The 55,692-nt window shown below is 63.5% G+C and carries 57 protein-coding genes (2 of these 57 running past the window's edge); 12 read left to right on the top strand and 45 right to left on the bottom strand.

What is annotated here, in order from left to right:
- From secD to BSG08_RS15935, 4 genes are all read right to left on the bottom strand, one after another.
- Positions 1–270 carry the 5' portion of a protein translocase subunit SecD gene (gene secD, locus BSG08_RS15950; protein ID WP_093038838.1) on the bottom strand. It extends 2,238 nt beyond the left edge of the window, so only the first 270 of its 2,508 coding nucleotides appear in the window; its start codon is at positions 268–270; the stop codon falls past the left edge of the window.
- 48 nt (positions 271–318) lie between these two features.
- Complete coding sequence (locus tag BSG08_RS15945; protein ID WP_093038837.1) at positions 319–678, bottom strand: hypothetical protein; 360 nt, start codon at positions 676–678, stop codon at positions 319–321.
- Positions 675–1,595, bottom strand: a complete 921-nt coding sequence (locus tag BSG08_RS15940) for a calcium/sodium antiporter (RefSeq protein ID WP_093038836.1) — start codon at positions 1,593–1,595, stop codon at positions 675–677. Before BSG08_RS15940 ends, BSG08_RS15945 begins: the two co-directional genes overlap by 4 nt.
- A gap of 213 nt (positions 1,596–1,808) precedes the next feature.
- A complete protein-coding gene (locus BSG08_RS15935; protein ID WP_093038835.1) occupies positions 1,809–3,419 on the bottom strand; it encodes a GMC family oxidoreductase in 1,611 nt (536 codons plus the stop codon).
- 359 nt (positions 3,420–3,778) lie between these two features.
- Between BSG08_RS15935 and BSG08_RS15930 the strand changes: the two genes are divergently transcribed.
- From BSG08_RS15930 to BSG08_RS19520, 3 genes are read left to right on the top strand one after another with little or no spacing between them, the layout of a single operon-like run.
- Positions 3,779–4,720 (top strand): sulfurtransferase, encoded by a 942-nt coding sequence (locus BSG08_RS15930; RefSeq protein WP_093038834.1) that lies wholly within the window; start codon positions 3,779–3,781, stop codon positions 4,718–4,720.
- 10 nt (positions 4,721–4,730) lie between these two features.
- On the top strand, positions 4,731–5,858 hold the full coding sequence (locus BSG08_RS15925) for a YeeE/YedE family protein (RefSeq protein ID WP_093038833.1): 1,128 nt from the start codon (positions 4,731–4,733) through the stop codon (positions 5,856–5,858).
- The gene (locus tag BSG08_RS19520) at positions 5,855–6,025 is read left to right on the top strand and encodes a hypothetical protein (protein ID WP_093038832.1); all 171 of its coding nucleotides are present in this window, start codon (positions 5,855–5,857) and stop codon (positions 6,023–6,025) included. Before BSG08_RS15925 ends, BSG08_RS19520 begins: the two co-directional genes overlap by 4 nt.
- Positions 6,026–6,028: 3 nt before the next feature.
- On the opposite strand, the gene BSG08_RS15915 is transcribed toward BSG08_RS19520, so the two are convergent.
- The 4 genes from BSG08_RS15915 to BSG08_RS15900 all read right to left on the bottom strand — a co-directional run bounded on the left by BSG08_RS15915 (position 6,029) and on the right by BSG08_RS15900 (position 9,429).
- Entirely contained in the window at positions 6,029–7,210 is a 1,182-nt protein-coding gene (locus BSG08_RS15915; RefSeq protein WP_093038831.1) for a LysM peptidoglycan-binding domain-containing M23 family metallopeptidase, read from the bottom strand.
- A 57-nt stretch (positions 7,211–7,267) separates the two neighbouring features.
- Positions 7,268–7,924: a protein-L-isoaspartate(D-aspartate) O-methyltransferase gene (locus tag BSG08_RS15910; protein ID WP_093038830.1), complete on the bottom strand. Its 657-nt coding sequence runs from the start codon at positions 7,922–7,924 to the stop codon at positions 7,268–7,270.
- Complete coding sequence (gene surE, locus BSG08_RS15905) at positions 7,921–8,703, bottom strand: 5'/3'-nucleotidase SurE (protein ID WP_093038829.1); 783 nt, start codon at positions 8,701–8,703, stop codon at positions 7,921–7,923. The genes BSG08_RS15910 and surE overlap by 4 nt, the downstream gene beginning before the upstream one ends.
- A 72-nt stretch (positions 8,704–8,775) precedes the next feature.
- The gene (locus tag BSG08_RS15900) at positions 8,776–9,429 is read right to left on the bottom strand and encodes an SDR family NAD(P)-dependent oxidoreductase (RefSeq protein WP_245770727.1); all 654 of its coding nucleotides are present in this window, start codon (positions 9,427–9,429) and stop codon (positions 8,776–8,778) included.
- Between the two features lie 110 nt (positions 9,430–9,539).
- Between BSG08_RS15900 and BSG08_RS15895 the strand changes: the two genes are divergently transcribed.
- Positions 9,540–10,109, top strand: coding sequence for a biotin transporter BioY (locus BSG08_RS15895; RefSeq protein WP_093038849.1), 570 nt, complete (start codon positions 9,540–9,542; stop codon positions 10,107–10,109).
- 53 nt (positions 10,110–10,162) lie between these two features.
- On the opposite strand, the gene BSG08_RS15890 is transcribed toward BSG08_RS15895, so the two are convergent.
- From BSG08_RS15890 to BSG08_RS15840, 11 genes are all read right to left on the bottom strand, one after another.
- Positions 10,163–10,603, bottom strand: a complete 441-nt coding sequence (locus BSG08_RS15890) for a DUF1284 domain-containing protein (RefSeq protein WP_093038828.1) — start codon at positions 10,601–10,603, stop codon at positions 10,163–10,165.
- Between the two features lie 38 nt (positions 10,604–10,641).
- On the bottom strand, positions 10,642–10,905 hold the full coding sequence (locus BSG08_RS15885; protein ID WP_093038827.1) for a type II secretion system protein N: 264 nt from the start codon (positions 10,903–10,905) through the stop codon (positions 10,642–10,644).
- 139 nt (positions 10,906–11,044) lie between these two features.
- Positions 11,045–12,499 carry an amidophosphoribosyltransferase gene (purF, locus tag BSG08_RS15880; protein WP_175544808.1) on the bottom strand — a complete coding sequence of 485 codons (1,455 nt, stop codon included), beginning with the start codon at positions 12,497–12,499 and terminating at the stop codon, positions 11,045–11,047.
- A gap of 133 nt (positions 12,500–12,632) precedes the next feature.
- Positions 12,633–13,196, bottom strand: coding sequence for a CvpA family protein (locus tag BSG08_RS15875; RefSeq protein ID WP_093038826.1), 564 nt, complete (start codon positions 13,194–13,196; stop codon positions 12,633–12,635).
- 23 nt (positions 13,197–13,219) lie between these two features.
- Positions 13,220–14,584, bottom strand: a complete 1,365-nt coding sequence (gene radA, locus BSG08_RS15870; RefSeq protein WP_093038825.1) for a DNA repair protein RadA — start codon at positions 14,582–14,584, stop codon at positions 13,220–13,222.
- A gap of 66 nt (positions 14,585–14,650) precedes the next feature.
- Positions 14,651–15,094 carry a paraquat-inducible protein A gene (locus BSG08_RS15865; RefSeq protein ID WP_093038824.1) on the bottom strand — a complete coding sequence of 148 codons (444 nt, stop codon included), beginning with the start codon at positions 15,092–15,094 and terminating at the stop codon, positions 14,651–14,653.
- Positions 15,091–15,837 carry an ABC transporter ATP-binding protein gene (locus tag BSG08_RS15860; protein WP_093038823.1) on the bottom strand — a complete coding sequence of 249 codons (747 nt, stop codon included), beginning with the start codon at positions 15,835–15,837 and terminating at the stop codon, positions 15,091–15,093. Before BSG08_RS15860 ends, BSG08_RS15865 begins: the two co-directional genes overlap by 4 nt.
- Positions 15,834–16,619 carry an MlaE family ABC transporter permease gene (locus BSG08_RS15855; RefSeq protein WP_093038822.1) on the bottom strand — a complete coding sequence of 262 codons (786 nt, stop codon included), beginning with the start codon at positions 16,617–16,619 and terminating at the stop codon, positions 15,834–15,836. The genes BSG08_RS15860 and BSG08_RS15855 overlap by 4 nt, the downstream gene beginning before the upstream one ends.
- Positions 16,616–17,653 carry an alanine racemase gene (gene alr / locus BSG08_RS15850; RefSeq protein ID WP_093038821.1) on the bottom strand — a complete coding sequence of 346 codons (1,038 nt, stop codon included), beginning with the start codon at positions 17,651–17,653 and terminating at the stop codon, positions 16,616–16,618. The genes BSG08_RS15855 and alr overlap by 4 nt, the downstream gene beginning before the upstream one ends.
- Before the next feature lie 130 nt (positions 17,654–17,783).
- The gene (locus BSG08_RS15845) at positions 17,784–17,897 is read right to left on the bottom strand and encodes an entericidin EcnA/B family protein (protein WP_139274584.1); all 114 of its coding nucleotides are present in this window, start codon (positions 17,895–17,897) and stop codon (positions 17,784–17,786) included.
- Positions 17,898–17,925: 28 nt separating this feature from the next.
- The gene (locus BSG08_RS15840) at positions 17,926–19,755 is read right to left on the bottom strand and encodes an extracellular solute-binding protein (protein WP_093038820.1); all 1,830 of its coding nucleotides are present in this window, start codon (positions 19,753–19,755) and stop codon (positions 17,926–17,928) included.
- Positions 19,756–20,034: 279 nt separating this feature from the next.
- Here BSG08_RS15840 and BSG08_RS15835 point away from each other — a divergent pair, with 279 nt between their 5' ends.
- Entirely contained in the window at positions 20,035–20,808 is a 774-nt protein-coding gene (locus BSG08_RS15835) for a 3-hydroxybutyrate dehydrogenase (RefSeq protein ID WP_093038819.1), read from the top strand.
- 38 nt (positions 20,809–20,846) lie between these two features.
- Here BSG08_RS15835 and BSG08_RS15830 read toward each other — a convergent pair whose 3' ends face one another.
- Entirely contained in the window at positions 20,847–21,539 is a 693-nt protein-coding gene (locus BSG08_RS15830; RefSeq protein WP_093038818.1) for a DUF502 domain-containing protein, read from the bottom strand.
- A gap of 258 nt (positions 21,540–21,797) precedes the next feature.
- Between BSG08_RS15830 and rpsB the strand changes: the two genes are divergently transcribed.
- Both rpsB and tsf read left to right on the top strand, forming a co-directional pair.
- Positions 21,798–22,589, top strand: coding sequence for a 30S ribosomal protein S2 (gene rpsB, locus BSG08_RS15820; RefSeq protein ID WP_093038816.1), 792 nt, complete (start codon positions 21,798–21,800; stop codon positions 22,587–22,589).
- A 74-nt stretch (positions 22,590–22,663) separates the two neighbouring features.
- The gene (gene tsf, locus BSG08_RS15815; RefSeq protein WP_093038815.1) at positions 22,664–23,560 is read left to right on the top strand and encodes a translation elongation factor Ts; all 897 of its coding nucleotides are present in this window, start codon (positions 22,664–22,666) and stop codon (positions 23,558–23,560) included.
- A gap of 362 nt (positions 23,561–23,922) precedes the next feature.
- Here tsf and BSG08_RS15810 read toward each other — a convergent pair whose 3' ends face one another.
- The 5 genes from BSG08_RS15810 to BSG08_RS15790 form a co-directional block, all read right to left on the bottom strand.
- A complete protein-coding gene (locus BSG08_RS15810; protein ID WP_093038814.1) occupies positions 23,923–24,678 on the bottom strand; it encodes a LuxR family transcriptional regulator in 756 nt (251 codons plus the stop codon).
- A complete protein-coding gene (gene aroQ / locus BSG08_RS15805) occupies positions 24,675–25,118 on the bottom strand; it encodes a type II 3-dehydroquinate dehydratase (RefSeq protein WP_093038813.1) in 444 nt (147 codons plus the stop codon). The genes BSG08_RS15810 and aroQ overlap by 4 nt, the downstream gene beginning before the upstream one ends.
- Positions 25,119–25,373: 255 nt before the next feature.
- Complete coding sequence (locus BSG08_RS15800; RefSeq protein WP_093038812.1) at positions 25,374–26,777, bottom strand: MATE family efflux transporter; 1,404 nt, start codon at positions 26,775–26,777, stop codon at positions 25,374–25,376.
- Positions 26,778–26,866: 89 nt separating this feature from the next.
- Positions 26,867–28,129, bottom strand: a complete 1,263-nt coding sequence (locus BSG08_RS15795; RefSeq protein WP_093038811.1) for an NAD(P)/FAD-dependent oxidoreductase — start codon at positions 28,127–28,129, stop codon at positions 26,867–26,869.
- Between the two features lie 38 nt (positions 28,130–28,167).
- Complete coding sequence (locus BSG08_RS15790) at positions 28,168–29,391, bottom strand: acyl-CoA dehydrogenase (RefSeq protein ID WP_093038810.1); 1,224 nt, start codon at positions 29,389–29,391, stop codon at positions 28,168–28,170.
- A 104-nt stretch (positions 29,392–29,495) separates the two neighbouring features.
- On the opposite strand from BSG08_RS15790, the gene BSG08_RS15785 reads away from it, so the two are divergent.
- A complete protein-coding gene (locus tag BSG08_RS15785) occupies positions 29,496–30,407 on the top strand; it encodes a LysR substrate-binding domain-containing protein (RefSeq protein WP_093038809.1) in 912 nt (303 codons plus the stop codon).
- Between the two features lie 279 nt (positions 30,408–30,686).
- Here the strand turns inward: BSG08_RS15785 and phoB are convergent, their stop codons facing one another.
- From phoB to BSG08_RS15735, 10 genes are all read right to left on the bottom strand, one after another.
- Positions 30,687–31,376 (bottom strand): phosphate regulon transcriptional regulator PhoB, encoded by a 690-nt coding sequence (gene phoB / locus BSG08_RS15780; RefSeq protein ID WP_093038808.1) that lies wholly within the window; start codon positions 31,374–31,376, stop codon positions 30,687–30,689.
- 17 nt (positions 31,377–31,393) lie between these two features.
- On the bottom strand, positions 31,394–32,122 hold the full coding sequence (gene phoU / locus BSG08_RS15775) for a phosphate signaling complex protein PhoU (protein WP_093038807.1): 729 nt from the start codon (positions 32,120–32,122) through the stop codon (positions 31,394–31,396).
- An 11-nt stretch (positions 32,123–32,133) separates the two neighbouring features.
- A complete protein-coding gene (gene pstB / locus BSG08_RS15770; RefSeq protein WP_093038806.1) occupies positions 32,134–32,931 on the bottom strand; it encodes a phosphate ABC transporter ATP-binding protein PstB in 798 nt (265 codons plus the stop codon).
- 14 nt (positions 32,932–32,945) lie between these two features.
- Positions 32,946–34,226, bottom strand: a complete 1,281-nt coding sequence (gene pstA, locus BSG08_RS15765; RefSeq protein WP_093038805.1) for a phosphate ABC transporter permease PstA — start codon at positions 34,224–34,226, stop codon at positions 32,946–32,948.
- A gap of 12 nt (positions 34,227–34,238) precedes the next feature.
- Positions 34,239–35,612: a phosphate ABC transporter permease subunit PstC gene (gene pstC / locus BSG08_RS15760; RefSeq protein ID WP_093038804.1), complete on the bottom strand. Its 1,374-nt coding sequence runs from the start codon at positions 35,610–35,612 to the stop codon at positions 34,239–34,241.
- 70 nt (positions 35,613–35,682) lie between these two features.
- A complete protein-coding gene (locus tag BSG08_RS15755) occupies positions 35,683–36,735 on the bottom strand; it encodes a substrate-binding domain-containing protein (protein WP_093038803.1) in 1,053 nt (350 codons plus the stop codon).
- 153 nt (positions 36,736–36,888) lie between these two features.
- Positions 36,889–37,935, bottom strand: a complete 1,047-nt coding sequence (locus BSG08_RS15750) for a sensor histidine kinase (protein ID WP_093038802.1) — start codon at positions 37,933–37,935, stop codon at positions 36,889–36,891.
- A gap of 6 nt (positions 37,936–37,941) precedes the next feature.
- A complete protein-coding gene (locus BSG08_RS15745; RefSeq protein ID WP_093038801.1) occupies positions 37,942–38,463 on the bottom strand; it encodes a gamma carbonic anhydrase family protein in 522 nt (173 codons plus the stop codon).
- On the bottom strand, positions 38,460–39,104 hold the full coding sequence (gene gmk, locus BSG08_RS15740; protein ID WP_093038800.1) for a guanylate kinase: 645 nt from the start codon (positions 39,102–39,104) through the stop codon (positions 38,460–38,462). Before gmk ends, BSG08_RS15745 begins: the two co-directional genes overlap by 4 nt.
- Before the next feature lie 95 nt (positions 39,105–39,199).
- Positions 39,200–40,090, bottom strand: a complete 891-nt coding sequence (locus BSG08_RS15735) for a YicC/YloC family endoribonuclease (RefSeq protein ID WP_093038799.1) — start codon at positions 40,088–40,090, stop codon at positions 39,200–39,202.
- A gap of 246 nt (positions 40,091–40,336) precedes the next feature.
- Here BSG08_RS15735 and BSG08_RS15730 point away from each other — a divergent pair, with 246 nt between their 5' ends.
- Positions 40,337–40,978 (top strand): PAS domain-containing protein, encoded by a 642-nt coding sequence (locus tag BSG08_RS15730; RefSeq protein ID WP_093038798.1) that lies wholly within the window; start codon positions 40,337–40,339, stop codon positions 40,976–40,978.
- A 12-nt stretch (positions 40,979–40,990) separates the two neighbouring features.
- Here the strand turns inward: BSG08_RS15730 and BSG08_RS15725 are convergent, their stop codons facing one another.
- Positions 40,991–42,361: a class II 3-deoxy-7-phosphoheptulonate synthase gene (locus tag BSG08_RS15725; RefSeq protein WP_093038797.1), complete on the bottom strand. Its 1,371-nt coding sequence runs from the start codon at positions 42,359–42,361 to the stop codon at positions 40,991–40,993.
- Between the two features lie 172 nt (positions 42,362–42,533).
- Here BSG08_RS15725 and BSG08_RS15720 point away from each other — a divergent pair, with 172 nt between their 5' ends.
- Positions 42,534–43,535: a GlxA family transcriptional regulator gene (locus BSG08_RS15720; protein ID WP_093038796.1), complete on the top strand. Its 1,002-nt coding sequence runs from the start codon at positions 42,534–42,536 to the stop codon at positions 43,533–43,535.
- Positions 43,536–43,576: 41 nt separating this feature from the next.
- Here the strand turns inward: BSG08_RS15720 and BSG08_RS15715 are convergent, their stop codons facing one another.
- From BSG08_RS15715 to BSG08_RS15700, 4 genes are read right to left on the bottom strand one after another with little or no spacing between them, the layout of a single operon-like run.
- A complete protein-coding gene (locus BSG08_RS15715) occupies positions 43,577–44,692 on the bottom strand; it encodes a PQQ-dependent sugar dehydrogenase (protein ID WP_093038795.1) in 1,116 nt (371 codons plus the stop codon).
- A 41-nt stretch (positions 44,693–44,733) separates the two neighbouring features.
- Positions 44,734–46,662: a 1-deoxy-D-xylulose-5-phosphate synthase gene (gene dxs, locus BSG08_RS15710; RefSeq protein ID WP_093038794.1), complete on the bottom strand. Its 1,929-nt coding sequence runs from the start codon at positions 46,660–46,662 to the stop codon at positions 44,734–44,736.
- A gap of 25 nt (positions 46,663–46,687) precedes the next feature.
- A complete protein-coding gene (locus BSG08_RS15705; protein ID WP_093038793.1) occupies positions 46,688–47,551 on the bottom strand; it encodes a polyprenyl synthetase family protein in 864 nt (287 codons plus the stop codon).
- A 5-nt stretch (positions 47,552–47,556) separates the two neighbouring features.
- Positions 47,557–47,799, bottom strand: coding sequence for an exodeoxyribonuclease VII small subunit (locus tag BSG08_RS15700; RefSeq protein WP_093038792.1), 243 nt, complete (start codon positions 47,797–47,799; stop codon positions 47,557–47,559).
- Between the two features lie 112 nt (positions 47,800–47,911).
- Here BSG08_RS15700 and BSG08_RS15695 point away from each other — a divergent pair, with 112 nt between their 5' ends.
- A complete protein-coding gene (locus BSG08_RS15695; RefSeq protein ID WP_093038846.1) occupies positions 47,912–48,880 on the top strand; it encodes a phosphotransferase in 969 nt (322 codons plus the stop codon).
- Between the two features lie 25 nt (positions 48,881–48,905).
- Here BSG08_RS15695 and BSG08_RS15690 read toward each other — a convergent pair whose 3' ends face one another.
- Positions 48,906–50,453 carry a helicase HerA-like domain-containing protein gene (locus BSG08_RS15690; RefSeq protein WP_093038791.1) on the bottom strand — a complete coding sequence of 516 codons (1,548 nt, stop codon included), beginning with the start codon at positions 50,451–50,453 and terminating at the stop codon, positions 48,906–48,908.
- Between the two features lie 414 nt (positions 50,454–50,867).
- Between BSG08_RS15690 and BSG08_RS15685 the strand changes: the two genes are divergently transcribed.
- The gene (locus BSG08_RS15685) at positions 50,868–51,500 is read left to right on the top strand and encodes an invasion associated locus B family protein (protein WP_245770726.1); all 633 of its coding nucleotides are present in this window, start codon (positions 50,868–50,870) and stop codon (positions 51,498–51,500) included.
- A 66-nt stretch (positions 51,501–51,566) separates the two neighbouring features.
- Here BSG08_RS15685 and BSG08_RS15680 read toward each other — a convergent pair whose 3' ends face one another.
- The 4 genes in view from BSG08_RS15680 to BSG08_RS15665 are tightly spaced (at most 38 nt apart) and all read right to left on the bottom strand, a layout consistent with a single transcriptional unit that may run on beyond the window.
- The gene (locus BSG08_RS15680; protein WP_093038790.1) at positions 51,567–52,778 is read right to left on the bottom strand and encodes a beta-ketoacyl-[acyl-carrier-protein] synthase family protein; all 1,212 of its coding nucleotides are present in this window, start codon (positions 52,776–52,778) and stop codon (positions 51,567–51,569) included.
- Positions 52,775–53,035 carry an acyl carrier protein gene (locus BSG08_RS15675; protein WP_093038789.1) on the bottom strand — a complete coding sequence of 87 codons (261 nt, stop codon included), beginning with the start codon at positions 53,033–53,035 and terminating at the stop codon, positions 52,775–52,777. The genes BSG08_RS15680 and BSG08_RS15675 overlap by 4 nt, the downstream gene beginning before the upstream one ends.
- A gap of 38 nt (positions 53,036–53,073) precedes the next feature.
- Entirely contained in the window at positions 53,074–54,165 is a 1,092-nt protein-coding gene (lpxD, locus tag BSG08_RS15670) for a UDP-3-O-(3-hydroxymyristoyl)glucosamine N-acyltransferase (protein WP_093038788.1), read from the bottom strand.
- 28 nt (positions 54,166–54,193) lie between these two features.
- Positions 54,194–55,692: the 3' portion of a L,D-transpeptidase family protein gene (locus BSG08_RS15665; RefSeq protein ID WP_093038844.1), read on the bottom strand. It continues 115 nt past the right edge of the window; 1,499 of the gene's 1,614 nt are visible here — the last part of the coding sequence; its start codon lies beyond the right edge, outside the window — the gene reads right to left on this strand; its stop codon occupies positions 54,194–54,196.

Here is a 55,692-nt window from a genome sequence, read left to right as displayed (position 1 = left end):
GGCCGCCGGATTGATGTTCTGAGCACGCATTTCGGCAACGAGGGTTTCGTGCAAGGCCTGCAACCGCGCCTGTGCAAGGTCATCGCGATTGACCGCCAGCAGCAGATGCGCGCCCCCCTGAAGGTCGAGGCCAAGAGAGACAGTCTGGCGCGTCGTCCAGTCGGGCAGTGCGTTGCGGATGGTAGGGGGAAGAAAGTTCGGGAGGGCCATCGCCACTGCCAGAAGCAGGAGGAGGGTATAGGTCATCACGACCCATGCTGGGCGGCGCATCTTGAGGATCCTTTGTGCCTGAGATTTCAGTCTGACGGACGGCGCGCGTCAGGCTGCAGGCGGACCCCGGACCGAAGGCAGGATATGGAGGCTAACGGGATGGAGACCCCGCTGTGGCAGAGACGAGATTCGTGTCGCACGTGGCATACGCTGCGCGAGGGGTGTGGTGGCCGGTTCTGCCAGATCGGGTCTGTCGTCGCCGGGCAGGGGTGCAGCCACCCAATCCCGCTGCGCCGACAGGATGCCATGGGGATGGTCGATCTGGTTCGCGGCAACAGGACCGACCTGTGCCGCCCTTGTGTCCGTACCACCCTGCGACACGCCGAAAAGCGCCAGCACCAGCACGACGACAAGGCGCGACAGGATCGCGCCCAGTTTCCCGCCACCCTGTCGCAGCGTTTGTGTCATCCTTGTGCCGCCCAGACATAGACGGCATAGCCCGCCAGCATGCCAGCGCCTGTTCCGCGCCCGATCACCGGACGGGCGAGCAAGAGGCCGGTCAGCACCAGCGAGACGGCGATCATGACCGGCAGGTCGAAGGTCAGGAACCGCGAGGCCACCGGGATCGGAGCAATCAGTGCCGTCACGCCCAGAATGCACAGAACATTGAAGATGTTGGAGCCCACGATATTGCCGATAGCGATCTCCGACTGCCGCCGAAAGGCTGCGATCACCGAAGTGGCAAGTTCGGGCAGCGAGGTGCCGACCGCGACAATGGTAAGGCCGATGAAGGCTTCGGATATGCCGTAACTGCGGGCAATCGAGACCGCGCCATCCACCAGCAGCCGCGCGCCGACCATCAGCGCAATCAGACCACCGATCACCCAGAGACCCGAGACGAGCACAGAGGCCGGTGCAGGCAGGCCCGCATCGTCCGGTATCGCATCGCCCGACTGGCGATAGGCCCAGATCAGATAGGTCATCAGACCGGCAAGCAGAATGACCCCCGACAGCCGGTTCATCTGCCCCATGGCAAAGATCGGCACCAGCGCCAGCGCCGCCGCCATCATCACGGTTGTGTCGCGGCGCAGCGTTGCACCCATCACCCTGATCGGCCAGACCAGCGCCGACAGGCCGATGATCAGCAGGATATTGGCGATGTTCGAGCCCACGATATTGCCGAGCGCGATATCGGGCACACCGCGCCACGCGGCGTCGACCGAGACCAGAAGTTCGGGCGTCGAGGTGCCAAAACCCACGACGGTTAGTCCGATTAGCAGCGGCGAAATCGCCATGCGACGGGCGATGCCTACGCTGCCGCGCACGAGCGCCTCACCACCGAAAAACAGACCGAACAAACCAGCCAGAAGAAAGAGATAATCCAAATCAAGTACCCTCACGGGCAGTTTATCCACCCCGGCTGCAATTGTGCATTCCACAGTGGGCCTGCAAGGTGTTGATCAAACTATATTCATGCACCGAAAATCTGCAAAAGCCGCGTCGTGCCCCTTGAAATATCCTGGCTTTGCGCACTCACCTCAGGGCTGTGCGTCTTGAATTCCATTGCTTGCAACGGCCTATGCTGCCACAGAGATATCTCACGCGTCCTCGAGCATGAGATCAGCGGCGCGCCATGCCAGCATCATTGTCGGCGCATTGGTATTGCCCGACGTGACATTGGGAAAGACCGAGGCATCCACCACCCGCAACCCCGCCATCCCATGCACCCGCAGGCGGGGGTCGACCACCGACTGATCCGCCTCCACCCCCATCCGGCAGGTGCCCACCGGATGAAATACCGTGCCGCAGCGCTGCCGGAAATCCTCGAGAATGGCCGCGTCATCCATCTGGCGCAGGTCGTCCCCCATGGCGCTCTCGATCAGCCGGTTTAGCGCAGCTGTGGTGATCAGCCTCTGGCAGAGTCGCCCGCCCGCGATCACCTGCGCGCGATCCTCTTCTGTGGCAAGCGAATTGGGCCGGATGAGGGGCGGCGCACCGGAATCGGCACCGCTTATGTCGACCCGCCCGCGGCTGGTCGGGCGCGAGGGCTGAAAGCCCAGGATGAAACCCGCAAACGGGTCAGGCCGGATGACCGAACGCTTGCCGGCTGGCGTGGTCGTATAGGTGACCGGGTTGAAATAGATCTGCTGGTCCGGGTGGTTCTGGCCGGGCCGCGAGCGAAAATAGCCGCCGCACTGATTGACCGACAGCGCCAGCGGCCCCCGCCGCGTCAGCGCATAGCGCAGCGCCGCGCGCATCTTGCCCCAAAGGGGCGCCAGTTCGTTGTTGAGCGTGCGTTCCGTGGCGCGGAAATAATAGTTGACCCCCAGATGATCCTGTAGATTGCCGCCCACATGCGGCGCATCCATAAGCGGTACGATTCCGTGGCTGCGCAGCAGGTCTGCCGGTCCGATGCCCGACAGTTGCAGGAGACGCGGCGAGGTCACGCTCCCCGCGCTCAGCACGATCTCGCGACCCGCTCGGACGGTATGCTGTCTGTCGCCCCGCCGGAATTGCACCGCCACCGCGCGGCTACCCTCGAATACCACCCGTTCGACCAGCGCGCCGGTGATCAGCCTGACATTGGCGCGTCTCAGCGCCGGGTTCAGACAGGCCCGCGCCGAGGAATTGCGCATGCCCCCCGCCGTGTTGATTCTGTAGACCGTGCCGCCCTCGCCGGAGGGATCATTGATATCCTCGGTACGGGGCAGGCCCATTTCGTCAACCGCAGCAAAGAAATACCGGTTGACCGGGTGTATCTGGTCCGAGACATCCTGCACCGTGATCGGCCCCGCGCCGCGTCGCGCGCCATCGGATGCAACTTGCGTCTCCAGCGCCTCGTAGGCGCGGCGAACGTTTTGCCAGCCCCAGCCGGTGGCACCCGCCGCCTCCCAGTCGTCGAAATCATGCGGCAGACCGCGCGCATAGACCAGGGCGTTGATCGCCCCCGATCCGCCCACCCCCTTGCCGCGCGGCCAGTAGCCACGCCGCCCGGCAAGGGTCTCTTCGGTGTCGCTTTCGTATTTCCAGTTCACCCGAGCGTCAAAGAAGGTCTTGCCATAGCCAAGGGGCAGGGCGATCCATGGGCTGCGTCCGCGTCCGCCCGCCTCGAGGATCAGCACCTGGTGCCGCCCGCTGGCGCTCAGACGCTCGGCCAGCACACAGCCTGCCGAACCGGCACCGACGATGATGTAGTCATATTCTGTCACAGCGGTTCAGCGCCTCTTGCCCGGATTGCCTGCGCAAGCGATACAAAGAGATTTTTGCGCCGGAAAGCGGAATCGCCGGACGGAGGGCCGAAATTCGCAAGTCGGGTTTGCGGGTCTGAAACGAAAAGTTGTTGCGCCGGAGAGCAAACTGACAGAACGCCGCCCCTGGTATTGCCAGAATAGGTCGACCAGTGTTTCGCGATCCTGTATTCAGACGGACGGCATTCCTTTCTTTGTCTCAACTGAATGTGATGCGCAGGGTGCAACCTTGCTGACCGACCCGGATCGGAATAGATTTCAACGTGAAATGAAGTGAGGTGCGCCCCTGCGGAGCGTGCCGGATTTGAAAGGGGGCTGAAATGTTCCAAGGATTTCGAAAAACCTGCTTTGCCGTCGCCTTGACGCTCGTTCCACTGACAGCTCATGCCGGATTGGGCCCGCTGATCGACGCCGAGGATCTGAAGACCGCGCTGGAGAACGAACAACCCATCGTGCTCGATATACGCACCGGGGCTGCTTATGAGGCCGGGCATATTCCCGGATCGCGGCCCGCGCCCTATGGGCTGTTCCGGGGAGGGCCGGACAATCCCGGAGAGCTGGTGCCCGAAGACCAGTTGACCGAGGTGCTGCGCGAGTTGGGCATTACCACCGACCAGCCTGTCGTCATTGTCCATCAGGGCAGCGACCAGACAGATTTTGGTGCGGCAGCCCGGGTATACTGGACGCTGAAATCCAGCGGAGTCAGCGATCTGGCGATCCTGAACGGCGGTATGAACGGCTGGCAACAGGCGGGGCAGAGCGTCGACACGGGCAGTGGCCCCACGGTTGCGCCAAGCACGATCACGGCGCGCTATGACCCGACATGGCTGGCCACGCGCGAGGATGTCAAGGCGATCATCGACGGTGAGGATAGTGCCGAGTTGATCGACGCGCGCCCCGAGGCATTCTGGAAGGGCGAGACAAAACATGGCGCGGCGGAGCGTCCGGGCACCCTGCCGCAATCGCGTTATTTCACCCACGACCGCTGGTTTGGCGGTGATGAGCCGGCGTTGATCAAGCCTGACCTGGTTCGTCAGCTGGCGGCGGAAAACGGGTTCGAGCAGGGCGACCGGCTGGTGTCCTTCTGCAACACCGGACACTGGGCTGCGACAAACTGGTTCGCGCTCAGCGAGATTGCGGGGATAGAGGGCGTTCGCCTCTACCCGGAATCGATGGTCGGCTGGTCGCAGTCCGGCTATGAGATGGCCAATGTGCCAGGGCTGTTCCGGAACATGCTGAACAAGATCACCGGCAAATACTGAGCAGGGCAGCATGACCACATCCACAGCCGCGCCGCTGTCCTCCGGCCCCAGCGCGGTCTCGCGCGGGGGCGTTATCCTTTGCGTGGCGCTGATCGTGCTCGTCGTGGCGCTGCTGGCCGGTCCGCGTTATGGCGCGATCCTGCTGATCGGGCTTGGTTTTGGCCTGACGCTGGAAGGGTTCCGTTTCGGCTTTACCGGGCCGTGGCGGCGGATGATTCTGGAGCGAGACGCCTCTGGCCTCATCGCGCAGTTCATCTGTATCGCCATCGTCGCCGTCGCGGCGTTTCCGCTGCTGGCGGCGAATGGCGCGGAACTCAAGGGCGCGCATGCCCCGATCGGGATAGCGATGATCGGCGGCGCGTTCCTCTTTGGGGCGGCAATGCAGATCGTGCTGGGCTGTGGCTCGGGCACATTGGTGAACGCCGGCAGCGGCAATGTCATCGGGGCGGTGGCGCTGCCGTTCTTCGCCATCGGCAGTTTCGCCGGGGCCTATCACCTGACGTGGTGGACCGATCTGGGCAGCCTGCCTGTGCTGGCGATGAGCGGCACGCGCGGATTGCTGATCACGCTGGCGGGGCTTGCGGCATTGGCAGTTCTGGCACTGATGTTCGGGACAAAGGGCAGCCACCGCCTGCCTGCGCGCATCTGGGGCGCGGTGCTGGTGCTGGCGGTGCTGGCAATCCTGCATCTGGTCGTGGCGGGCCAGCCCTGGGGCGTGGTCTATGGTCTCGGTCTCTGGGTGGCCAAGGGGGTCGTGGCGGCGGGGGGAGACCTCTCTGGCTCGACCTTCTGGGCGGCGCCCGCGAATGCAGCGCAGGTCGAGGCAAGCCTGCTGACCGATGTGACCTCGCTCACCAATCTGGGCCTGATCGGGGGAGCGGCGCTGATGACATGGTGGCGGGCGGGATTTTTCTCAGCCCTGCCAAGGTTGCCGGTGCGGGCATGGGTGGCGGTCGTGATTGCCGGGCTAATGCTGGGGTATACCTCGCGGCTGGCGTTTGGCTGCAATATCGGGGCATTTTTCAGTGGAATCGGCACCGGATCGCTGCATGGCTGGGTCTGGTTTGTCGCCGCCTTTGCCGGATCGTGGCTGGGTATTCGCCTGCGCCCGATGCTGGGGCTGGAGGCACGGCGATGACGCGCGGGCATGTAGGACTTCTGCTGGCGCTCGGGATGCTGGGCCTGATGGCTCTGGATTTCACTCAATCACGATCGCTAAATCCCTATACCGCACCGCCGATGCTGGCGCTTGGCTCAGGGCTGGCGGCGACGGGCGGGCATTGTGCCGCGCCACCGCCAAAATAGCCCTCAGGACGGGTTGAGATAAGTCATCGGATCGACGCTGTCGAAACCGTCACGCACCTCGAAGTGTAGCGCTGCCGTGCCCTCGCGCCGGATTTCCGCCAGTTTCTGACCGCGCCTGACGTTGTCACCCTTGGCCACCGCGAGCCCGCCGACATTCGAATAGACCGTCAGAATATTGCCGGAATGCTTGACCACGATGATCGGGATGCCGTTCGTATCCTCGGTGATTGCGGCGACAACGCCGTCGTCAGCCGCATTCACCGCCGTCCCCGGTGCGGCGGCAATGTCGATCCCGTCATTGCGACCCTTGGCATAATCACGGATGATGTCGCCCGTGACCGGAAAAGCCATGCGTGCACCTGTGCGGGTGGTTTCGCTTGCGCTCAGGTCGGGCGCCGCCGTGGTCTCGACCGGGGCTGCCGCAGGCGTGGTATCCTCGGGCGGCAGCGGTTTGGAGGCGCTCGGCGGTGTCGGCGTGGGCGATCCGGCGCCGGGGGCTGTCACTGCGGCGATCTCGGTTGCGTCGAAAGGATCTGTATTCTCGCCCGGCATGGCGACGGGGATCAGAAGATACTGGCCTTCGCGCACGGCAAAATCCGCCCCCAGACCGTTCCAGTCGGCAAGACTGCGGATCGAAACATCATAGAGCCGCGCGATGCTGAAGGCCGTCTCGCCGCGTTCGACCTTGTGACGCACCGGCTCGACCCCGACCTGCGCGGCGGGTGCAAGCGTCGTAGTCTGCACCTGTTGTTCATCAGCCCGGCGGATCGCGCCATCGGCAAGCGTGGTGATATCGACTCCGCCCGGAGGCTGAATCGGCCCGCCGGTTGGTTCGGCCACGCGACCGGGCAGGGCGATCACCTCCCCCTGACGCAGTGGGTCGCCGGTCTGAATGCCGTTGAACCGCGCCAGTTCCTGCGGATCGGCGCCGATCCGGCGGGCCAGCGTCGCCAGTGTGTCGCCGCGCTCGGCAACGGCGACCTGATAGCCAGGATAGGAAATTATCCCGCGCGCGTCGGGCGCAGGCCGGTTGGTCGTGGCGTTGCGGGCGGCATCGGCGGTGCTGGGCGCATTGCCGAACAGGCCGCGCATATCCATGTCGAGCGGCTGCTCGCAGGCTGCGAGGGTCAGCATCAGGGTGGTCAGTATCGGCATGGAACGCGGAAAACTGGGCATCTCGATCATCCTCATATCCTGCCCCTTGTTGGCCGGGGTCTTGGTTCACCTGCACCGCCGGCGGTGTCAGACATCGCGCCCCAGCCCTTCGACCAGCGGCACAAAGCGCACCGGGCGCAACTCGTCATAATCGAACCCGGACTCGTTCCGGGTCACACGGATCAATCGCTGCACCGCATCGGACTGACCCACGGGCAACACCATGATACCCCCGATTTTCAATTGGGCCAATAGGGGGCCAGGCGGATCCTCTGCCGCCGCTGTCACGATGATCCGGTCAAAGGGAGCCTGATCGGGCAAGCCAAAGCTTCCATCGGCCGTCAGCGTGGTGACATTCGTTAGGTTCAGGCTGCGAAAAACCTCATGAGCCTCTCGCACCAGTCGCTTGTGACGGTCCACCGTATAGACGCGGCGCGCCAGTTGGCTGAGGATCGCCGCCTGATAGCCCGAGCCGGTGCCGACCTCGAGCACCGTGTCGCGGTTTGTCACCTTGAGCGCCTGTGTCATCAACCCGACCACCGAAGGCTGGCTGATCGTCTGGCCACAGGCAATCGGCAGCGGCATGTCCTCGTAGGCGCGTTCCGCAAAATAGCCCCGGATGAACGGGCCACGGTCGATCCGCTCCATCGCGGTCAGCACGCGCGCATCCGTCACCCCCTTGGAGCGAAGCGCAAAGAGGAACTGCATCTTGCGTTCGGCGATCTTGTCAGCCTCGTCACTCATTCGATGGCTTTCAGCGCCTCCAGGGCGTCATGCGCGGTCAGGTCGGCACGCATCGGCGTGACCGAGATATAGCCTTGCAGGTTCACGTCCGCGTCCGAACCGGGGCTGGTCGGCTGCTGCTGTGGCGCGCCGGTGACCCAGAGAAAACGCCGTCCCGAGGGTGAGACATGCGGCTGAACACCATAGCCCATGTCGCGGCGAAACCCCTGCCGCGCGGCGCGCAGGCCCCTGACCTCCGCCGCGGACACGGGAGGGAAGTTGATGTTGTAGAAGATGCCGTAATCGTCTCTGGTCCAGACACCCTTGTCGAGCAGACGTCGCAAGGTGGGCAATCCATGGACGCGCGCCGCCTCGAACGTATCCGCGAGGTCGCGGTTGCCAGGTCCGTAATACTGGCTGAGCGCCACGGCGGGCACGCCCTGCAATGCGGCCTCCATCGCCGCACCCACGGTGCCGGAATAGACGGCGTTTTCGGCAGCGTTGTTGCCCCGGTTGACCCCCGACAGAACCAGATCGGGGCGGCAATCCTTCATCACGTCGTGCAGGCCGGCCAGCACGCAGTCTGCGGGGCTACCCTCGGCGGCATAGCGCCGTTCTGCCATTTTTGAGACCATCATCGGCCGGGTGTAGGAAATGCAATGCCCCACGCCCGACTGCTCGAACGCAGGGGCGACGCTCCAGACCTCGCCCGCATTCCCGGCGAGGGCAGTGGCGATCTCGTGCAGAACTTCCAGCCCCGGTGCGTTGATGCCGTCGTCATTGGTTATGAGGATGCGCAAAGCCTTGCTCCCGTGTTGGTTCCGGTCCTGTCTAGCGCCCCCCGGCGCAGGCAACAAGCCGCGCAGTCGCGGCTAATGCAAAAGAGCCAGCAGGCGCTGCGCCTCGTCGCGCGGATGGGCGAGGGGGGTCTTGTTCTCGCCCGGGAAAAAGCGGGCGCGGGTGGCGGTCGGCATCGGGGCAGGGGTCAGGATATGCACCGTTGGCCCGGTGCGAACGCTCTCGGCCTGCCAACTGCGGGCCAGGGCGATCTGCGCCGCCTTGGTCGCGCCGTAGATGCCAAAGAATTTCTCGCCCGCGCGCGGATCTTCAAGGAACACCGCCTGACCCTCTTCGCCCAGCAGCGGCGCGATGAAGGGAATGAGAATACCGGTGGCCGTCACGTTACAGGCCACGGATTTGATCCAGTCACCCTCGGCCAGATGCGCCGCAGGCATGAGGGGCGCGGCATGCACCGCCGCGTGAACCCAGATCGCCACGCTGCCCCAGCGGTCATGGATCGAGCGGCAAAGCTGCGCCATCGCCTCAGTCTTTGTGATGTCCATGGGCGCGAGCGTCGCGCTGCCGCCCGCCGCCTGAATGCGGTCGTCCAGCTCTTCGAGCGCGCCGGTGGTGCGGGCAACGGCAACGACATGATGAGTTCGGGCCAACGACTCGGCCATGGCGGCCCCAAGACCGCGCGACGCGCCGGTCACAAGGGCAATGCGGGGAGGAATATCGGTGTTCATATGCGGCAAATCCCACCAGACGGCGCGCAAATCAAGGGCTATCGCTTGACTTTCTCGCGCATGCAGCGAAAAAGTCGATGAACGCACGCATAACAGAGGGACGCGAAAACATGCGCGATACAGTTTTCACCAAGGCCGTGATCGGCCAGCATACCCTGCTCCGCAAGGCGGGCCTTGTTCTGGGCGGCTCGCTTTTCATTGCTCTGGCCGCTCAGGTCAGCGTCCCGTTCTATCCGGTGCCGCTGACCCTGCAGACGCTGGCCATTCTGATCGTCGGGCTGACCTTCGGCTCGCGCCTCGGGGCTGTGACGCTGCTGGCCTATCTCGCCGAGGGGGCGTTGGGGCTGCCGGTCTTTGCAAACGGCATGAACGGCGCGGCGCTTATGGGGCCGACGGCGGGTTTCCTTTTTGGCTTTGTCGGCATGGCCTGGCTCGCCGGTCTGGCGGTGGAAAAGGGGCTTGCGCGCGGCGTGGTTTCGACAGCTCTTAGCGGCATTGGCATCTCGGCTCTGCTCTATCTGCCTGGCCTGGCCTGGCCGGCAGCGATGATGGGCAAGAGTTGGGATGCTCTCTGGAGCGGCTGGATGGCCCCCTTCCTGCTGGGCGATACCGTCAAGGCCGTTCTGGCCGCGATGATCGTGGCCGGAGCTTGGGCGATTGTGAAATCGCGCAAGGCCTGATTGCCGCGTTATCGACTGCAAGGCGCCGCCTGTTTCTGGCGGCGCTTTTTAATTCAAAAGCTTGCGTCGCGTTCTTCATCTGAGTGCAATCGCAGCAGAGCAGCCTCACACAGCCCCAGGTCAAGCCATTGGCAGCCTGCGCAGAGCGTGGCCAGCGATCCGGGCGGCACAGAGGATTTCATGCGGACCTGCGCCGCCCCCCATGTCAGCCTATCCCCGGCGCACAGCCCGAGCGCCAACGCATGGCGGGCGTCAAGCGTGACAATCCTGTCTTGGGTTTCACAGAGCAGGCCGCGCCGCTTGGGGCAGGGCGCGCAGATGTCATCCGCGGCATCCACCACCTCTACAAGCGTCTGATCGCCACCTTCTGCCCGTAACCTGTCCACAACAATATGCACCAGATTAGCGGTGAAGACGTCGGAATACCCCTTGCCCGCGAATCCGAGGGCGCAAAGAAAATGGTGCGGGCGAAATCGGAGCGGTGCGTCGGGCATGTCCCGATCCAAGCGCAAAGCCGCGCGGCGATCAAGCGTTATGCCGCTGGCAGGCTCAACCGTTCCGTCCGGCCGCCACGCGACAGCACGATCACGCCTTCGCCGATCGCGGCCACCGTTGCACCGCTGATCGGATCGCCAACCGAAACCGTTGTGTACCTGTCGTGTCCCCGCCGCACCAGAGCGCGCGCGCGTTCCGGTCCGTGCATCGTACCCACCAAGGTCAGGCGGGCATCGGGCAAAGCATTGCGCGTGGTGGCGGCGTCGAGCGTGGCATCCGGGGTCTTGGTCGTATCTGTCATGTCATCCTCGACAGTTGGGATCGAAGCCTGCTCCTATCTGCTCTGCACATGCTGGAACAGGCCTCGTGCCACTGTCGGCGGAATTTCGCTGCAACGCGGCATGAGGATGCCGGTTTCCGACCGGGATCGACGGATGCGCCTATTCAGCGGCTTTCAGCTCGAATCCCTTTTCGATCATGTCGGAAGGGGCGACGGGATATTCGCCGGAAAAACAGGCGTCGCAATATTGCGGGCATTTGGCGTTACGACCACCGGCCTCGCCGACAGCCCGGTAGAGGCCGTCCAGCGAAATGAATCGCAGGCTGTCCACGGCCAGATGTTCCCGCATCTCATCCTCGGACATGGTCGCCGCCAGCAGTTTTTCGCGTTGCGGCGTGTCCACGCCGTAAAAGCAGGGCCAGGCCGTCGGCGGGCTGGCAATGCGGAAATGCACCTCGCGCGCCCCCGCGTCGAGGATCATTTCCTTGATCTTGCGGCTGGTCGTGCCGCGCACCACGCTGTCATCCACCAGAATGACGCGCTTGCCTTTGATCAGAGCGCGGTTGACGTTCAGCTTGAGCCGCACGCCCATATTGCGAATCTGTTCGGTCGGCTCGATGAAGGTGCGGCCCATATATTGATTGCGGATGATGCCCATTGCGTATGGAATGCCGGATTCGTGGCTGTAGCCGATGGCGGCGGGGGTGCCGCTGTCGGGAACGGGGCAGACGAGATCGGCCTCGACAGGGGCCTCGCGCGCCAGTTCCACGCCGATTTGATGGCGGGTTTCATAAACGCTGCGCCCGCCGATGATGCTGTCGGGGCGCGAAAAATAGACATGCTCGAAGATGCAGAAACGCGGCTGCTGACGGCGGAATGGAAAATGGCTCTCGACGCCATGTCTGGCGGAGATCACCACCATCTCGCCCGGTTCGATCTCTCGCACGAAGGTCGCCCCGATGATGTCGAGTGCGCAGGTCTCGGACGACAGGACCCAACCTTCGCCCAACTGCCCCAGTACCAGGGGACGCACGCCCAGAGGATCACGCACGCCGATCAGCTCGCTCCGGGTCATGGCGACCACTGAAAAGGCACCCTCGACCCGGCGCAGGGCATCCTCCATCCGTTCGGGGATGTTGCGTTGCAGCGACCGCGCCATGAGGTGAATGATGCATTCGCTGTCCGACCCCGACTGAAAGATCGATCCGCGCTCGATCAGTTCCCGGCGCAGGGCATTGGCGTTGGTGATATTGCCGTTATGGGCAATCGCGGCGCCGCCCATGGAGAACTCACCGAAAAAGGGCTGGACGTCGCGGATCGCGGCCCCCTTGGCCCCGGCGGTGGAATAGCGCACATGGCCGATGGCCAGCGGGCCGGGCAGCGTTTCCATCAGGGACTGACGGGTGAAGTTGTCACGCACATAGCCAAACCGACGCACGGAGTTGAAGCCGAGTTCGGGGTCGTGGCTGACGATACCGCCAGCCTCTTGCCCGCGATGTTGCAGGGCGTGCAGGCCGAGGGCCACGAAGTTCGCGGCATCGGTCAGCCCGATCACGCCGAAAATTCCGCATTCCTCCTTGAGCTTGTCATCATCGAACGGGTGAGCGGGGGGCATTTCTCTGGACAATGCGGGCAACTCCGAATCCGGTTATCGCACTTGCGCCTCTCATACGCGCTCAGCCTCTCGATGTCACGAAACTATCACAGTGCAGGGCAAAACGAGGCGTTTGCGCGATTATGCCCGAGGTTTACTGCTGTGGCGCGTCGCAGCTGCCGATAAGTTCCTCGTATTTCCGGGTGACCCAACCGAGCACCTGCTCGGGATTGCCGTCCTGAACCTTGTCAGTGAGTTGCGAGAAAATCCGTGCCGAGCGGCTATCGTCGATGATCTGGATGGATTGGGAGGTCACAACCGTCTGATAGACGAAATAGGCGATCGCCACCAGAAGCACGCCGCGTGCCACGCCAAAGACAAATCCCAGCCCCTGGTCCAGCCCGCCCAGCACCGAGCGCTGCGCCAGCGAGGAAAACAGCGGTGTGATCAGTGAGGCGACGATCAGCCCCACGGCAAACACCGCCGCGAAGGCCCCGATCATGCTGAGTTCGCAACTGTCGGCGATGAATTCACCCACCACCGGAATTTCCTTGACGAGCGGCTCGACCTGCGGGGCGAAAATGAAGGCGAGTATCCCCGCCACAACCCAGCCTGCAATTGCCAGCGCCTCGCGGACGAAGCCGCGTGAATAGGCCAGTAGTGCCGACAAGACGATGAACAGCGCCACAACGCCGTCAATGATGGTGAAACCTTCCATGCTCTCTTCCTGTCCCTCAGGCCCTAACCTGCGCCAAATATATCGCCTACAAATGCGGTCAGATCGCCCATTCGGGTCAGTTTGAGCCCGCTGTCGCCCCCCGTCTTGCCACCTGACGGGGTTATCGCCGCTGTGAAACCAAGTTTTTGCGCCTCTTTCAACCTGTTTTCTGTCTGACCCACCGGGCGCAGCGCCCCCGACAGGCTGATTTCGCCGAAAACCACCGTGTTGGCGGGCAGTGCGGTATCCTCGCGCGCGCTCAGCAGCGCCGCCGCCACTGCAAGATCTGCTGCCGGTTCGCTGATCTTGAGGCCACCCGCGACATTGAGATAGACATCAAGTCCGGCAAAGGGGATGCCGCAGCGCGCCTCGAGCACGGCAAGTATCATCGCAAGGCGCGCGCCGTCCCAGCCGACCACGGCGCGGCGGGGCTGGGCATGGGGCGTGGGGGCTACCAGCGCCTGCAATTCCACCAGCAGCGGTCGTGTTCCCTCGATTCCGGAGAACACCACCGAGCCGGGCGCGGGTGTACCGCGCCCCGAGAGAAAGAGCGCCGAGGGGTTGGCCACCTCGGCCAGACCGCCGCCAGTCATTTCGAACACGCCGATTTCGTCGGCGGGGCCAAAGCGGTTCTTGACGCTGCGCAGGATGCGGAACTGATGGCCGCGCTCGCCCTCGAAATAGAGCACGCAATCGACCATGTGTTCGACCACGCGGGGGCCGGCGATCTGACCGTCCTTGGTAACATGGCCGACAAGGATCACGCTGGTGCCTGTACGCTTGGCGAAACTTGTCAGTTCATGCGCAGCTGCCCGCACCTGGCTCACGCTGCCGGGGGCTGCCTCGACGATATCGGACCACATGGTCTGGATCGAATCTATGATGACGAGATCGGGCCGTTCGGCCTCCAGCGTGGTCAGGATGTCGCGCAGCGCCGTGGCGGTGGCCAGTTTGACCGGAGCCTTTGCCAGCCCCAAACGCTGTGCACGCATCCGCACCTGCGCGCTTGCCTCTTCTCCCGAGACGTAGAATGTCTTCAGCCCGGCACGGGCGAACTGCGCCGCCGCCTGCAACAGGAGGGTGGATTTACCGATACCCGGATCCCCCCCCACCAGAACGGCACTGGCGGGCACGAGACCGCCGCCCAGAACACGGTCAAGCTCGCCGATGCCCGAGAGGGTGCGTGGCGGCGGAACCTCTTCGGTGACCAGATCCGTCAGGGCCAGATGTGCGCCGCGCCTGCCGCCGAGGCTCTTGCCCTTTGGACCGGCGGACAATGGTGCCTCCTCCACTATGGAATTCCACTCACCGCATGCCTCGCAGCGGCCCGACCAGCGCGTATGCACCGCGCCACAGGCTGTGCAGGAGAATGAGGTGAGCTTTGCCATAGCTGCGTGATGCCCCAACCAGTACCCGTGGTCAAACCAGAAAGCGCAGGTAGCGCAAATCCGCAATCACGGCGGCCTTCTTTCGGACAGCCGGCCAATGACCATCGACGCAAGGATGCAGGCGGTGAACAGGTAAAGCCCCCAGGCCACCTCGATCCGCGTGAGGGCGATGCCCTTGGCCACCACGATATAGAGCGCGATCAGAAAGATGTCGGCCATCGCCAGCTTGCCCAGCACCTGCACGATGGGCAGCACCCGGCGTCGCATCAGGCCGAAATGGATGAGCGCAAGGGCGATGGTTTTCAGATAGGGCGCGAAGAGGGCGAAGAAGGTGACAAGGAGGGCCAGGAACACATCGGTGCGCCAGAGTTCCTGCAGGCCAGAGATGACGCTGATTTCCGAGAGGCCAAAGAGCGGCAGCGCGATCCCGGCGCGCAGCAGCGGTGCGAACCAGGCAAGCGGAAACAGGATGAGCAAGGCAAGGTTGGCGTATCGGAGCGCCGCGCTCACCGCACCGCCTCGATCGGCCCATCAGCCCTGCCGTGAATGAACTGATCGAGATAAGGATCGCCCGATGCGTCCATCTCGTCCACCGGACCGGTCCATTTGATCACCCCGTCATGCAACATGGCGACGTTGTCGGCGATGGCGCGTACGCTGGTCATGTCATGGGTGATGGTCATGGCCGTCGCCCCCATCTCGACCACGATCTCGCGGATCAGATCGTTGATGACACCCGCCATGATCGGATCGAGGCCAGTAGTCGGCTCGTCGAAAAAGATGATCTCGGGTTCGGCGGCGATGGCGCGGGCAAGGCCAACGCGCTTTTGCATCCCGCCCGACAGTTCGGCCGGAAACTTGTCGGCCACATCCGGTTTGAGCCCGACACGGCGCAGTTTCTCGATGGCGATCTCGCGGGCCTCTGCCATGGGGCGCTTGAGCGACCCGCGCAGCAGACGAAAGGCGACGTTCTGCCAGACGGGCAGGGAGTCGAAAAGCGCGCCGCCTTGAAAGAGCATGCCGAAACGGGCCAGAAACGCATCCCGATCGCCCTTGGTCACATCCAGCCCGTCGAGGGTGATGCTGCCGCTGTCGGGGCGGATCAGGCCGAGGATACATTTCAGCGCCACGGATTTGCCCGTGCCCGACCCGCCGATGATCACCATTGAGGTGCCCGACGCGATGGTCAGGTTGACGCCTTGCAGAACGCGGTTGTTGCCAAAGGCTTTGTGAACGTCGGATAGCTCTATCATGCCGAGAAAAACAACTCTGTCAGAAGGTAATTGGAGGCGAGGATCAGCACGCTGGCCGCCACCACCGCGGATTTTGTCGCCCGGCCCACACCCTGTGCGCCACGCCCCGAATTCATGCCGTGATAGCACCCCATCAGCGCGACGATGAACCCAAATACCGCACCCTTGATGAGTCCAGAGAGCACATCCCATGTCTCGAGGAAATCAATCGTGTTGTGCAGATAGGTCGCCGCCCCGAAATCAAGCCGCCCGACACCCACCAGAAATCCGCCCATGATCCCGATCGCATCGCCCACGCCGACCAGAACCGGCACGGCAAGGGTGGCGGCCAGAACGCGGGGCAGGGTGAGGTATTTCATCGGATTCGTCGAAAGCGTGGTCAGCGCGTCGATCTGCTCGGTCACCTTCATGGTGCCGATTTCGGCGGCGATGGACGACGCCACCCGCGCCGCCACCATGAGGCCGCCCAGAACCGGCCCGAGTTCGCGTGTGAGGCCGATGGCGACAATTGATGGCACCACGGTTTCCGCGTTGAACCGCGCGCCGCCCGCATAGATCTGTAGCGCCAGTGCGCCGCCGGTGAAAAGCGCGGTCATGCCCACCACGGGCAGCGAGAGCCAGCCGATCTGAATCAGCGCATGCAGGAATTCGCGTGCATAGAACGGCGGTCGGGCCAGGTGGCTGACCGTGTCGCTCGCGAAGATCGCGATCCTCCCCACCGCGGCCAGTGCCGTCAGGACATAGCGCCCGATGCCGGCCAGAAAGCCCAGGAAAAATGTCATCCGCCGATATATCGCCGCATGTAGCGCGCCCCCAGTGATGTCAGGATTTCATAGGCGATGGTGCCTGCATTGTCAGCCAGCGTGTCGATACCCTGATGCGGCCCGAGAAGTTGCAGGCTCTTGGGGTCGTGGCCCATATCGGTGATGTCCACGCCGATGAGATCCATCGAGATACGACCCGCGATGGGGCAGGGGATATCCTCGGCCCAGAGGCTGGTTTTCGGCCCCATGGTCCGCAGGATGCCGTCGGCATAACCCGCCGCGATGGTGGCGATGCGCGTCGCACGCGCGGCGGTGAAATCGTTGCCGTAGCCCACGGTTTCGCCTGGCGCGAGATTACGGCACTGAATCACGGGGATATCGAGTGTGACCACCGGACGCGCCTCGGCAAAGGGTCGTCCGCCATAAATCCCGATGCCGGGCCGCGCGAGATCGAAATGATAGTCCTCGCCCAGCAGGATCCCTCCGGTGCTGGCCAGGCTGCGCGGCACACCCGTGCCATCGGTCATCTCGCGGAACGTCGTCAGTTGCTGCGCATTCATCGCATCATCCGGCTCGTCGGCGCAGGCCAGGTGGCTCATGATCAGATGTGGTTCCTGTGCAAGCGCGAGATCGCGCACCGCGGCCCATTCCGCAGGCTCCATCCCCAGCCGGTTCATGCCGCTGTCAAGCTGGATGCCGAAGGGTCGTCCGGGCAGCGCCTCGAAATGGCGGATCATCTGGTCTACCGTGTTGATCATCGGGATCAGATCCATGTCACCGATCATGTCGGCATCGCCTGGCATATGGCCGGAAAAGACATGGATCGCCGGACCAGGGCCAAGCGTCTGGCGCAGGGCAGCCCCTTCTTCGGCGATGGCGACGAAAAAATGCCGCGCTCCCGCGCGCGCCAAGCTGCGCGCGACACGATCCGCCCCGAGACCGTAGGCATCAGCCTTGACCACGGCGCCGGTCCTGCCCGCACACAGGGCATCCAGTGCGCGCCAGTTTGCGGTCAGGGCGTCGAGGTCGATGGTCAGGGTAGCGGTGCTCATGGCCGCGGTTTTGACAGGACTGTCGCCGGGGTCAAGAGGAAACGAGGACAGCAGCCCGGCGTTAACCTGCAACTCCGGGGGGGGGCGACTGTGCCCGCCGCCTGTGGCAAAATGCCGACCTGCGAGGGCTTCAGAACCAGCTCCGGACGCCGCGCGCGGCCCCGGAAATATCCTGACCCGCGCCCTCAACCGTGGCGCATGCGGCCATCAGGGTGATGAGAGCGAGCACAAACAGTTTTCGCATGCTCTTGCCTCTTGGTTGTTGCCTGTTCTCAGTCTTTTGCCTTGTGCCACCATACCTCGGGCAGAAATCCGATGCCATCCCCGTAGATCGGCAGCCTGTCCTCAGGATATTTCAACTCTGCCCGGTGGGCAATACGGCCCACGCTGTATTGATGTATCGGGATTACATAGCGCCCCGCCGTCAGAACCCGGTCGAGCGCTCGGGTGGCGGCGATGAATTCCTCGCGGTTCCGCGCCTGCAGCATATACGCGATCATCGCCTCGGCGGCGGCGGATTTCATCCCCATGAGGTTCCGGCTGCCGGGCTGATCCGCGCCCGCAGACCCCCAGTAGAACAGCTGTTCATTGCCGGGGCTGAGCGAGAGCGAGCGGCGCATCAGCGTCAGGTCGAAATCATACTGCGCCTCGCGCTCGGCATATTGCGCCTTGTCGGTCATCTCCACGTCCAGCACGATGCCCAGCCGTTCGAGCGCGCGGGCATATATGTCCATCATGGCACTTGCCTGCCCGATCAGGCCATCCTGCTGCAAAAGCACATTCAGTCGAAGCGCTGTGCCCGAGGCATTGACCAGACGCCCCTCCTGCACGCTCCAGCCCGCCTCGTTCAGCAGGTCCATCGCGCGGCGAAGATTGACACGGTTGCGGGCGGTGCCGTCGCCCACCGGCAGCGCATAGCCCTCCAGCGTGCCCGGGAGGAGGGTGTCGGCGAAGGGTTCCAGCAATTCACGCACCCGGCCTGTGGCGGGGCCATGATCCATGCCAAGTTCCGAGTTCGAGAAATACGAGGTGATGCGCGGTTGCCGCCCGCCGGTCAGCGTGTCGTTGATATATTCAAAATTGAACGCCGTGATCAGCGCCTCGCGCACGCGCCAGTCATCCAGCGGTGCGCGGCGGGTGTTCATCACAAAGCCGGTCATGCCCGAAGGTCTGCGATGCGGAATTTCCGACAGCACGATTTCTCCACGCTGGACGGCCGGAAAATCGTATTGCGTGGCCCAGGCCTCGGCATTGAATTCTCGCACATAGCTGATCAGACCGCCCTTGAATGCCTCTTTCAGAACGGTGTCGTCGCCGTAGAATTCGATGCGGATCTCGTCGAAATTGCCTGTGCCGCGTCGAAAGGGCAGATCACGGCCCCAATAATCCGGGTTGCGGTGCAAGACGACGGAGCGGTTAATCTCGTAGGATTCTACCATATAGGGGCCGGTGCCGATGGGGATGTCCGCGATCCCCGCCTCGGTGATGTCGCGCCCCTCCCACTGCGCCTTTTGCAGCACCGGGCGCAGGCCTGCCAGCAACGCCAGTTCGCGATCCACCTCGTTGAAGGTCAGGCGCAAGGAGCGCGGGCCGGTCTGCTCTATCGTGGCGACCTTTTCCCAGAAACCTCGATAACGGGGATGCCCACGGGTGCCGAGTTCCCGATAGGACCAGATCACGTCCTCGACCGTCACCGGCGTGCCATCCGAGAAACGGGCCTCGGGGCGCAGGGTGAATTCGACCCATTTCCGGTCCGGTCCGGTCTCGACCGATTCGGCCAACAGACCGTATAGCGTGAAGGCTTCGTCCCAGGATCGTCCCATCAGCGTCTCGTGCGTGAGGTGGGCCAGTTCCCATGGCGGCGTGCCGCGCAGGATGAAGGGATTGAGCGAATCGAATCCGCCGACATTACCCGTCACCACGCGCCCGCCTTTGGGCGCTTCAGGATTTGCGTAGGGCAGCGACACAAAATCAGGTGGAAGGGCCGGGTCGCCATACATAGCTATGCCATGCGCTGGTTCCGACTGCGCCATCGCGGTCATTCCTGCGAGGCTCAGTGCAAGCAATCCGGGTCGGAGGCTGCAGAAGAAAACTGATCTCATTTTGCTGAAAATCCCTGATGATCCATGTTCATCTGACCCGGACCCTAGAGACGGATTCATGGGTTTTCAAACTTTTAGCTTGGACTGCGGCGCGGGATTGCTTATAAAGAGAGCACTGCTCGATAGGTTTCTTGCCTGTATGAAACCTGCCTCAATAACTTGACGCCCGCCTCGTGCGGGCGTTTTTTTGCGCCTCGCGGCACCGTGATGCCTATTCCCCGTGCAATTCGCAGATGCAGCACTTATGCTGCGTCTGCACTACCAACGGGGAGAGTGGACATGAGCGTCAAAGGCAAAACAGCCGTTATCACAGGGTCGAATTCGGGAATCGGCCTGGGAATCGCACAGGAACTGGCGCGTGCCGGGGCGAATGTCGTGCTGAATTCATTTACCGATTCGAAAGAGGATCACGCGCTGGCCGCCAGAATCGCGCAGGAGACCGGCGTGGAGGCGCGTTATATTCAGGCGGACATGTCAAACGGCGAGCAATGCCGCGCCCTAATCGAAAAGGCGGGGCGCTGTGATGTTCTGGTGAACAATGCGGGTATCCAGCATGTTTGCCCGATCGACGAGTTTCCGGCGGGCAAATGGGATGCGATCATCGCCATCAACCTGACCTCGGCGTTCCATACCACCGCTGCCGCCTTGCCGATGATGCGCAAGGCAGGCTGGGGCCGGGTGATCAACATCGCCTCGGCGCATGGGCTCACGGCGAGTCCCTACAAATCGGCCTATGTCGCGGCAAAGCACGGGATTGTCGGGCTGACCAAGGTCACCGCGCTGGAGACCGCGCAGGAACCGATCACTGCCAACGCGATCTGTCCGGGCTACGTGCTGACCCCGCTGGTCGAGGCGCAGATCCCCGATACGATGGAGAAATACGGCATGAGCCGCGAGGACGTGATCAAGAAGGTCATGCTGGAACGGCAGCCCTCCAAGGAATTCGCCACCACTGAACAGATGGGCGGCACGGCGTTATTCCTGTGCTCGGATGCTGCGGCGCAGATCACCGGAACGACGATCAGTGTCGACGGCGGCTGGACGGCACTCTGATCCATGGCGTATTCCCGCCAATCAGGGCCATACGAGATTTAGGTGCGCTTGCCGTTTGGCGCATCCGGTTTGGTCTGGCCGGGATAGACGAGACCGGCCGAGATCACCAGCTTGGCCGCATCCTCGATCGACATGTTCAATTCGACCACGTCCTCGCGCGGAAAATAGAGCAGAAAGCCGGAGGTCGGGTTGGGCGTGGTGGGCACGAAAACGCTGAGCAGATCGCTGTCGGTTTCTGCCTTTTCATTAATTTCACCCCTGGCCTCGGTCGAGATGAAACCGATGGCCCAGATGCCCTTGCGGGGATACTGGATCAGGCAGGCCTTTTCAAAGCTCCGCTCGGACTGGGCAAAGACCGTCTCGGCGATCTGTTTCACCCCCGAATAAATCGAGCGGACCACCGGCATGCGATTGACCAGCGACTCGGCGAACAGGATCAGCGAGCGGCCGATCAGCCCCTTGGCGATCCAGCCCACCAGCACCGTGAAGATCAGAAAGATGATCACGCCGACGCCGCGCAGGTTGATGCCGATATACTGCTCGGGCTGGTATCTGTCCGGGATGAGCGGCAGGACGAATCCGTCCACCCATCCGATCACCGTCCACATCAGCCAGATTGTCAGGCCGACCGGAGCGATCACCACCAGGCCGGTCAGGAAACTGGCCCGCAGTCCAGCGAAACGACCGGGCTTCTTGGGGACAAGGGGTGGTTCGTCAAATGGCGTGTTCATCGGTCATCCAGGATCGGGCCATGGCGTTATCTAGGCATAATCCGTTTGCGCCACAATGGCCCATCTGTGTGTGCGCGCCTTGTGTCGTTCGAAATTGCGGGGCAGGGGTTGCACCCGCACCAAGAGGCGGCTATATGCGCGCCATTGAAATCCGCAGGCATGGGCGGGCGCATGGGGGAGACATCCCCGTCTGTCCACCGGTTGAAGCATCCGCTTCTCATCCCGTGCCAAGGCGAAAACCGGAAAAGGAAAACGACGATGGCTCTTCCTGAGTTCACTATGCGTCAGCTGTTGGAAGCTGGCGTTCACTTTGGCCACCAGACGCAGCGTTGGAATCCCCGCATGGGCGAGTTCATCTATGGTGCGCGCAATGGCATCCACATCATGGACCTGACGCAGACCGTGCCGCTGCTCGACGCGGCGCTCAACGCGATCCGCGAGACCGTCGCCAAGGGCGGTCGCATCCTCTTTGTCGGCACCAAGCGGCAGGCGTCTCAACCGATCGCCGAGGCGGCAGAGAAATGCGCGCAGTATTACATGAACCACCGCTGGCTTGGTGGCACACTGACCAACTGGCAGACCGTGTCGAAATCCATTCAGCGCCTCAATCAGATCGACGAGGTGATCGAGGGCGGCGCCGAGGGGCTGACCAAGAAAGAGCGTCTCGGGATGGAACGGGATCAGACAAAACTGCAGGCCAGCCTTGGCGGGATCCGCGAAATGGGCGGTGTGCCGGACATGCTGTTCGTGATTGACGTCAAGAAAGAAGCGCTTGCCGTGGCCGAAGCCAACAAGCTGGGTATTCCCGTTGTGGCGGTGGTTGACACCAACTGCTCGCCCGAGGGTGTCGATTATATCATTCCGGGCAATGACGACGCGGCGCGGGCGATTGCTCTCTATTGCGATCTGGTCAGCCGCGCCGCGCTGGACGGAATGTCGGCGCAGATGGGGGCCGCAGGTGTCGATCTGGGCGCGCTGGAAGAGGCCCCGGCCGAGGAGGTTCTGACCGAAGCGCCCGCTGCTGCCGAAACCGCAGAGGCTGAGAGCTGAGCGCCGTCACGAAACTGACATGGGGCGCGGGATATGCCGCCCCCGATCCACGACTGAATTTGAGGAGAGCCGATATGGCGATCACTGCTGCTATGGTGAAGGAACTGCGCGACAGCACGGGCGCAGGCATGATGGATGCGAAGAAGGCATTGACCGAGACGGCTGGCGACATGGATGCGGCCGTGGACTGGCTGCGCACCAAGGGTCTGGCCAAGGCGGCCAAGAAAGCGGATCGCGTCGCCGCAGAAGGTCTTGTCGGGGTTGCCGTCAAGGGTGGCGTCGGCGTTGCTGTCGAGGTGAATTCGGAAACCGATTTCGTCGCCAAGAACGCAGATTTCCAGAAACTCGTGTCAACGATCTCGGGTGCGGCCCTCGGCGTGTCCGATATCGAGGCGCTCAACGCGGCGCCGGTCGCGGGCAAGCCGGTGTCCGAGGCGCTGACCGACGCGATCGCCGTGATCGGCGAGAACATGGCTCTGCGCCGCATGGCCCGCGTCGAAGGCGACGTGGTGGTCTCTTATGTCCACAACGCCGCCGCCCCCGACATGGGCAAGATCGGCGTCCTCGTGGCGCTGAAGGGCACTGACGCCGGGATCGGCAAGCAGATCGCCATGCACATTGCCGCCACCGCGCCGATGTCGCTGGACGAGGCCAGCCTTGATCCCGCGGTGCTGGAGCGCGAACTGACCGTCCAGACCCAGAAAGCGCTGGAAGAAAACGCGCAGTCGGCCAAACCCAAGCCGGAAGCGGTGATCCAGAACAACATCATCCCGGGGCGGATGAAAAAGTTTCTCGAGGAAATCACGCTGCTGAACCAGAAATTCGTGATGAACCCGGATATCACCGTCGCCGAGGCCGCACGGCAGGCTGGCGTTGAAATCCTGTCCTTCGCCCGTGTCGAAGTGGGCGAGGGGATCGAGAAGAAGGAAGAGGATTTTGCGGCCGAAGTCGCCAAGGTCGCTCAGGGATAAAGCTTCGCCTCAGCGGATCGAAGAAGGGTGGCCTCGGGCCGCCCTTTTTTATGTCGGGAGAGATACGACACAAAAAGCGGTGCCGCCTTTCAAGGCAACACCGCCGATCTGGTCGACAGTCTGATGGGGATGAAACGCCGACCACGATAGGGTCGGTCGCCCACTCCGACTATAAGAGCCAACGACCGACTTCCGGCAGAACCGGAGAGAACAGCATCATCCCTTGAAATAAAAGGCAACACGGTCCCCATGTTCCCGGGCTACAAAGCCACCACTCACGGAACATGAAGATCATTATATCTTACGTAAGGTAAGGAAAGTAGGGAATTCCATACCAGAATTAAAAAGTCTGAAAACTGTCGCTATTTTTCCAGAATGAACATCTGGTTCTGAAGCGCGGCCTTGAGAACCGCCTGGGCGGTCGTTTCAACGGACAGGGCCTGACGTGCCAGGCGCAGATGCTTTTCCACCGTTGCCGGGGTTAGCCCCATGAGCAGGGCAATATCCTGCACCGTCTTGCCATCGCCAACCCATCCGAGCACCTCTCTTTGCCGCTGCGTCAGCGCACGGCTGGGGGCGGTGTAGGGCAGGCAGAGGATACGAAGATGCACAACATTGTTGAGCGCCATGATATGCTCTCCCGCACGCTGCCAGATGGCATCCACCTCGCCCTGGGCCATGCCTGGGCGGGCCGTCAGTGCAATCGCACCCTTGGTGCGCGGGGACAGGGACTTGAAGCTGATGGAATAGCCCGCGGTGACGTTCTGGGATCGGTTGAATTCGAAAACCTTGCGTTCCTGCGGGCTAAGGGTGCCGCTTGCAATCATCTCGCCCAGAATCGACCAGGAACAGGCCCCGTCATGTTCGAGCGCCCAACGCACCATGGGCGCGTGAAAATACAGGCCTTCACCGATGAAGACATCCGTGTAGCTCGGGCTGTGATTGGTCAGCAGAACGAAATCATCGGGATCGCCCAGTGAGGTGGCGGTGCGATAGCGGGTATAGCCATAGATCAACCTGTCAAATCCGAACTCCGCCATGTTCCGGGTGTGGAGATCCCACAGTTCCTCGACCGACGTGGCATTCGCAAGCGTATTGATCTTGCTGGCTTCTATCACCCGCCATCCTCCAGATGCCCGCAGATTGCATCGAGTGCCAGCAGATAGCCACGGGCGCCGAAACCGCAGATGATGCCAACCACCACTTTTGCGATATAGGACTGATGGCGGAACGGCTCGCGTGCATGCACATTCGACAGATGCAGCTCGATGGCGGGCAGGGCAGCAGAACTGATTGCATCCATCAGCGCCACGGACGTATGCGTATAGGCCCCGGCATTCAGGATAATCCCGTCATGCCGTCCACGCGCGGCGTGGATCGCGTCGATCAGCGCGCCTTCGTGGTTGCTCTGCTCAAAGCTGAGATCCACACCAAGGTCCGCCGCTTTCGCCCGACACATGGCCTCGATATCGGCAAGTGTCGTATGTCCGTAAACCTCGGGCTGACGTGTGCCGAGCAGATTGAGGTTCGGGCCGTTCAATATTAGGATACTGGTCATGTTCTTGCTCCCGAACTCTCTCATAGACCGTGAATCCTTGGCCTGTCGAGACCTGCATTGGTTGCATCGGAGTTATACTGGCGACTGCGCTCTCTGCACGATTGGTTAGCACTGTCCGCTTGATCAGATTTCAGGCAGGAGTGCGGCACAGCTTTGCCTGGGAAATGCGACGTAAAGCAATGTAATATATGTTGAAACAAGATGGTATGCTCAGGGTTTTTCTATATGTAATTTACATAATACTGATTATGCGCATTAGCGACCAGTCCGGTTCGTGACCACCTGCATCCGTTGATCCGGGCATTTGTAATGCAGTTTGAGCGGATCACGACACGGCGCCGCGATCACGCGCAGGCCCAGCCAGACCGCCACGGCGGCAAAGATCGCACCGCCAACCGCCTGTCCGATCAGCACGCCATGCGCCCCCCAGACCGCGCCGAAGGCGATCGCGAAAGGCCATGTGCCAAGCGTATGCCGCGCCCAGTTCACCCCGGTCGAATATGACGGATGGCCAAGATTGTTGAACGAGGCATTGGAGACAAAAATCGCACCGTTGAAAAACGACGCCAGCGCCAGCGGTCCGAGATAAAGGTAGAGCAAGGAGCGCATCATCCCCGTCGCCTCGAAGAGATCGGCCAGCGGATCGCGCAGCACAAACAGAAGCCCGGACATGACCACCACATAAAGCGCGAGAAATTTCAACCCGTCCGAGAACGTCTCTTGCACCCGGTCCATGCGCCCTGCCCCGAAGTTCTGGCCAAAGATCGGTCCGATCGCGCCCGACAGCGCCAGCACGACGGAAAAGACCACCGGAATCATCCGGTTGATCACTGCCAGTGCCGCCACCGCGTCTGAGCCGTATTTCGCCATTTCGCGGGTCACGATGGCCGTGCCGACCGGCGTGGCGACTGTGCCCAGCACCGCGGGCAACGCAATCATTGCCGTTTCACGGAAATCACGGGCGACACATTGCGGTCGTGGTCGGGCAAACGCCCGATAGCGGTGGATGGCGAGTCCCATGGCCAGCCCCACAGTTGCAAGGCGAGCCAGCACGGTGGCCATGGCAGCGCCTTGCAATTCGAGGCCGAGCGTGAAGATCAGGATCGGATCAAGCACCGCATTGACCCCCGCCCCCAGCAGCGCCGGATACATCGCCCCGCGCGCATCCCCATAGGCCCTCAGCACGGCCACTGTGACCATCGACAGGCCCGACATGAATGTTGTCGGCAGGATGATCCAGAGATAGCCAGCCGCCATCTCGGCCACCGGCCCGTCGGCCCCGGCAAGACCGAGCAAAAACGCCATGTTGGGCAGCGCCAGAAGCGGCAGGACAAGCCCGACACCAACCGCGATCACTGCGGAGCTGCTGGCGAATTCACGGGCATCGACATGGTTGTTCTCGCCGAGCGCACGCGCGACCAGGGCGCCGGCCGCTATCGACAGGCCGATATTGATGGCGCTGGCAAAGAACATGATGACGCTGGCATAGCCCGCTGCTGCCGCCAGTTCCTCGCGCCCCAGCATGGAAATGAACACGATATCAAGCAGATCGACCGCAAATATCGCCATCAGCCCGATGCTTGATGTCAGAGACATCACCGAGACATGCCGGAAGAGATTGCCGGTCGTGAAATGTGCGCCGGTCTCGGAAAGTGCCATGTCATGCTCCTGTTACATGCTGGCTGAGCAGGTAAACCTTTTCTGCGGGCGCACAATGGTCCAGCACTCACAATGTCTGTGCAATTTTGTCAGGGTCGTGCGGCGGCCAGATGCACAAGCCGTGCTCCGGTTTCGTAATAGAGCGATCTGAGCGCAGCGAATCGCTCGTGATGCGCCTCGACCGCCGGGACCGGCAGGCCCGCTTCACTATCCTGCAACAGCGCCTCGGCCACGGCCTTGCCAAAGACCGTGCCGGGGCCGATACCGCGCCCGGAATAGCCGTAGATCGCATAGGCCCCCGGCCCCATGCGCTGAATACGCGGCAGATGATCATGGGTCATGGCGATCCGGCCCGCCCAGGCGTGCTCGATCCCTGCCCCCTTGAGCCGTGGAAACAGTTGCGTCAGCTTGCGCCGCGCCCAGTCGGCATGTGGGCGTGCATTGCCGCCCATGCCCCCGAGGATCACGCGCCCCGCGCGATCCCGCCGGATCGAGGTCATGACCAGCCCGGTATCCCATGCCCCCTCACCGCCTGCCAGAATGTCACCCGCCAGATTGTCCCCCAGCGGAGTCGTGGCGAGCTGAAAATACTGCACCACGGGAACGCTTGGCAGTCTGATATGCGCAACGGGCTGATGATAGGCGTTGGTGGCGATGAGCAGGCGGCGCGCCTGCAATTTGCCGCCCCGCGTGGAAATCAGCCATTGTCCGCCGCGCCGCTCGGCGCTGGTGACGGGGCTCTGTTCGTGCAGGCGCGCACCCTGTTCGGTCGCGGCGCGCGCCAGCCCGCGCGCATAGGCCAGCGGCTGGATCGTGCCTGCGCGGGAATCGTGCAGGGCACCGTGAAACCGCGCCGTGCCAAGTCGCGCCGCGGTTTCCTGTGCGTCGAGCAGCCGCACCGGCGCGCCGCGCGCCTGCGTTTGGGTTAGACGCATCTGCAACTGCTCCATCCCGCCCGGCGCATGCGCCAGATGCAGCGTGCCCGCGCGTACCGGCTCGCAGGCGATGGCGTGGTGTTCGATCAGGTCGAACACCAGGTCAGGGGCTGTCGCCAGAACGCTGTTGAGATGCTCACCCGCCTGATTTCCAAGGGTTTTGCAGACATCATCGGGCGGCAGCCACAGCCCTGCATTGACCAGTCCGACATTGCGCCCGGAACCGCCATGACCGATGGTTTCAGCTTCAAGCAGGGTTACCTCTGCCCCCTGCTCCGCGGCATGCAGCGCAGCCGACAGCCCGGTGAACCCGCCGCCGATGATGGCGAGATCGGTGTTGCGGTTGCCCTGAAACTGCGGGGCCGAGAGATGTTCGGCGGCGCTATCGCGCCAGAGGTTCCCCAGACCTGCGGTCATCACGGCTCCTGTTGCGTGTTCTGGCCGACCCTGCCCTGTCAGAAGAACGCCTGCAAGCCGGTTTGTGCGCGCCCCAGGATCAGCGCATGGACATCATGGGTGCCTTCGTAGGTGTTGACGGTCTCGAGGTTGACCATATGTCTAATAACTTGAAATTCCTCTGAAATTCCGTTTCCGCCATGCATGTCGCGGGCGTGGCGTGCGATTTCCAGCGCCTTGCCACAGTTGTTGCGTTTTATCAGGCTGATCATCTCGGGGGCGGCGTTGGCCTCGTCCATCAGGCGGCCGACGCGCAGGGCGGCCTGAAGGCCGAGCGCGATTTCGGTCTGCATGTTGGCCAGTTTCAACTGGAAAAGCTGGGTCTGGGCCAGCGGGCGGTTGAATTGCCGCCGGTCAAGGCCGTATTGACGGGCGGCGTGCCAACAGAACTCGGCCGCCCCCATGACGCCCCAGGCGATCCCGAATCGAGCGCGGTTGAGACATCCGAAAGGCCCCTTAAGCCCTTGAACATTAGGCAAAAGTGCGTCCTCTGATACCTCTACATTGTCCATCACGATTTCGCCGGTCACCGAGGCGCGAAGGCTGAGTTTGCCACCCACTTTCGGCGCGCTGAGGCCCTTCATGCCCTTTTCGAGAATGAAGCCGCGGATCTTGCCGTCATGCGCCTCGGACTTGGCCCAGATGACGAAGACATCGGCGATGGGGCTGTTGGATATCCACATCTTGGTGCCGGTGATGCGATATCCACTATCTGTGCGAATGGCGCGGGTTTTCATGCCGGCCGGATCGCTACCGGCGTCGGGTTCCGTCAGGCCGAAACAGCCGATCAACTCGCCGCTGGCCAGACCCGGCAGGTATTTGCGGCGCTGATCCTTGGAGCCATAGGCATAGATCGGATACATCACGAGAGAGGATTGCACGCTCATCATCGAGCGATAGCCCGAATCGACGCGCTCGATCTCGCGGGCGACGAGGCCATAGCTGACATAGCCCGCGCCAAGCCCGCCGTATTCCTCGGGGATGGTGGTGCCGAGAAGGCCCATCCTGCCCATTTCATTGAAGATTCCAGGCTCTACCCGTTCTTCGCGATAGGCAGCGATGACACGGGGTTGCAGGGTCTCCTGCGCGAATGTGCGGGCGCTTTCGGCGATCATCCGTTCCTCTTCGGACAACTGATCGGCAAGGCGGAAGGGGTCGGCCCAATCGAATGTGTTAAGATCCGGTGCATCCTTGGCGCGCAGCGTCGGCGTCTTGGCGGTCATGGCGGAGTCCTTATGCGTTTTTTAACGGGTTTCGGACAGGTTACACTGGTCAAACCCCAAAGAATAACGATATTTCCACATCAACCCATGAGTAAACCGCAAGCATGACCCTGCCTCGCCGCTTTCTACCCTCGATCTCTGCCCTGCGCGCGCTGGAGGCGTTGGATCGGCTGGGCAGCGCCACGGCAGCGGCGGAAGAATTGTCGCAGACCCAGAGTGCTATCAGCAGGCAGTTGAAAACACTGGAGGGTCAGCTTGGCGTGACGCTGTTCCTGCGGCAGGGGCGCAGCCTGGTCCTGACTCCGCAGGCGGCGGAGTATGCCGACAGGATTCGCAGCGCGCTGCAACAGATCGCGCAGGCGTCGGTCAAGCTGACGGTCAATCCGGTGGGCGGCAGCCTGAGCCTTGCGATCCTGCCCAGCTTTGGCATGCGGTGGCTGGTGCCACGGCTGGCGGATTTCGCGCGGCTGCACCCGGAGGTGACGATCAACCTGTCAACCCGTCTAAAACCATTCAACTTTGCCTCTGAACCATTTGATGCAGCGATACATTTCGGCAAACCGGATTGGCTGGGAACAGAGGCGCTGCGGCTGAAAACCGAGGCTGTCCTGCCGGTGGCGTCACCTGATTTCCTCGCGTCGCACCCGCCGGTACGAGCGGCGCGGGATCTGCTGGACCTGCCGCTTCTGCATATCGAGACACGACCAAATGCCTGGGCGGCATGGCTGGCGGCGCATGGGGTTGAGGGGGCAAAGGTTAACGGCACGATCTATGACCAGTTTTCAACCATAACGCAGGCCGCACTGCACGGGTTGGGCGTCGCGCTGTTGCCCGACTACCTGGCCGAGCAGGATCTGGCGACCGGGCGGCTGACCTGCGTCTGGGGCGACAAGACCATGATTTCCGGCGCTTATTACCTGGTCTGGCCGGTCCAGAACGGGCGCGATCCGGCGCTGACGACATTCCGCGACTGGCTGGCGGGTCAGGCGGAGGACGAGGATTTGCTGCCACGATGAGGGTGCGGTTCTGGAATGGATTAAGATAGGGTTTATTTTGACAGGCTGTACGGTTTTCGCGGAAAACCATACGGTTGATTGGACTTGCCGTAGGCGTGTCGCGGTGCGCCGAGCATTGTCGCGCGTGGCGCAGGCGTCTGATGCGTTTAGGCGGCGGCGCCCCCCTACTCCGGCATGAATTTGCGGCGCGGAACAGTTAATGCCGGGTGGGGGCCGGTTTTGACCTGAGGTGGAAAGGTCGAGCCGAGCAATGAGCCACGCGGTGCTCGGCCCCTGCGATTAGCCCAAGGCATACCCCGCCCCGCGCACGGTGCGCAGCGGATCAGCACCGCCGTGTTGGCAGAGCGCCTTGCGCAGCCGGCCGATATGCACATCGACGGTGCGGGTGTCGACATAGATGTCGCGGCCCCAGACGCGATCTAGCAACTGCTCGCGCGACCAGACGCGACCGGGTTTTTCCATGAACGTGGACAGCAGGCGAAATTCGGTCGGCCCGAGTTTCAGCGGCTTTTCCGCGCGGGTCACGCGGTGGGTTTCCGCATCGAGCACGATGTCGAGATATTCCAGCCGCTCGCCCACCGAGGCGGGCCGGGTGCGGCGCAGTTGCGCACGCACCCGCGCCATCAGTTCCACTAGCGAATAGGGCTTGATCACATAATCGTCCGCCCCGGTTTCCAGCCCGCGCACGCGGTCCACCTCTTCCGAGCGGGCTGAGAGCATGATGATGGGAATGCTGCGGGTCTCGGAGCGCGTCTTGAGCTGGCGGCAGACCTCTATCCCCGAGACATTGGGCATCATCCAGTCGAGCACGATGATGTCGGGCGGCATTTCCGATACCATCAGCAGCGCCTCTTCGCCATTGCTGGCAGTAAGGACGCGAAACCCGTCGGCCTCCAGGTTGTAGCCCAGCACCTCGCGCTGTGCTGGTTCGTCCTCGACCAGAAGGACGGTGGGCTGATCGGCGGACATGGTGCGCTGCTCCTGTTTCAGGCCCGGATGTCGGGGGCGATGGACGGATCGACCGAGGTCTGATCGCCCTTGGGGCGGGGCTCGTCAGGCATCTCGCCGGAGACCAGATAGACCACCTGTTCGGCGATGGCGGTGACCAGATCGCCCATTCGTTCGGTGTTCTTGGCGATGAAATGCAGGTGCATGCAGGCGGTGATGTTGCGCGGATCCTCCATCATGAAGGTCAGGAATTCGCGGAAGATCGCGTTATACATCTGATCTACATCCTGATCGCGCTGCATCACCTCGCGGGCGAGATCCTGATCGCGCTGGATATAGGCGTCGAGCACGTCCTTGAGCATTTCCTCGACCTCGCGCGCCATGCGGCGCAGCGCCGCCGGAGAGCCGTTGACCGGCGACATCCGGGTCAGGACAGAGGTGCGCTTGGCCATGTTCTTGGCGTAGTCGCCGATGCGTTCGAGGCTGGCCGAGATCTTGATCACGGTGAGGATGAGGCGCAGGTCGCGCGCCGTGGGCGCGCGCAGGGCGAGGACGCGGGCGGCCTCCTGGTTGATCTGCTCTTCGAGGGCGTCGATCGCCTTGTCGCGCCCCCTGACCTCTTCGGCCAGTTCGTCGTCGCGGGTTTCGAGCGAGCGGGCGGCATCCGAGATCGCGCGCTCGACCATGCCGCCCATCTTCATGATATGGGCCTGGATGGTTTCGAGATCGCGATCGAAGGAGGACACGATATGCTGGTGGTCGGACATCTGGGAAATCCTTAGCCGATACGCCCGGTGATGTAGCTCTCGGTGCGCTCATCGTGGGGGTTGGTGAAAATCTGACCGGTATCGCCGAATTCGACAAGGTGGCCGAGGTGAAAGAACGCGGTCTTCTGGCTGACGCGCGCGGCCTGCTGCATCGAGTGGGTCACGATCACGACCGAATAGTCCTGGCGCAGTTCGTCGATCAGTTCCTCGACCTGCGCCGTTGCGATCGGGTCGAGCGCCGAGCAGGGTTCGTCCATCAAGAGCACCTCGGGCGAGGTGGCAACGGCGCGGGCGATGCAGAGCCGCTGCTGCTGGCCGCCGGAGAGGCCGGTGCCGGGCTGGTCGAGCCGGTCCTTGGCCTCGTCCCAGAGGGCGGCGCGGCGCAGGGATTGCTCGACGATGGCGTCGAGATCGGCCCTGGTGCGGGCCAGACCGTGAATGCGGGGGCCGTAGGCAACGTTGTCATAGATCGACTTGGGGAAAGGGTTGGGTTTCTGGAACACCATGCCGACCTTGGCGCGCAGTTGCACCGGGTCGACCGACCTGTCGTAGATGTCGTGCCCGTCAAGCCTGATGTCGCCGGTCACGCGGCAGATGTCGATGGTGTCGTTCATCCGGTTGAGGCAGCGCAGAAAGGTGGATTTGCCACAACCCGACGGCCCGATAAAGGCGGTGACGGTATTGTCGAGGATATCGACATCCACGCCCTTGATCGCCTCTGTCTCGCCGTAAAAGACATGCACGTTGCGGGCGGAAAATTTGATAGTCCTGTCGTCCACGTTTCTCTCCAGCTTGGGCGCGTCATACATGGGAATGTCCTTTCTTACCATTTGCGCTCGAATTTGCTGCGCAGATAGATGGCGATGGCGTTCATCGTGATCAGGAAGGTCAGAAGCACGAGGATGGCGGCGGAGGTGCGGCTGACGAAGCCGCGTTCGGGGCTGTCGGCCCAGATGAAGATCTGCGTGGGCAGCGCGGTGGCGCTGTCGAGCGGCGAGCCGGGGGCCGAGGTGATAAAGGCATTCATGCCGATCAGCAGGAGAGGTGCGGTTTCGCCAAGCGCCTGCGCCAGACCGATGATCGTGCCGGTGAGGATGCCGGGCATGGCAAGCGGCAGGACATGGCCGAACACGACCTGATGTTTGGAGGCCCCTACCCCAAGGGCCGCCTCGCGGATCGAGGGCGGCACGGCCTTGAGAGCGGCGCGGGTGGCGATGATGATCGTCGGCATCGTCATCAGCGCCAGTGTCATCCCACCCACCAGCGGGGCCGAGCGCGGCAGGCCGAACCACCCGATGAACACCGCAAGCGCCAGCAGGCCGAACACCACCGAGGGCACGGCGGCGAGGTTGTTGATATTGACCTCGATAAGATCGCTCCAGCGGTTTTTGGGCGCGAATTCCTCTAGATAGATGGCCGCGCCGATGCCCAGCGGGAACGAGATCAGAAAGCAGACCAGAAGCGCCCAGAAGCTGCCGACAAGCGCGCCCTTGAGGCCCGCCAGCTCGGGAAAGCGCGAATCGGCATTGGTCAGCAGACCCCAGTTCAGCGGCTGGGTGATCATGCCGGCCTGATCCAGCCGGTCGAACCAGGCGATTTCCTGATCGGTCACGCGGCGCTGCGCCTCGGGCGTGTCGCGCTTGACGAGGCCCTTGGCGAGTTGGTCGAAGGGATCGGACATCGGCACCCTGAGGGTGACGGTCTGACCGATCAGCGAGGGATCCGCGACGATCATGTCGCGCAGCCTGAATTGCGCGCCGTTGGAAAAGAGGCCCTCGAGCCTGCGCAGATCGGCGCGTTCGCTCACCTCGGGCAGTTGGGCCTGCAGGCTGGCCTGCAGCACATCCCTGAACCCGCCGCGCGGCAATTTTTCCACGGACACCTCTTCGGGATCGACAAAGACCTCGACCTGGATATGGGTCTGGGTAAAGGCCTTGTAACCGGTGCCGACGAGCGAGGACACGAGGATGAACAACATCAGCGCGGCAAAGCTGATGGCGGCGATGCCAAAGCCCTGCAGCATGAGCTGATGGCGATTGCGGCGCCTGAGGTGGTTGCGCTGAGCGGCCCCGAGTGGGGCGGAGTTCGCGGAAAGATCGGTCATCGCCGGGCGTCCTTAATCGTAGGCTTCGCGGTATTTGCGCACGATGCGCAGGGCGAAGACGTTGATGATCAGCGTCACCAGAAACAGCATCATGCCAAGCGCGAAGGCCGCGAGAGTCTTGGGGTTGTCAAAGGAGGTGTCACCGATCAGCAGGGTCACGATCTGCACCGTGACGGTGGTGACGCTGTCGAGCGGATTGATGGTCATCTTGGCGATCAGGCCCGCCGCCATGACCACAATCATGGTTTCGCCGATGGCTCGGCTGACCGCCAGAAGGATACCGCCGACGATGCCGGGAATGGCCGCCGGAAAGAGAACCGAGGTCATCATCTCGGCCCGCGTCGCACCAAGGCCGAGCGCGCCGTCGCGCAGGGATTGTGGCACCGCCGAGAGCGCGTCATCGGCAAAGGACGAGATGAAGGGGATCAGCATGATGCCCATCACGCTGCCCGCCGCGAGGGCGATATTGGGCGAGACATCGAGGCCGATCGACTGCCCGAAACCGCGCATCGCGGGGGCCACGACGAGGATGGCGAAAAAGCCGTAGACCACCGTGGGCACGCCCGCGAGAATTTCGAGAAAAGGCTTGGCAACGGCGCGGAACCTGCGGGGGGCGAATTCGTTGAGATAGATGGCCGACATCAGCCCCACCGGCACCGCAACGACCAGCGCGATGACGGTGATGACCAGCGTGCCCAACATCACCGGCAGCCAGCCGAAGGCGCCCTCGGCGGCAACCTGATCCTCGCGCAGGGGGATCTGCGGCTCCCAGTTGGTGCCAAAGAGGAATTCGGTGACCGGCACCTTGGCAAAGAACTTGCCGGTCTCGAACATCAGCGAGGCGACGATACCGATGGTGACAAAGATCGCCACCACCGAGCAAAAGATCATCAGGCCGGAGATGATATGTTCAACCCCGTGGCGGGCGCGGAAATCGGCCGCGACCTTGCGGCGGCTGAAGAGCATCAGGCCAAGCGCCAAGGCCGTGACAACCACCAGCATCAGCTGTCCGCTGCGGACATTGAGCGCCAGATAGCGGTCGGCGGCGGCCAGTTTCCAGTCCTCGGGCGTACCAAAGATCGTGCCGCCGGCGATGGACTTGATTTCGGCGATGATCAGTTGCACCTCGCCGGTGCCCAACCCTTCGAGACGCGCGGCAATGCCGGATTTGAGGATGCTGTCAATCACATGGCCCTGCAACACCAGCCAGAGCAGGATCACCACCAGCACCGGCACCAGCACCATGAGCAGAGAGAAGGCGCCGTGAAATCCGACCAGCGAATGCAGCCGCGCCCCGTCGCGTCTGATCGCGGTTGCGGCCTGTCTGTTCCAGACGTAGCCGATGATCGCCAGCGCGAAGAGGCAGAGAAAGGCAGCGGTGGTCATGGCGTCCCCGTTCAAGGATAGAGAAGCCGCCCGGCCTTGGTCAACCGGGCGGCGAGGTCATGTCAGCCGGTCAGGACTTGGGGTCCATGTTGGCGGCACCGATCACGGCCTCCTGGGTCTTGGCCCGCAGATCGTCCGGCAGGGCGACCATGCCGCGCTCGGTCAGGTAACCGCCCGGCTCCATCGCGTCATCGGACATGTATTCCTCGATGAATTCCTGCAGGTTCGGGATCACGCCGCGATGCGCGTTCTTGACGTAGAAGAACAGCGGGCGCGAGATCGGATAGGAGAAATCCACGATGGTCTCTGCCGACGGCTCGACGCCCGCGATGGTCACCGGCTTGAGCGTGTCGAGGTTCTCGTAGAGGAACGAATAGCCGAAGATGCCCACAGCATTGGCGTCGGCATTCAGGCGCTGAACGATCAGGTTGTCGTTTTCGCCCGCCTCGACAAACGGCCCGTCCTGACGCATGCGCGAACAGTTTTCCTTGATCGCGGCGTCGTGTGCCTCCTTGTCGGATTCCTTCAGCGCCTTCATGAAATCGGTGGCTTCGCAACCGGCGTGCATCGCCAGTTCGACAAAGGCGTCACGGGTGCCCGAGGTCGGCGGCGGGCCATAGGCGAGGATCTCGACATCTGGCAGGCTTGCGTCGATATCCGACCACTTCTTGTAGGGGTTGGCGATCCAGCCGCCGTCGCCCGGCACTTCGGCGGCGAGGGCGAGGTAGACCTGCTCGAGCGTCAGATCCCAGTCAGCGGGGGCGCTGCGTGAAATGGCGATCGACAGGCCGTCATAGCCGATCATCGCCTCGGTGATGTCTGTGACGCCGTTTTCGGTGCAGAGGGCGTATTCAGAGGCTTTCATCGCCCGCGATGCGCCGGTGATGTCGGGGTGGCTCTCGCCGATGCCGCCGCAAAAAATCTTCATGCCGCCGCCGGTGCCGGTCGATTCGACGATGGGCGACGGTGCGCCGGTGTTGTTCGAGAACTGCTCGGCCACGGCCTGCGTGTAGGGAAACACGGTGGACGAGCCGACGATACGGATCTCGTCACGGGCGTGGGCAGCGCCAGCAGCCAGCGCAGCGAGGGCCGCGGCGGAAACGGTGGTTTTGAAAAGAGACATGGATAGCTCCCTGAGTTGGGTTTCACGAGGCCACCTGGCAGGCGACCTTGGGGGCTGTGCTAGGGTCTTTGCACGAACCTTTTGTTACACTTGTGTAACGGTTTTATGACGCTGGCGGATTCATGCGGATTTTTCCGGCAGGCCGGGCGGCGTTCAGCCCTGGGATGCGGTCCAGCGCGGCAGGATTACCATGAATTCGCTGCCCTCGCCCGGAGTCGAAGAGATTCGCAGTCGCCCGCGATGACGGTTGACGATGTGTTTCACTATGGCCAACCCAAGGCCGGTGCCGCCCATCTCGCGCGAGCGGTGGGTGTCGACGCGGTAGAACCGCTCGGTCAGGCGCGGGATATGCAGCGGGTCGATCCCCGGGCCGCGGTCGCGCACGCGCACGGCCACGCCAGGGGCGCGCAGGGTAACGTCTTTGTCTAGGGTCTCGATCGTGATGGTGATGTGATTCCCGGCCCCGCCGTATTTGATCGCGTTCTCCACGAGATTGGTGAACACCTGCTGCAACTGATCTGCATTGCCCGGCACCTCGATGCCCTCGACCGGATCGAAGGCGATCTCACAACCACGTTCGCGCGCCATCGGGCGCAGCATGTAGAGTACCGAACCGATGGTGCCCGAGAGGTCCACCGGCTCGCGCGGGCGCACGCGCTCTTCGCTCTCGACGCGACTGAGCGACAGCAGGTCGCGCACCAGGCGTTCCATGCGCGCCGCCTCGGTCTGCATGATCCCGAGAAATCGGTCTATCGCCTTGTCGTCACGCCGCGCCGGTCCCTGCAGGGTCTCGATGAATCCCATCAGCGCGGTGAGTGGCGTGCGCAGTTCGTGGCTGACATTGGCGACGAAATCGCGGCGCATCTGCGCGGCCTGTTCGCGTTCTGTCATGTCCTCGAAACAGACCAGCACGCCGTGGCTTTCGGGCGTGTCGATATAGGCCACATGCACCACAAAACTGCTGTCGCGCCCCGAGTCGGAGGCCTGATAGCCGGTTCTGCGGGGCGCGTGGTCGCGCAGCGTCGATTCGATGGCGGTCAGAACGTCCGGCTGGCGCAGCGCGGTCAGGAAATGCCGTCCGCCGATCCCCTGCCCCAGAAGGTCGAGCGCCGCCGGGTTGGTCGCGGCTATACGCTGGTCGGGTCCGATCAGCAGCGCGGCCAGCGGGATGCCCGCGAGAACAGAGGCCAACCCCTGCATCGCCGTTCAGAGCGCCCGCAGACCGGTGCGGAACCGGCGCATGTTCTGCTGGTAATGCAGTGCACTGGCGCGCAGACCCGCGATGGCCGCCGCATCAAGGCTGCGCACCAGCCGGCCCGGCGCGCCCATCACGAGGCTGCCGTCGGGAATGTCCTTGCCTTCGGTGATCAGCGCGCCCGCGCCGATCAGGCAATCGCGCCCGATGCGCGCGCCGTTCAGCACCGTGGCCCCCATCCCGATCAGGGAATTTTCGCCGATGGTGCAGCCATGCAGCATCGCCTTGTGCCCGATGGTACAGCCCGCGCCGATGACCAGCGGATAGCCCATGTCGGTATGCAGGACGCAGTTTTCCTGCAGATTGCTGCCCGCGCCGACATGAATCACCTCGTTGTCGCCGCGCAGCGTTGCGCCGAACCAGACCGAGGCTCCTTCTTCCAGCACCACCCTGCCGATGATGTTAGCGTCGGGTGCCACCCAGGTGTCCGCCGCGATTTTCGGGCTGTGCTTGTCCAATGCGTAAAGCGTCATCTGCTGTCCTCGAATTCGCTGTGGAGGGCGCGCACATGGCTGGTGAGCCAGGGCTGCTGGCTGCGGCGCAGGCGCGTGGCCTCGATGATGGTTTTCAGTCGCGCCTCGGTTGCATCAAGGTCGTCATTGACCAGCACGAAATCATAGCCGTCCCAGTGGCTGATCTCGTCCCAGCTTTTCTGCATGCGCTTGGCGATCACCTCTTTGCTGTCCTGCCCGCGAATTTCCAGACGGCGATGCAATTCACGGATCGAGGGCGGCAGCAGAAAGATCGAGAGCGTATGCGCGCCAAGCGCGGAGTTACGGATCTGCTGTGCCCCCTGCCAGTCGATATCAAAGAGCACATCGCGCCCTTCATCAATCGCGGCCTGCACCGGGCCTTTGGGCGAGCCGTAGAAATGGCCGAAGACATGCGCATGTTCCAGCATTCCGCCCGCCGTCACCTCGCGTTTGAAGGCATCGGGGGTCAGGAAGTGATAATCTTGGCCGTCCACCTCGCCGGCGCGCGGGGTGCGGGTCGTGGCCGAGACCGAAAAGGCGATGGTCGGATCCCAATCGCGCAGCCGTCGCGACAGCGTAGACTTGCCAGCGCCCGATGGTGAGGACAGGATGATCAGCAGGCCACGGCGTTTCTCATTCATGTGGTTTTTCTTTCATTTTCCGTAAGCTGTATGTCGTTTTTCATCTTATGAAAATGCTGGTCCCGCCGATGTGCCGCAGATCCGGCACGACGGCGCTATTCCACATTCTGCACCTGTTCGCGCATCTGGTCGATCACCGTTTTCAGCGCGAGGCCGATCATCGTGAGTCCCGCGTGCTGGGCCTTGGAGCACAGCGTGTTGGCCTCGCGGTTGAATTCCTGGGTGAGGAAATCGAGCTTGCGCCCCACCGGCGAGCCGTTGGCGATCAGATCGCGCGCGGCGCCGATATGGGCGCGCAGGCGGTCAATTTCCTCGGTCACGTCGAGTTTCACCGCCAGCAGCGCCAGTTCCTGCGCGATGCGGTCGGGATCGACGCCATCCGCCGCCTCGATCACGCGACCAAGTGCGGCGCGGTGGGTACGGGCGATGTCTTCGGACCGGGTGGCGATCAGTGCGGCCGCCTCGTCGGTCAGGCGGGCGATTTCGTCGATCTGGCCGCTCAGCACTGCCGCGAGGGTGGCGCCCTCGCTCTGGCGCATGGCGATGAAACCGGCCAGTACGGTCTCGAAATCGGCCAGCAGGGCGCGGGCGAGATCGCCGGTGTCGGCATCCCCTGCCCCGGTGTCCAGCACGCCGCGCAGCGCCAGAATGTCGGCGGCATTGGCGGGGGCCAGCGACACACCCGCCGCCATTGCGCGGCTTTCGACCTCGGTCATGGCGTGCAGCACGGTGTCGAGGGAGGCGCGATCGAGGGTGATCGCGCCTCCCGGCGCATCGCTCTGGAGTTTGAGCGTCAGGCTGACGTTGCCGCGCGTCAGGGCACGATCAAGCCGTGCGCGAAGGCCCGATTCCAGCCCCTCGATCCAGTCCGGCAGCCGCAGCCGCAAATCGAATCCCTTGCCATTGACGCCGCGCATTTCCCAGACCCAGGCCTGGTCCGCATGGCCGCCTCTGGCGGTGGCGAAGGCGGTCATCGACTGGATCATGCGGGTCTGCTCCTCTGGCGGGTCATGCCCTGTCCTAGCCACTGCCAGGGAGGCTGGCAAGCGCGGGCTGGACGCGGCGGCGCGATCAGTGGTTAACCAATCGTCTCGATTTTTAGACAAATGCGATCAGCCCTGTGGCAGATTACCCCTGCCGCACAGTGGTTTTGCGTGGTTTCGCGATCTCGCGCGGACCCTTGGTGGCCGCAGTAAAGGTTAACGCATCAGCAGTCGTGAAGGGGTGAGAATATGCAGGACGATATCACGCAATCGCGCCGGGGCGCGCCCGCGACAGGGCATGACGACCGGCAGGTCGCCCATCTGCGCGCCTTTCGCGCCTATTGGGAAAGCCTGCGCAAGGGGCATGATCTGCCCCGCCGTTCCGACATAGACCCGCGCCGAATCGAGCCGTTGCTGCACAATGCCTTTGTGGTCGAGCGTATCGCGCCGGGAGCGACGCGGCTGCGGGTCGCGGGAACGCATCTGGGCGACCTGATGGGCATGGAGGTGCGCGGCATGCCGCTGAGCTGCCTCGTGGCACCCGATGGGCGGGACGATTTCGCACTGCGACTGGTGGAGCTGTTCGACGCGCCGGCGGCGCTCAGGCTTGATCTGCGCAGTCCGGGCGGGCTGGGACGGCCCGAGATGACCGGCACGCTGATCCTGTTGCCGCTGCGCAGTGACCTGGGGGACGTATCGCGGGCGCTGGGATGTCTGGTTACGCGAGGCGGGATCGGTCGTCCGTCGCGCCGGTTCGGGATTGTCGCCGCGCGGGCAGAGCCGCTGGGCCGGCATCAGGCGACGGGGCTGCGCGCGCTTGGTGGTGGCATCGCCGTTCTGGCGGATGGCGCGGCTGTGCGCAGCCGCGCGCATCTGCGGGTGGTCAGGTAGCCCACGCGCGGATCAGACCGCCTCGGCCTGCTGGCGGTTCATGCGTAGCGCCGACAGTTCCTCGGCCACGAGAAAGGCGAGTTCGAGCGACTGGCTGGCGTTGAGGCGCGGGTCGCAGGCGGTGTGGTAACGGTCGGACAGGTTTTCCTCAGACAGCGAGCGCATGCCGCCGATGCATTCGGTCACGTCCTGGCCGGTCATCTCGAAATGCACGCCGCCGGGGATGGTGCCCTCGGCCTTGTGGATGGCGAAGAATTCGCGCACCTCGCGCAGCACCAGATCAAAGGGCCGGGTCTTGTAGCCGCTGGCGGATTTGATCGTGTTGCCGTGCATCGGATCGCAGACCCAGAGCACGTTGGCCCCCTCGGCCTGCACGGTGCGGATGAGGCGCGGCAGGTTGTCCGCGACCTTGCCCGCGCCGAAACGCGCAATGAGGGTGAGCCGCCCGGCCTCGTTTTTCGGGTTGAGGGTGGCGAGCAGGCGCTTGAGATCGTCGCCGGTCATCGTCGGGCCGCATTTGAGGCCGATGGGATTGAGCACGCCGCGCAGGAATTCCACATGCGCGCCGTCCGGCTGACGTGTGCGGTCGCCGATCCAGAGCATGTGCCCGGACCCCGCCAGCCATTTGCCGGATGTCGAATCGAGGCGGCAAAGCGCCTCTTCGTATTCCAGTAGCAACCCCTCGTGCGAGGTGTAGAAATCCACCGTGCGCAGCGTGTGGGAGTTGTCGCTGTCAATGCCCGCCGCCTTCATGAAGTCGAGCGCATCGCTGATATGGTTGGCCATGTCGCGGTATTTCGCGGCCTTCTCGCTCTCGGTAAATCCCAGCGTCCAGGCGTGGACCTGATGGACATCCGCATAGCCGCCGGTGGAAAAGGCGCGCAGGAGGTTCAGTGTCGCCGCCGCCTGGGTATAGGCCTGCAGCATCTTTTCTGGGTTCGGGATGCGCGCCGCAGGCGTGAAGGCCAGATCGTTGATGATGTCGCCGCGGTAGCTGGGCAGTTCCACGCCCTCCACCACCTCGGTCGGGGCCGAACGCGGCTTGGCGAATTGCCCGGCCATGCGGCCGACCTTGACCACCGGCACCTTGGCGCCATAGGTCAGCACCATCGCCATCTGCAGCATGACCTTGAACGTGTCGCGGATCGCGTCGGCGGAGAACTGATCGAACGCTTCGGCGCAGTCGCCACCCTGAAGCAGGAACGCCTCGCCGCGCGAGGCGGCGCCCAGTTGCGATTTCAGCCGCCGCGCCTCACCGGCAAAGACCAGCGGCGGGTATTGCATCAGACGGGTCTCGACACCCCTCAGGGCGGTGGCATCGGGATAGTCGGGCATTTGCACCCGCGGCTTTGCCCGCCAGTCCGATTTGTGCCATTCCGTCATGGTCTTTCTCCGCTTTGTCGAATTCTGAGGACCGTCTATACTAAAGCAACCATCAAGAGACCATATGGGTATTGCAGGAAATCCCTGCAAATTAACCCGCATGTCTTGTCAATCGCAACGGTTTCGTGACAGACGCGACATGAGGCCCCTGTGGTCAGGGATTCGGAGTGCCATGAAGTCTGAGACCGCGAAAATAGAAGTCAGCGCACCCAGGGTGCCCAGGCGCTTTGTCTTTGTGCTGCTGGAGAATTTCACGCTGCTGAGCTTTGCCTCGGCGGTGGAATGCCTGCGCATCGCCAACCGGATGGCGGAGCGCGAGCTATACAGCTGGGCGCTGACCGGGGATTCGGAGGATGTGATCACCTGCTCTGCCGGGGTGCGGTTCAATCTCGATTTTCCGCTGAGCGAGTTGAGCCGCGAAGATGTCGTGATGGTCTGCGGTGGGGTCGATGTGCAGGCGGCGGCGACCAAGCGGATGCTCAACTGGCTGCGCCGCGAGGCGCGCAAGGGGATGCGGATGGGCGGGCTGTGCACCGCCGCCTATGTGCTGGCGCGCGCCGGTCTGCTGGACGGCAAGCGCGCGACGATCCATTGGGAAAACCACGATGCGTTTCTCGAAGAATTCGAGGACGTGCAACTGACCAAATCGGTTTTCGTCATCGACGGCAACCGGATGACCACGGCGGGCGGCACATCCTCGATCGACCTGATGCTGAACATCATCGCCGACGATCACGGTGAAAAGCTGGCCAATGCGGTGGCCGATCAGCAGATCTATTCGTCGATCCGCACCGATCAGGACACGCAGCGCCTGTCCGTGCCCACGCGCATCGGCGTGCGCCACCCCAAGCTGAGCCAGGTCATCCAGATGATGGAGAGCAACATCGAGGAACCGATCAGCCCTTCGGTTCTGGCGCGCGATGTGGGTATGTCCACCCGGCAACTGGAGCGGCTGTTTCGCCGCTATCTCAGCCGCAGCCCGAAGCGCTATTACATGGAACTGCGCCTGCAAAAGGCGCGCAACCTGCTGATGCAGACCGACATGACGGTGATCAACGTGGCGCTGGCCTGCGGTTTTGCCTCGCCCTCGCATTTTTCCAAATGCTACCGCGCGCATTATGACACCACGCCCTACCGCGAGCGTGGCGCGCATACCTCGCGTCTGTCGGTCTGAGGCACGGTTGGTTTTCCGAGTACTTTCAGAACGATGAAAGATCAGCCCGGCGTGATCCGGTAGGCCGCGCCCTGCCCGACGCTGAGGAACCAGATGCTGCCATCGGGGGCCTCGCGGATGTCGCGGACGCGCTGCGTCTCGGGGGATTGCAGGCGTTCGGCCTCTGTCAGCGGCGTACCGCTGAGGCGCGAGATCATGTCGAATTTCAGGCTTCCGACAAAGATATGCCCGCGCCACTCGGGCCAGAGCGCGCCGGAATAGATCATCATGCCCGAGGGTGCGATGGAGGGATCCCAGTAGAAATCGGGCTGTTCCATGCCGTCCTTGTGGGTGCCTTGTCCGATCTTTGCGCCCGAGTAATGGCGACCGTAGGAAATCACCGGCCAGCCGTAGTTGGCCCCCTTGCGTATGCTGTTGATTTCGTCGCCGCCTCTGGCACCGTGTTCGACAACCCAGAGATTTCCCGACAGATCAAGCGTGGCGCCCTGCGGGTTGCGGTGGCCATAGGACCAGATCGCGGGGCGCGCGCCGGGAGTCTGGGCAAAGGGGTTGTCGGCGGGGATGCTGCCGTCGCGGGCGATGCGGATTACAGACCCGTTCTCGCGCGACAGATCCTGCGCCGAGGGTTGGTCGCCGCGTTCACCGATGGTGGCGTAGAGCATCCCGTCCGGTCCTTCGACCAGCCGCGAGCCGAAATGCTGGCCGCCGGATGAGCCGGGGGTCAGCTCGAATATCTCGGTCCAGTTGGTGAGGCTGGTCGCGCCGGGGGCGAGAACGGCATGGGCGACAGCCGTACCCTCGCCGTTCGGCTGGCGCTTGGCATAGGTGAAATAGATCTGGCGGGATTGGGTGAAATCGCGCGGCACGAGGATATCGAGCAGCCCGCCCTGTCCGCGCGCGGCGACGCGCGGCAGGCCGCCGATGGTCTGGCGTGCACCGTCCCGAAAGAGCAGCAGACGTCCGCCGCGTTCGGTGACAAGTACCCCATCCTCCGGCAGAAAGCCGAGCGCCCAGGGTTCGTCGAGCCGGTCGATGACCCTGGTGACGGTAAGTTTGCCTGCGCTCGACTCGATCGCATGGGCCGGGGTGAAGACAAGGCCAAGGGCCAGAACAAGGATGAGGATCAGGACAAGAACGAGACGGGCGAGGCGGGGCATGGCTTTGCTTTCTCCTTTGCTGCCCCTCCCAGATAGGCAATTCAGGCGCGTTTGCCAGTGATCTGCGCGATTCCCAGCACATCGAGCACCCGCGCCTCGATATCAGCGGAATTGAGACGAGCCACGGCATACATGTCCTCGGGGCTGGCCTGGTCGATGAACGTGTCTGGCAGGACCATCGAGCGAAACCTGAAGCCCTGATCGAACACCTGGGATTCGGCCAGCAAGTGACTGACATGGCTGGCAAAGCCGCCTATTGCCCCCTCCTCGATGGTGATCAGCGCCTCGTGACTCGCGACCAGATCGAGGATCAGCGCCTCGTCCAGCGGCTTGGCAAAGCGGGCGTCGGCGATGGTGGGTGTGATGCCGCGCGCGCGCAGCGATTCAGCAGCCTTGAGCACCTCTGCGAGCCGTGTCCCGTAGGACAGGATCGCAACGCGGCTGCCCTGCTGGACGATACGCCCCTTGCCGATCTCGAGGGGCTGGCCGCGTTCGGGCATGGTGACGCCTGCCCCCTCGCCGCGCGGGTAGCGAAAGGCGATGGGGCCGGTATCATGCGCCGCTGCGGTGGCAACCATGTGGACCAGTTCTGCCTCGTCGGCGGCGGCCATGACCACAAATCCCGGCAGATTGGCGAGAAAGGCGGTGTCGAAGGCCCCCGCATGGGTGGCCCCGTCCGCGCCGACCAGACCGGCGCGGTCGATGGCGAAACGCACCGGGAGGCGCTGGATCGCCACGTCATGCACCACCTGATCGTAGCCGCGTTGCAGGAATGTGGAATAGAGCGCGCAAAAGGGTTTCAGTCCGCCCGCCGCCATTCCGGCGGCAAAGGTCACCGCGTGCTGTTCGGCGATACCCACGTCGAACAGTCGCGACGGATAGCGTTCGGCAAAGAGGTTGAGGCCGGTGCCGTCGGGCATGGCGGCGGTGACGGCGCAGATACGCGCGTCGCGCGCAGCCTCGTCCAGCAGCGCCCGGGCGAAGACGGATGTATAGCTGGGGGCGTTCGAGGGGGATTTTTTCTGCTCGCCGGTCAGCACGTCGAATTTGGCGGTGGCATGGCCGCCATCGCGGGCGCGCTCTGCCGGGCCGTAACCCTTGCCCTTTTTGGTCAGCACATGGATCAGGATCGGCCCCGTGGCGCGGGCCTTGACGGTACGCAGCACCGGCAGAAGCTGGTTCATGTCATGGCCGTCGATGGGGCCGACATAGCTGAACCCCAGTTCCTCGAACAGCGTGCCGCCGACGGTGAGGCCCTTGAGCATGTCCCGGGCGCGGCGCGCGCCCTCCTGCAAGGGCGGTGGCAGAAGCGAGATCGCGCCCTTGGCGGCGGCCTTGAAATCCTGAAACGGCGCGCCCGCGTAAAGCCGCGACAGATAGGACGACAGCGCGCCGACGGGCGGTGCGATGGACATTTCATTATCGTTGAGGATGACGATCAGGCGCTTTTTCAGGTGGCCCGCGTTGTTCATCGCCTCGAACGCCATGCCCGCCGACATCGCCCCGTCGCCGATGACCGCAATCGCATCGCCGTGGCCGGTCGGGCAGTTACCGCCCAGATCGCGGGCCACGGCAAAGCCGAGCGCCGCGCTGATCGAGGTCGAGCTATGCGCCGCGCCGAACGGGTCATAGGGCGATTCCGCGCGTTTGGTGAAACCGCTGAGCCCGTCCTTTTGCCGCAGCGTGCGGATCCGGTCGCGCCGCCCGGTCAGGATCTTGTGCGGGTAGCACTGGTGCGAAACATCCCAGATGATCTTGTCACGCGGTGCGTCGAAGACGTGGTGCAGCGCGACGGTGAGTTCGACCACACCCAGTCCCGCGCCCAGGTGCCCGCCGGTTTCCGAGACCGCCGAAATCGTCTCGTTGCGCAACTCGTGCGTCAGTTGGATCAACTGCGCATCCGAGAACCGCTTGAGATCGGCGGGGCTGGCGACCTGATCGAGCAGCGGTGTTTTCGGGTGGTCGGACATGGTGCCCCTCCGTGGGGTCATTGAGTCAGTTCTGGCGCGAGATAACGAAGCGGGCGAGCCCGCGCAAGGTATCGGCCCGCGCCCCGTAACAAGATAGGGCGTTGCAGGCATCGTCAACAAGGGTTGCGGCGCGCGCGCGCGCGCCGTCGAGGCCAAGGAGCGAAACAAAGGTCGCCTTGCCCGCCGCTGCATCCTTGCCCACCGCCTTGCCCGCCGCCGCCGCATCGCCGGTCACGTCGATCACGTCGTCCTGGATCTGGAAGGCGAGGCCAAGCGCGCGGGCATAGGCCGAAAGCGGGGCAAGATCCGCGCCCGCCATCCGCGCGCCCGCCGTCGCCGCCCAGAGAATGAGCGCGCCGGTCTTGGCCTGTTGCAGCGTGGTGATCTGGTCAAGGCTGAGCGGAGTGGCCGTGCTCTCGGCGGCGATATCGAGCGCCTGCCCCAGCACCATCCCCTGCCCTCCCGCCGCCCGCGCAAGGCTGAGCGTCAGGTCGGCGCGGGTTGCGGGAGGGCCGCAATCGGGATGGCTGATCAACTCGAAGGCCAGCGATTGCAGCGCGTCGCCGACGAGAATCGCGGTCGCCTCGTCCCATTTGACATGCACCGTGGGCTGGCCCCGGCGCAGCGCGTCGTTGTCCATGGCGGGCAGGTCGTCATGGACGAGGGAATAGGCATGCAGCGCCTCGATGGCGGTGGCGGGCCAGAGTGCGGCGGCCCCATCCACGTCATGCAGGCGCGCGCCCTCCAGCACCAGAAAGCCGCGGATGCATTTGCCACCGCGCGTGGCATAGCGCATGGCCTCAGCCACCGGGTCCTCGCCGAAATCGCGCAGTACCTGATCGAGATGGGTCTGGATGGCGCCTGCGTCGGCGGCGAGCCGGTCCTGCATAGGGGTCAGAGATCCTCGACGGGTCTGGTGCCGGTGGGCTGGCCGTCGCCGTCGAGGGTGATGGCCGCAACCTTTTCCTCGGCCTCTTTCAGTTTGGTCTCGCAGCGTTTCTTGAGTTCCGCGCCGCGTGCATAGAGCGCGATCGATTCCTCGAGCGCCACATCGCCGCGTTCCAGCCGCCCGACGACCTGTTCCAGCTCTTTCATCGCCTGTTCAAAGGACATCTCGGAGGGGGGGGTATCGGGCATTGCGGGTGTCCTGTTGCTGAGTTTTGCTGCGATTTCAGGCAGCAGCATAGCCGCCGTGGCGCGGCGGTGCAATTCGGTTGACGTGGCAATGGGGCTGGGGGAAGTTGACACCATGCCCGAGACGAACCCACCCGCCCCCCTGCCCGATCCGGAGGTGCTCTGCGAGGTGCAGGCAAGGCTGGACAAGGCGCGCGCCGCACATCCCGTTCTGGAATCGGCGGTGATCGACGAGGTGTTGCGGATCGTGCCGGGCAAACGGGCCATCCTCTCGGGGCAATGGCAGGGCCGCGGGGTCGTGTTCCGGCTGGCAGAGCGCCACGACGCAGAACGGCAAGCCCGTGAGTGGCAGGAACTGGTGCGGATATGGCCCGTCATGCAGACCGGGCGGTACCGCGTTGCCGAGCCGATGCTCTTTCTGCCCGTGGCGGGTGTGATGGTGGTGGAACGGGTCGCGGGTCAGCCCCTGCTGGAGCATTTCTGGCGCAGCGATCCGAACCGGCGGGCACAGCATCTGCGGCCCGCCGCCGAATGGCTGCGGCTTTATACCGAGGGCACGGAAAGCTGGCGTGCGGGCAATGCGGCAGGGTGGCTGGCGCGAGCCGAGCGCTCGGCCGCGCAGCAGCCCTTTGCCCGGTTGCGCGCCGTGGAGGGTGAGATTCTGCGTCATCTGCACACGCTCGCGGGATCGCTGAAGGAGGCGGAATGGCGGGTGGCGATCTGTCATGGCGACTTTCATCCCAACAACCTGATTCTGGGTCGGGACCGGCTGACCGGAATCGACACCGGCGGTTCGGCGCGGTTGCCGATCTGCAAGGATATCGCGCGGTTCCTGGTGCATATGGGGCGGCGCGGCATGATCCCCTCGGGGCAGCGCTGGCTGGGGGTGGACGGTCAGGGCATCGAGACTTTCGTCGGGGTCTTTGCGCTGACCGAGACCGAGCGGCGGCTCTGGCTGCCGTTCTTCATCGGGGTCGAGGCTCTGATCCGGGTCGAGCGCAAGGGCATGAAAAAAGGCCGCCTGCGGCATGCCGAAGAGATGTATGCAGCGTTGGCCGGGGATCTGGCGGGGCTGCCGGGCTGAAGCCCGGCTTGCGGGGTTCCGGTTCTCAGCGCCCCTTGAAAAGACTGCCAAGAATGCCGCGAACCAGGCGGCGGCCGGTGGTGCCCTGCAATTCCTTGAGCACCGCCGTGGTTAGCGCGCCACCCAGGCTGTCGGGCTGGCTGCTGCGGCGGGATCGGGCGGGGCTGTTGCCGGAAGCCGTCCCGCCGGAATAGCGACGCGCGGTTTTGAACTCGCGCTCCTGTTCGATGGCGGCCTCACGAGCCTCTGCCTCTTCGGCCTCTTTTGCGGTCGCGGCGGCGCGGGCCGCGAGAATCTCATGCGCGGATTTGCGGTCAAACAGCGCCTCGTACTTGCCGGCCAGCGGTGATGTCTCGATCACATGGCGGCGGGTGGCGGTGTCGCAGGGGGCCAGCCGCGTCGCCGGCGGGCGGATCAGCGTGCGCTCTACCACACCCGGCACGCCCTTGGCCTGCATAAGCGAGGTCACCGCCTCGCCGGTGCCGACATCGCGGATCGCCTCGACGGTGTCGAAGCGCGGATTGGGGCGATAGGTCTCGGCGGCGCGTTTCAGCGCCTTTTGATCGCGCGCGGTAAAGGCGCGCAGCGCGTGCTGGATGCGGTTGCCAAGTTGACCCAGAACGGTCTCGGGCACATCGTCGGGGTTCTGGGTGATGAAATAGACCCCTACCCCCTTGGACCGGATGAGCCGTGCGACCTGTTCGACCTTGTCGATCAGCGCCTTGGGCGCATCGTCAAACAGCAGATGCGCCTCGTCGAAGAAGAACACCAGACGTGGTTTTTCGGGATTGCCCACCTCGGGCAGGGTTTCGAAGAGCTCGCTCAGCAGCCACAGCAGGAAGGTGGCGTAAAGGCGCGGCGAATTCACCAGCCGGTCGGCGGCGAGGATGTTGATATGGCCGCGCCCCTCGGGAGTGACCTGCATCAGATCCTCGAGCGCCAGCGCCGGTTCGCCAAAGAAATGCGCACCGCCCTGATTTTCCAGCACCAGCAGCGCGCGTTGGATGGCACCCACCGAGGAGGCGCCGACATTGCCGTAGCGCAGCGACAGATCGCCCGCGTTCTGCCCCACCCATGTCAGCAGCGCCTGCAGATCCTTGAGATCGAGAAGCGGCAACCCCTCTTCATCCGAAACCCGAAAGGCGATGTTGAGCACACCCTCTTGTGCGTCGGTCAGACCCATGAGCCGTGACAGAAGAAGCGGGCCCATGTCGGCCAGGGTGGTGCGCACCGGATGGCCCTGTTCGCCGAAGAGATCCCAGAACACCACCGGAAAGCTGTCATAGCGAAAGCCGTCAAAGCCGATCCTTGCGGCGCGTTCGCTGAACGGTTTGTGCAGCTTGTCCTGCGGGCTGCCCGGCACCGCCATGCCCGACACGTCGCCCTTGATGTCCGACAGGATCACCGGCACGCCCGCATCCGAAAACCCCTCGGCCAGAATTTGCAGCGTCACCGTCTTGCCGGTGCCGGTGGCCCCCGCGATGAGACCGTGGCGATTGGCGTAGCCGAGCAGCAATTCCTGCGGTTCGGCATAGTCCGGCCCGCCGCCGCCCACGAAAATTGATGTCTGCACGCCAATACTCCTGTCCAGAAAATGCCACGTCTAGAACATACAAAGTTAACCTTTTTCCGCCAGTCTGATTTCATGCCCGAGGCGGATTGTCCTCTGGTCTCGGGTGACTTCCTCCCTGTTGGACTGGCCGCGCCCTCGAGGTGCGGCCTTTTTTGTCAAAAATGCGACATAAGCTGTTGACGCAAAGCGACTTGTGGCCTAGCGTCCGGGTCAATGACTAAGTCGGCCGGTCCGACGGGGAGAACAATACCGAAAGAGGCCGCCTGGCCTCTTTCTTTTTGACCGGGCGGGCGATGCGCGCCCTGATGGGCGCAACCTCGCCGAGGTGACGGAAACTTGTGCGGTTTTGCCCCTGACAGTTCTCTCGCGCCGTGATAGATCGCCCTGAACAGTCAAGCCTATCATGGGGTACCGATGCCTAAATTTCTTTCCAGCCTGTCCCTTGCCGCCCTGTTGGCCATGGGCACCACGCTGAGCGCTCAAGACACCAGCAGCGAAACCGCACCGACCGAAGAGGCCGCTCCGGCCCAGGAACCGGCCCAGAGCGAAGCTCCCGCGCCGGGTGCAGGCCTTGATACCGGACGCGAGGTTCAGGAAGAGCCCTCATATATCCGCGAAGAGCATGGCGACTGGCAGATCAAGTGTTTCCGCACCGGCGGCGAGGAAGATCTCTGCCAGATGTATCAGTTGCTGACCGAAGAGGCCGGCAATCCGGTCGCCGAATTCAGCCTCTATCGCCTGCCCGCCGACGGTCAGATCGTTGCGGGGGCGACGCTCGCGGTGCCGCTTGGCACGCTGCTGACCGAAGAGATCAAGCTGTCGATTGATGGCGGCAAGGCCAAGAGCTATGCCTATTCCTTCTGCACGATGGGCGGTTGCTTTGCACGGATCGGCCTGTCGCAGGCGGATGTGGATGCGATGAAGAGCGGCGTGAAGGCGACGCTCGAAATCGTGCCGGCGCAAGCCCCCGATCAGAAAGTGCGCATCGACGCCTCGCTCAAGGGCTTTACCGCGGCATTCGCGGCGTCCTCGGAATTGCAGAACTGATATCGTTCGGATATCGCGCAGGATCGCAACGCCGTCCCTGATCCGGGGCGGCGTTTTCTTGTGAGCTCAGGCGAACCGGCGCAGCGCCAGAACGGCGTTGAGCCCGCCAAAGGCGAAGGCGTTGGACAGCGCCACCTCGACCCGCGCCTCGCGCGCCACGTTGGGCACCACGTCGAGCGCGCATTCGGGATCCGGTTCCTCATAGCCGATGGTGGGTGCGACGATGCCGTCGCGCAGCGCCATGATGCAGGCCAGCAATTCGACGGCACCCGTGCCGCCGATCAGATGCGCATGCATCGACTTGGTGGACGAGATCATCAGCTTGTCGGCATGCGGGCCAAAGACATCGGCCACTGCGGCGCATTCGGTCTTGTCATTGGCGGCGGTGCCGGTGCCGTGGGCATTGATATAGCCGACTTGGTCGCGGTTGATGCGGGCGTCGCGCAGCGCGCCGGTGATCGCGCGGGCGGCCCCCTGTTTGGACGGCATGACGATGTCGGAGGCGTCCGAGGTCATCGCAAACCCCGCCACCTCGGCCATGATCGCGGCCCCGCGTTTGCGGGCATGTTCCAGTTCCTCGAAGACAAAGATCGCTGCCCCCTCGCCCTGCACCATGCCGTTGCGGTTGGCAGAGAACGGGCGGCAGGCGTCGCGCGACATCACGCGCAGCCCCTCCCACGCCTTGACCCCGCCGAAACAAAGCATCGATTCAGAGCCGCCGGTCACCATCACCGGGGTGATTCCGCCATGCACCATCTGGAACGCCTGAGCCATGGCGTGATTGGACGAGGCGCAGGCGGTCGAGACGGTAAAGGCGGGGCCCTTGAGGTTGAATTCCATCGACAGATGCGAGGCGGCGGCGTTGTTCATCAGCTTGGGCACGACGAAGGGGTGCACCCGGTTCTTGCCCTCTTCGTAGACCGAGCGATAATTTTCATCGAGCGTGGTCATCCCGCCGCCGGAATTGCCCAGCACCACCCCCGCCCGCGCCGCCAGATCGTCATCGAAGCTGAGCCCCGATTGCGCGATGGCCTCGCGCGCGGCGATCAGCGTGAACTGGGTAAAACGGTCATAGAGCGCGAGTTGCTGGCGGTTGAACTGCGATTCGGGATCGTAATTTCTGACCTGCCCACCGATGCGGATCGACAGGCGCTCGACATCGCGGATGTTCAGCTCGGAAATGCCGCAGCGTCCCTCTCGCATGGCCTCGAGCGTTTCGGGCACATTGGTGCCGAGCGCGTTGATCGTGCCCGCGCCGGTAATGACGACGCGCTTCACGCCTGCTCCGCGATCAGCTTTTCGATGCCCATGATGATCGCGCGCACCGAGGAGATGTCGAAATCGCTGTCTTCGGGGGTGTTGGCGTTGAAGGGCACGGAGATGTCGAACGCCTCTTCGATGGCAAAGATGCTCTCGACCAGTCCGAGGCTGTCGATGCCCAGATCCTCGAGCGTACTGTCGAGGGTGATATCGGAGGGTTCCAATACCGCCTGTTCGGCGATGATTGCGATTACGCGGTCCTGAGTGCTGCTCATGATGCGGTCTTTCCTCTGGTCGCCCATATAGTGCGGTGTCAGGTCTTATGGTTCGATTGCGTAACGGTTTTCTTAAGCTCACTCACATCTTCGAACAACCTTTTCAGACGGCGAAAGCCCTTGAACACCTCGACGGTGGTTTCCATCTTCATCGCCGGGTAGCCCAGCATCATGCGCCCCGAGGGGATGTTGGACAGGACGATCGTGCCGCCGCCGGTGATCACGTTGTCGCCGATGAAGATGTTGTCGCTGACCCCGGTCTTGCCCGCCAGTACCACGTTGTTGCCGATCCGGGTGGAACCCGCGATGCCGACCAGGCCGCAGAGCAGACAATCGTTACCGATGATCACATTGTGACCGATCATCACCAGGTTGTCGATCTTGGTGCCGTGGCCGATGCGGGTGTCGCGGATCGTGCCGCGGTCGACGGTGCAGTTGGCGCCCAGTTCGACATCGTCGCCGATGCTGACGCTGCCCAGGCTGTGAATGCGCGTCCAGCTTTGCGCCGATGTGTCGCCCATGTCGCCCAGCGTGGCGCGGGCCTGTTCCACGTTCGAGGTTTCGGGCGTGACATAGGAAAATCCGTCGCCGCCCACGACCGATCCGGGCTGGGCGATGAAGCGGTCGCCGATCTGCACGCGCGCGCCGATGCGCACACCCTCGCGCAGGAATGCGCCCGCGCCGATCCGCGCATCGGCGCCGACGAAACATTGCGGTCCGATGGTCGAGCCGGCCCCGATCCGCGCGCCCCGGCCGATCACCGCCAGAGGCCCCACGCTGACGTCTGGGGCCAGATCTGCGGTGGCGTGAATGACGGCGGAGGGGTGGATGCCTGCGTCCCACCCCTGACCGGGATCGAGCAGCGCGGTCAGGCCCGACATCACGTAGCGCGGGCGCGGGGCGACGATCGCGGCCTCCAAGCCGAGCGCCTGCCAGTCGGCGCCATCCCAGACCACGGCGGCGCGGGCCGCGCCCTGTGCCAGGCCGGCGGCGTATTCGGGTTTCATCGCCAGCGCCAGATCCTGCGGCCCGGCATCGGCAGGCTCTGCGACGCCGGAAATTTCCAGCGTGGTCTCGCCAAAAGCTCTTGCCCCAAGCGATGCTGCGATCTGCTCTATCGTGTAGGCCATGGTTTCCCCCGAATATCTGGGGGTGTATTTAGCCCTGAACCGCGGTCAGCGAAACCCCCGCCTTGTCGAGCGCCTCCCAGATCCTTGCGTCACGCCCGTAGACGTCGCCGCGATACTGCGTGCGGCCCTGCGCCAGGGTAAAGGCGGTGCGATAGATGATATGCACCGGCACATGCGCCTTGAGGTTCACATAGGTTTCGCGCCCCGTGCCAAGCACCGAATGGAAATAGCCCATCGGGTCGCTTTCCTGTCTGGACAGCAGTTCGTAGGCGAATTCAAACGGCTGTTGCAGACGGATGCAGCCGTGGCTGAAATCGCGCTTTTCCCGGTCGAAAAGCGATTTATGCGGGGTGTCGTGCAGGTAGATGTTGTACTTGTTCGGAAACATGAACTTGACCAGTCCGAGCGCATTGGAATTCGACGGCGGCTGCTTGATCGCAAAGGGAAATGTGCGCGCGTTATAGGCCCCGAAATTGACCGCGCCCCGGCTGACCTCGCGGCCGCGGCTGTCGTAGAGGCGCAGATGCGAGACCGCGTTGGGATTGGCCTGCATCTGCGGCAGATATTCCTGAACGGCGATCGAGCGCGGGACGTGCCAGGTCGGATTGATGACCATGTATTCCATCGCGTCGGAAAATTCCGGACTGCGGCGACCGCTGGCATTCATCCCGACGACCGCCCGCGTGCGGAAGGTGACGATGTCATTGTCCAGGATGCGCGCGCTGAAATCGGTGAGGTTGACCAGGATATGGCGCGCACCGCGGTCGCCGTTCAGCCAGCGTTCACGTTCCATCGCCACAATCACCGATTTCAGGCGTTCGCTGGCCGGGATGTTGAGCGCGGCCAGCGTGCTGGCTCCGGCCACGCCGTCGGGTTCCAGCCCGTGATCGGCCTGAAACGCCTGCACCGCCTGTTGCAGCCGCGCGTCATAGCTGCGGCTGGCGCTGCGGTCGAGATATCCCATGGCGATCAACCGATCGCGCAGCGCGATCACCGCGCCACTTTCCTGCCCGGGCTTGAGCACGTCGGCGGGCACCGCGGGCCCCCAGCCGCCCTGCGCGATCAGGTGTTCAAGGTGCAGCTTTTCCTTCATCAGCCGGGCGTATTCCTGGCTTTGCGGTGGCAACGCGCGCAGCACGTCGCGCGGGCTCTTTTCTTTCATGTCAATGAGGTAGGCCGTGCGGTCCCGATAGGACACCTCGCGCTTGATGCCCTCGTCGATCTGCGAGGGGATCAGGATCCCCGATTGCAGGTCGCGGGCATATTGCAGATAGGTCCGGCTCAGTTCCACCTCGATCAGGCCCAGATCGCGCATCGAGCGCGCATCGCCCATCCGCGCCATCAGCCCGCCAAGATCATAGCGCGCGACGGGCAGCCCGTGCGCATCGGCCTGCGACAGCGCGCGGATCAGGGCCTGACGACGGGCCGCGTCGCCGGCACCTTCGCCGGTCCAGATCGCGCGATAGCCGTTGGCGCGGTAGAATTCGGCGATGTCCCGGTCGCTTGCCGCCGCCTCGGCGACCGCCT

Origin of the sequence: Roseovarius azorensis (assembly GCF_900109455.1) — a bacterium.
GTDB lineage: Bacteria > Pseudomonadota > Alphaproteobacteria > Rhodobacterales > Rhodobacteraceae > Roseovarius > Roseovarius azorensis.
The sequence above is the reverse complement of the archived record's forward strand: the minus strand, read 5'-3'. Positions and strand labels throughout refer to the sequence as shown.

Excerpts from the sequence above, each read along its gene's own strand:
- BSG08_RS15830 (WP_093038818.1), bottom strand. The coding sequence starts at position 21,539 with ATGAACACGCCATTTGACGAACCACCCCTTGTCCCCAAGAAGCCCGGT.
- BSG08_RS15945 (WP_093038837.1), bottom strand. The coding sequence starts at position 678 with ATGACACAAACGCTGCGACAGGGTGGCGGGAAACTGGGCGCGATCCTG.
- BSG08_RS15730 (WP_093038798.1), top strand. The coding sequence starts at position 40,337 with ATGCAGGACGATATCACGCAATCGCGCCGGGGCGCGCCCGCGACAGGG.
- BSG08_RS15875 (WP_093038826.1), bottom strand. The coding sequence starts at position 13,196 with ATGGAAGGTTTCACCATCATTGACGGCGTTGTGGCGCTGTTCATCGTC.
- BSG08_RS15695 (WP_093038846.1), top strand. The coding sequence starts at position 47,912 with ATGCCCGAGACGAACCCACCCGCCCCCCTGCCCGATCCGGAGGTGCTC.
- pstB (WP_093038806.1), bottom strand. The coding sequence starts at position 32,931 with ATGTATGACGCGCCCAAGCTGGAGAGAAACGTGGACGACAGGACTATC.
- BSG08_RS15685 (WP_245770726.1), top strand. The coding sequence starts at position 50,868 with ATGCCTAAATTTCTTTCCAGCCTGTCCCTTGCCGCCCTGTTGGCCATG.
- purF (WP_175544808.1), bottom strand. The coding sequence starts at position 12,499 with ATGCCCCCCGCTCACCCGTTCGATGATGACAAGCTCAAGGAGGAATGC.
- phoU (WP_093038807.1), bottom strand. The coding sequence starts at position 32,122 with ATGTCCGACCACCAGCATATCGTGTCCTCCTTCGATCGCGATCTCGAA.
- BSG08_RS15750 (WP_093038802.1), bottom strand. The coding sequence starts at position 37,935 with ATGCAGGGGTTGGCCTCTGTTCTCGCGGGCATCCCGCTGGCCGCGCTG.
- tsf (WP_093038815.1), top strand. The coding sequence starts at position 22,664 with ATGGCGATCACTGCTGCTATGGTGAAGGAACTGCGCGACAGCACGGGC.
- BSG08_RS15735 (WP_093038799.1), bottom strand. The coding sequence starts at position 40,090 with ATGATCCAGTCGATGACCGCCTTCGCCACCGCCAGAGGCGGCCATGCG.
- BSG08_RS15835 (WP_093038819.1), top strand. The coding sequence starts at position 20,035 with ATGAGCGTCAAAGGCAAAACAGCCGTTATCACAGGGTCGAATTCGGGA.
- BSG08_RS15860 (WP_093038823.1), bottom strand. The coding sequence starts at position 15,837 with ATGATAGAGCTATCCGACGTTCACAAAGCCTTTGGCAACAACCGCGTT.
- pstC (WP_093038804.1), bottom strand. The coding sequence starts at position 35,612 with ATGACCACCGCTGCCTTTCTCTGCCTCTTCGCGCTGGCGATCATCGGC.
- aroQ (WP_093038813.1), bottom strand. The coding sequence starts at position 25,118 with ATGACCAGTATCCTAATATTGAACGGCCCGAACCTCAATCTGCTCGGC.
- BSG08_RS15755 (WP_093038803.1), bottom strand. The coding sequence starts at position 36,735 with ATGTCTCTTTTCAAAACCACCGTTTCCGCCGCGGCCCTCGCTGCGCTG.
- BSG08_RS15915 (WP_093038831.1), bottom strand. The coding sequence starts at position 7,210 with ATGATCGAGATGCCCAGTTTTCCGCGTTCCATGCCGATACTGACCACC.
- radA (WP_093038825.1), bottom strand. The coding sequence starts at position 14,584 with ATGGCAAAGCTCACCTCATTCTCCTGCACAGCCTGTGGCGCGGTGCAT.
- BSG08_RS15840 (WP_093038820.1), bottom strand. The coding sequence starts at position 19,755 with ATGAGATCAGTTTTCTTCTGCAGCCTCCGACCCGGATTGCTTGCACTG.
- BSG08_RS15885 (WP_093038827.1), bottom strand. The coding sequence starts at position 10,905 with ATGACAGATACGACCAAGACCCCGGATGCCACGCTCGACGCCGCCACC.
- BSG08_RS15910 (WP_093038830.1), bottom strand. The coding sequence starts at position 7,924 with ATGAGTGACGAGGCTGACAAGATCGCCGAACGCAAGATGCAGTTCCTC.
- rpsB (WP_093038816.1), top strand. The coding sequence starts at position 21,798 with ATGGCTCTTCCTGAGTTCACTATGCGTCAGCTGTTGGAAGCTGGCGTT.
- lpxD (WP_093038788.1), bottom strand. The coding sequence starts at position 54,165 with ATGGCCTACACGATAGAGCAGATCGCAGCATCGCTTGGGGCAAGAGCT.
- BSG08_RS15845 (WP_139274584.1), bottom strand. The coding sequence starts at position 17,897 with ATGCGAAAACTGTTTGTGCTCGCTCTCATCACCCTGATGGCCGCATGC.
- BSG08_RS15930 (WP_093038834.1), top strand. The coding sequence starts at position 3,779 with ATGTTCCAAGGATTTCGAAAAACCTGCTTTGCCGTCGCCTTGACGCTC.
- BSG08_RS15700 (WP_093038792.1), bottom strand. The coding sequence starts at position 47,799 with ATGCCCGATACCCCCCCCTCCGAGATGTCCTTTGAACAGGCGATGAAA.
- BSG08_RS15800 (WP_093038812.1), bottom strand. The coding sequence starts at position 26,777 with ATGGCACTTTCCGAGACCGGCGCACATTTCACGACCGGCAATCTCTTC.
- BSG08_RS15790 (WP_093038810.1), bottom strand. The coding sequence starts at position 29,391 with ATGACCGCCAAGACGCCGACGCTGCGCGCCAAGGATGCACCGGATCTT.
- BSG08_RS15890 (WP_093038828.1), bottom strand. The coding sequence starts at position 10,603 with ATGCCCGACGCACCGCTCCGATTTCGCCCGCACCATTTTCTTTGCGCC.
- phoB (WP_093038808.1), bottom strand. The coding sequence starts at position 31,376 with ATGTCCGCCGATCAGCCCACCGTCCTTCTGGTCGAGGACGAACCAGCA.
- BSG08_RS15725 (WP_093038797.1), bottom strand. The coding sequence starts at position 42,361 with ATGACGGAATGGCACAAATCGGACTGGCGGGCAAAGCCGCGGGTGCAA.
- dxs (WP_093038794.1), bottom strand. The coding sequence starts at position 46,662 with ATGTCCGACCACCCGAAAACACCGCTGCTCGATCAGGTCGCCAGCCCC.
- BSG08_RS15900 (WP_245770727.1), bottom strand. The coding sequence starts at position 9,429 with ATGAACACCGATATTCCTCCCCGCATTGCCCTTGTGACCGGCGCGTCG.
- alr (WP_093038821.1), bottom strand. The coding sequence starts at position 17,653 with ATGAGCACCGCTACCCTGACCATCGACCTCGACGCCCTGACCGCAAAC.
- BSG08_RS15715 (WP_093038795.1), bottom strand. The coding sequence starts at position 44,692 with ATGCCCCGCCTCGCCCGTCTCGTTCTTGTCCTGATCCTCATCCTTGTT.
- BSG08_RS19520 (WP_093038832.1), top strand. The coding sequence starts at position 5,855 with ATGACGCGCGGGCATGTAGGACTTCTGCTGGCGCTCGGGATGCTGGGC.
- BSG08_RS15745 (WP_093038801.1), bottom strand. The coding sequence starts at position 38,463 with ATGACGCTTTACGCATTGGACAAGCACAGCCCGAAAATCGCGGCGGAC.
- pstA (WP_093038805.1), bottom strand. The coding sequence starts at position 34,226 with ATGACCGATCTTTCCGCGAACTCCGCCCCACTCGGGGCCGCTCAGCGC.
- BSG08_RS15720 (WP_093038796.1), top strand. The coding sequence starts at position 42,534 with ATGAAGTCTGAGACCGCGAAAATAGAAGTCAGCGCACCCAGGGTGCCC.
- BSG08_RS15925 (WP_093038833.1), top strand. The coding sequence starts at position 4,731 with ATGACCACATCCACAGCCGCGCCGCTGTCCTCCGGCCCCAGCGCGGTC.
- BSG08_RS15795 (WP_093038811.1), bottom strand. The coding sequence starts at position 28,129 with ATGACCGCAGGTCTGGGGAACCTCTGGCGCGATAGCGCCGCCGAACAT.
- gmk (WP_093038800.1), bottom strand. The coding sequence starts at position 39,104 with ATGAATGAGAAACGCCGTGGCCTGCTGATCATCCTGTCCTCACCATCG.
- BSG08_RS15895 (WP_093038849.1), top strand. The coding sequence starts at position 9,540 with ATGCGCGATACAGTTTTCACCAAGGCCGTGATCGGCCAGCATACCCTG.
- BSG08_RS15705 (WP_093038793.1), bottom strand. The coding sequence starts at position 47,551 with ATGCAGGACCGGCTCGCCGCCGACGCAGGCGCCATCCAGACCCATCTC.
- BSG08_RS15675 (WP_093038789.1), bottom strand. The coding sequence starts at position 53,035 with ATGAGCAGCACTCAGGACCGCGTAATCGCAATCATCGCCGAACAGGCG.
- BSG08_RS15785 (WP_093038809.1), top strand. The coding sequence starts at position 29,496 with ATGACCCTGCCTCGCCGCTTTCTACCCTCGATCTCTGCCCTGCGCGCG.
- BSG08_RS15855 (WP_093038822.1), bottom strand. The coding sequence starts at position 16,619 with ATGACATTTTTCCTGGGCTTTCTGGCCGGCATCGGGCGCTATGTCCTG.